This window comes from Winogradskyella pacifica (assembly GCF_013403915.1).
In the GTDB taxonomy this organism is placed as follows: domain Bacteria; phylum Bacteroidota; class Bacteroidia; order Flavobacteriales; family Flavobacteriaceae; genus Winogradskyella; species Winogradskyella pacifica.
This window is the reverse complement of the sequence record NZ_JABFDI010000010.1, coordinates 115,344-157,781: the sequence shown is the minus strand read 5'-3', so window position 1 is coordinate 157,781 and position 42,438 is coordinate 115,344. Positions and strand designations below refer to the sequence as shown.

33 protein-coding genes and 1 pseudogene (1 of these 34 cut by a window edge) are annotated in these 42,438 nt (G+C 34.0%); 3 read left to right on the top strand and 31 right to left on the bottom strand.

What is annotated here, in order from left to right; all coding sequences use genetic code 11:
• On the bottom strand, positions 1-3,383 hold a 3,383-nt coding region (locus HM984_RS10770; RefSeq protein ID WP_257018488.1), incomplete at its 3' end, for an FIDD domain-containing protein.
• 181 nt (positions 3,384-3,564) lie between these two features.
• Here HM984_RS10770 and HM984_RS10765 point away from each other — a divergent pair.
• From HM984_RS10765 to HM984_RS10755, 3 genes are all read left to right on the top strand, one after another.
• Positions 3,565-4,467 carry a NifU family protein gene (locus HM984_RS10765; RefSeq protein WP_115810378.1) on the top strand — a complete coding sequence of 301 codons (903 nt, stop codon included), beginning with the start codon at positions 3,565-3,567 and terminating at the stop codon, positions 4,465-4,467.
• 178 nt (positions 4,468-4,645) lie between these two features.
• Positions 4,646-5,323 (top strand): hypothetical protein, encoded by a 678-nt coding sequence (locus HM984_RS10760; RefSeq protein ID WP_179349163.1) that lies wholly within the window; start codon positions 4,646-4,648, stop codon positions 5,321-5,323.
• 21 nt (positions 5,324-5,344) lie between these two features.
• Complete coding sequence (locus HM984_RS10755; RefSeq protein ID WP_179349162.1) at positions 5,345-6,157, top strand: mechanosensitive ion channel family protein; 813 nt, start codon at positions 5,345-5,347, stop codon at positions 6,155-6,157.
• On the opposite strand, the gene tsaB is transcribed toward HM984_RS10755, so the two are convergent.
• The 30 genes and pseudogenes from tsaB to HM984_RS10610 form a co-directional block, all read right to left on the bottom strand.
• On the bottom strand, positions 6,154-6,825 hold the full coding sequence (gene tsaB, locus HM984_RS10750) for a tRNA (adenosine(37)-N6)-threonylcarbamoyltransferase complex dimerization subunit type 1 TsaB (RefSeq protein WP_179349161.1): 672 nt from the start codon (positions 6,823-6,825) through the stop codon (positions 6,154-6,156). The two genes, HM984_RS10755 and tsaB, sit on opposite strands and share 4 nt — an antisense overlap.
• 17 nt (positions 6,826-6,842) lie before the next feature.
• Positions 6,843-8,153, bottom strand: a complete 1,311-nt coding sequence (locus HM984_RS10745) for an efflux RND transporter periplasmic adaptor subunit (protein WP_179349160.1) — start codon at positions 8,151-8,153, stop codon at positions 6,843-6,845.
• 2 nt (positions 8,154-8,155) lie between these two features.
• Positions 8,156-9,598, bottom strand: coding sequence for a TolC family protein (locus HM984_RS10740; protein ID WP_179349159.1), 1,443 nt, complete (start codon positions 9,596-9,598; stop codon positions 8,156-8,158).
• 169 nt (positions 9,599-9,767) lie between these two features.
• Positions 9,768-10,010 (bottom strand): CAMCR motif-containing small membrane protein, encoded by a 243-nt coding sequence (locus HM984_RS10735; protein ID WP_115810388.1) that lies wholly within the window; start codon positions 10,008-10,010, stop codon positions 9,768-9,770.
• A gap of 2 nt (positions 10,011-10,012) precedes the next feature.
• Positions 10,013-10,558: a DUF420 domain-containing protein gene (locus tag HM984_RS10730; protein ID WP_179349158.1), complete on the bottom strand. Its 546-nt coding sequence runs from the start codon at positions 10,556-10,558 to the stop codon at positions 10,013-10,015.
• Between the two features lie 2 nt (positions 10,559-10,560).
• Positions 10,561-11,328, bottom strand: coding sequence for an SCO family protein (locus tag HM984_RS10725; protein WP_179349157.1), 768 nt, complete (start codon positions 11,326-11,328; stop codon positions 10,561-10,563).
• Positions 11,321-12,040 carry a hypothetical protein gene (locus HM984_RS10720; RefSeq protein WP_179349156.1) on the bottom strand — a complete coding sequence of 240 codons (720 nt, stop codon included), beginning with the start codon at positions 12,038-12,040 and terminating at the stop codon, positions 11,321-11,323. Before HM984_RS10720 ends, HM984_RS10725 begins: the two co-directional genes overlap by 8 nt.
• A 156-nt stretch (positions 12,041-12,196) precedes the next feature.
• Entirely contained in the window at positions 12,197-12,643 is a 447-nt protein-coding gene (locus HM984_RS10715) for a cytochrome C oxidase subunit IV family protein (protein WP_115810394.1), read from the bottom strand.
• 113 nt (positions 12,644-12,756) lie between these two features.
• Positions 12,757-13,758 (bottom strand): cytochrome c oxidase subunit 3, encoded by a 1,002-nt coding sequence (locus HM984_RS10710; protein ID WP_115810396.1) that lies wholly within the window; start codon positions 13,756-13,758, stop codon positions 12,757-12,759.
• A gap of 37 nt (positions 13,759-13,795) precedes the next feature.
• Complete coding sequence (locus HM984_RS10705; RefSeq protein WP_179349155.1) at positions 13,796-14,395, bottom strand: cytochrome c oxidase subunit 3; 600 nt, start codon at positions 14,393-14,395, stop codon at positions 13,796-13,798.
• Positions 14,396-15,289 (bottom strand): heme o synthase, encoded by an 894-nt coding sequence (gene cyoE / locus HM984_RS10700; RefSeq protein ID WP_179349154.1) that lies wholly within the window; start codon positions 15,287-15,289, stop codon positions 14,396-14,398.
• Positions 15,290-15,473: 184 nt separating this feature from the next.
• Entirely contained in the window at positions 15,474-17,582 is a 2,109-nt protein-coding gene (gene remB / locus HM984_RS10695; protein WP_179349153.1) for a gliding motility outer membrane protein RemB, read from the bottom strand.
• A 121-nt stretch (positions 17,583-17,703) separates the two neighbouring features.
• Positions 17,704-18,504 (bottom strand): energy transducer TonB, encoded by an 801-nt coding sequence (locus HM984_RS10690; RefSeq protein ID WP_179349152.1) that lies wholly within the window; start codon positions 18,502-18,504, stop codon positions 17,704-17,706.
• Between the two features lie 119 nt (positions 18,505-18,623).
• Positions 18,624-19,352 carry an energy transducer TonB gene (locus tag HM984_RS10685; RefSeq protein ID WP_115810407.1) on the bottom strand — a complete coding sequence of 243 codons (729 nt, stop codon included), beginning with the start codon at positions 19,350-19,352 and terminating at the stop codon, positions 18,624-18,626.
• 66 nt (positions 19,353-19,418) lie between these two features.
• Entirely contained in the window at positions 19,419-19,769 is a 351-nt protein-coding gene (locus HM984_RS10680) for a VanZ family protein (RefSeq protein ID WP_179349151.1), read from the bottom strand.
• Between the two features lie 4 nt (positions 19,770-19,773).
• Positions 19,774-20,154, bottom strand: coding sequence for a glycine cleavage system protein GcvH (gcvH, locus tag HM984_RS10675; RefSeq protein ID WP_115810411.1), 381 nt, complete (start codon positions 20,152-20,154; stop codon positions 19,774-19,776).
• 60 nt (positions 20,155-20,214) lie between these two features.
• Positions 20,215-27,540, bottom strand: coding sequence for a T9SS outer membrane translocon Sov/SprA (sov, locus tag HM984_RS10670; RefSeq protein ID WP_179349150.1), 7,326 nt, complete (start codon positions 27,538-27,540; stop codon positions 20,215-20,217).
• The gene (gene ruvA, locus HM984_RS10665; RefSeq protein WP_115810415.1) at positions 27,540-28,121 is read right to left on the bottom strand and encodes a Holliday junction branch migration protein RuvA; all 582 of its coding nucleotides are present in this window, start codon (positions 28,119-28,121) and stop codon (positions 27,540-27,542) included. The genes sov and ruvA overlap by 1 nt, the downstream gene beginning before the upstream one ends.
• Positions 28,122-28,262: 141 nt before the next feature.
• A complete protein-coding gene (locus HM984_RS10660) occupies positions 28,263-30,554 on the bottom strand; it encodes an NADP-dependent malic enzyme (protein WP_179349149.1) in 2,292 nt (763 codons plus the stop codon).
• 430 nt (positions 30,555-30,984) lie between these two features.
• Positions 30,985-31,083, bottom strand: a pseudogene (locus HM984_RS17655) (tRNA epoxyqueuosine(34) reductase QueG); the annotation flags it as partial.
• A complete protein-coding gene (locus tag HM984_RS10655; RefSeq protein WP_179349148.1) occupies positions 31,084-31,785 on the bottom strand; it encodes a hypothetical protein in 702 nt (233 codons plus the stop codon).
• A gap of 5 nt (positions 31,786-31,790) precedes the next feature.
• Positions 31,791-32,714, bottom strand: coding sequence for a tRNA epoxyqueuosine(34) reductase QueG (gene queG, locus HM984_RS10650; RefSeq protein WP_179349147.1), 924 nt, complete (start codon positions 32,712-32,714; stop codon positions 31,791-31,793).
• Positions 32,715-32,716: 2 nt separating this feature from the next.
• On the bottom strand, positions 32,717-34,048 hold the full coding sequence (locus tag HM984_RS10645; RefSeq protein WP_179349146.1) for a cytochrome P450: 1,332 nt from the start codon (positions 34,046-34,048) through the stop codon (positions 32,717-32,719).
• Between the two features lie 62 nt (positions 34,049-34,110).
• Positions 34,111-35,133, bottom strand: a complete 1,023-nt coding sequence (gene ruvB / locus HM984_RS10640; protein WP_179349145.1) for a Holliday junction branch migration DNA helicase RuvB — start codon at positions 35,131-35,133, stop codon at positions 34,111-34,113.
• 178 nt (positions 35,134-35,311) lie between these two features.
• On the bottom strand, positions 35,312-37,105 hold the full coding sequence (locus tag HM984_RS10635; RefSeq protein WP_115810425.1) for a cytochrome c oxidase subunit I: 1,794 nt from the start codon (positions 37,103-37,105) through the stop codon (positions 35,312-35,314).
• Between the two features lie 30 nt (positions 37,106-37,135).
• Positions 37,136-38,194 carry a cytochrome c oxidase subunit II gene (locus tag HM984_RS10630; RefSeq protein WP_115810427.1) on the bottom strand — a complete coding sequence of 353 codons (1,059 nt, stop codon included), beginning with the start codon at positions 38,192-38,194 and terminating at the stop codon, positions 37,136-37,138.
• A gap of 24 nt (positions 38,195-38,218) precedes the next feature.
• Entirely contained in the window at positions 38,219-39,586 is a 1,368-nt protein-coding gene (locus HM984_RS10625) for a quinol:cytochrome C oxidoreductase (protein WP_179349144.1), read from the bottom strand.
• Positions 39,587-39,608: 22 nt separating this feature from the next.
• Entirely contained in the window at positions 39,609-40,169 is a 561-nt protein-coding gene (locus HM984_RS10620) for a c-type cytochrome (protein ID WP_179349143.1), read from the bottom strand.
• 1 nt (position 40,170) lies between these two features.
• The gene (locus HM984_RS10615; RefSeq protein ID WP_115810433.1) at positions 40,171-40,710 is read right to left on the bottom strand and encodes a DUF3341 domain-containing protein; all 540 of its coding nucleotides are present in this window, start codon (positions 40,708-40,710) and stop codon (positions 40,171-40,173) included.
• An 8-nt stretch (positions 40,711-40,718) separates the two neighbouring features.
• Positions 40,719-42,438, bottom strand: the 3' portion of a protein-coding gene (locus HM984_RS10610; RefSeq protein WP_179349142.1) for a helix-hairpin-helix domain-containing protein. 14 nt of this gene lie beyond the right edge of the window; the window shows 1,720 of its 1,734 coding nt (coding positions 15-1,734); its start codon lies off the right edge, out of view; the stop codon is at positions 40,719-40,721.

Below are 42,438 nucleotides of genomic sequence, written 5' to 3'. Positions count from 1 at the left end.
ATGATTTGATTAAAATCGTCTGTATTGGTATAAGCGAGTGGATTGTTTATAGGGTTGTTCGCTGCTTCAGCATTCGCCTCACTCTCGTAATAGCTCACTATATACTGTAACGGATCTTGACCGTTTAGTAATTCTGATACTTTAGTCGTTAAATCAAAAGTTGCAAAGCCATCTGCTGAAATATCATCACAAGCTTCGAGTGCTGTTGGCGCGATTAATTGTGGCGTTGGCTCTACTATTAATTCTAACACAACAATCGTAGCACAGTCTGTCGCGATTGTTGGACTTTCTATTCGTGCAAATAAGATTTGTCCATTTTGTACAATATTGTTATAACTCACTGTAGTATCTATAGCATCAACTCCATTTTCTGCATTGATTTCTGTTTCGTGGTAGGTCACCTCTAGACCTGAGGCTCCGCCAGTAATTTCATTATCAGCATCCGTAAGTGTAAACACCCCAAAACCATCATTATCTGGATCACAGTATCTCAGTGGCTGTGGTGTAAAGGCTATTGGCGCTTGCTCTACTACTAATTCTAAATTAGTGGTATCGTAACAGCCTGTATTGATGTTTTCTACACGTACAAAAATGATTTGTCCATTACTTGTATTGGTATATAAAGTTGGCAATGGATTTGTTTCTGTTTCTGCTTCTACCAAAGTCTCATAGTAACTTACAGAATATGCAGGATTGTTTCCTGTGATTTCTGTGTTCTTTAGACTTAAATCCATTTCTGTGAGACCGTCTGGCGTACCATCGTCACAAACTTCTAAAGCACTTGGCGCTACTAATTGTGGTAGGGGGTTAACTATTAAATCGAAAGTTGTGGTACTATAACAACTCGGAAATAATGGATCTTCTACCCTTACATATACCGTTTCTAGATTTACTGTGTTGTTAGTGTAACTCTCTGGTAACGCATCAGCATTATTATTTGCATCATCTTGGCTCGTATGAAATGAGACCTCGTAGACCATTGGATCTTGCCCTCCAAGAATAACACCTTTTTGACTGTTTAAATCAAAAGTAGCAAGTCCATCATTGCTAATGTCGTCACACACTTCCAAATCATTGGGAGGTGTGGCTAAAGCTCTATTATTAACCACTAAATTAAACATGGCAGACGTTGAAGCACTATAACAGTTTGTATCCCCTAAACTCGTCACTCTAACAAATATAGGTTGTGAATCTACAGTATTCGTATAGTCTAAAGGTAAAGCATTATCTCCTGAATCGGCATCTGCAAAATTTAAATGATAAGTCACCGTAAAATCTGCTAGAGATTGCGCTCCTAATATATTTAATGTTTGTGCGCTCAAATCAAAATTAGCGAAACCGTCATTAGTTATATCATCACAGATTTCTAAATCTGCAACAGGATTAATTGTAGGAGCTAATACTGTAGTTAACGAAAATGACGTTATAGAAAAACAAGTTTGTGAAACCTCGGCTATACGTGCCCAAATGATTTGAGGACTAGCGGTATTAGTATAGAGACTTGGTAAAGCCCCTAAATTATCTATGGCATCTTGTTCTGATAAGTGATAACTTATAGGAAAACTTGTTGAATCTTGACTTCCTAATACATTAGTATCGTTCACTGCAAGATTAAACTCCTCTGCACCTGTTTCACTACATTCTACTAAATCTATAGCAGTATTAGCAATTGGACTATCTTTAAATTCTATCGTTACTGAATCTGCAGAACCAGAACAAACATTATCTAATTCAAAATCAGCAAAATAGATTCCTGGCTCAGTGACACTGAAAGTTGAAGAGGTTTCACCAGGAATAACAACTCCATCTTTATACCAAACATGACTTGCGGTATCGAGCCTTGTATCTAATATTACCTCTGTACCATAACATTGGGCATTCCCACGTTCAATAGTCATATCATCACCTAAATTTCCACCTAAATTGAAACTTCCTGCTTTTATGAAAACACCTGAATCTAATTGATTATCCCCATCATCTGCAATCACATATTTTATGGTATATGTTTCACCTGAAACAACTGGAGCCCTCGCCGTAAAAATTCGGGTTTGACCATCAAAGGCTATTGGAGGCTGTCCATCAGGGATATAACCACCAAAATACTGTTCATTGGCACCTCCACACCATTCCCCATTATCGGGATGTACGTTCGTCACCAAGATAGGGTCATTTGAATTTGGCAAAACTGCTAAATTAGTAACATTACCAGAGGAATCTGTTAGAAGAAAAGCAAAAGCATCGGAATAATTACATTCAAAACTCCCCATATTATACTCTTCGGAAGCCATAAAAAATTGAAAGGTTATACTATCTGCCAAAGGAATAAAATCGAATTGAATGGAGGTAGCATTTAGAGAATTGACCCCAACTGCCGAATCTAAGCTATCATCGCCAGGCCAAGCAGCAGTCCCATCACTTAAAGTAACATTATTAGGTCCAGCCGCATTACTAGCATCACCACTAGTTAGCAACAAACCATCTTCAAAAGGAAAATCAGTTCCATTACTAAAAAAATAACCGATCCCATTTGGTTCATCGGCACTGTGTGTATTTCCTGTTACAGCAATAACATTAGATACAGATGCACATGGGCTATTTACTAAAACATTTTCAATTAATTGGTCTACAGTAAAAATATCTTGATCTACAACAATATTTGGTCCTAATACAAAAACGGTGATTGTGGCCGTATCTGAACAACCTTGTGGATTGGCATCGGTAACTGTTAACGAAATCGTATACGTCCCCGGACTATTAAAAGTATGAGTCGCATTAACTCCAGTAGCATCATTTCCGTCACCAAAATCCCAATCATAAGTAGCACCAGTATCGGCTATAGAAAATGTTGCGCTTCCAGAAAAGTCAACGGACTCCCCTGGCAGAATCCCTATAACGCCAGCATCATTAGCGGCAGGAATTGTACTATCTACAGTTGCAATAATATCCTGACAAGCTGTAGCACATAAGATATCAGCATCCCAACCAGGACTAGTTCCATTCTCATTAGAAATAAACTCAATAGTTAAACAACCTGAAGCATTAGTTTCCGAAGCTCTAACATTAAAAGCTCCAACAGGCCCATCATAAATCCCCAATACTGGTGCTGTCGTATTATTATCACCATCATAAATAGTCATTACATCTCCGTCATCACCTGTCTGTGTAAAGAAGAACTGAAAATCAAGAATTGTAAATTCACCTGGGTTTTCTGGACAAATAGTAGTTACAAAATTTTCATCTGTATCATAATTACCATACTCCCCGCCAGAATCAAAAAACTTATCTGGTGCACAACGTGTAAACGTTCCGTTTTGCATTGATATATCTTGAGCAAAACTAATTGTAGAGATCATTAAGGCAAGAAAACATAAGGTTTTTTTCATAATTCAATACTTCAATTCAATTACGCTAAAACTTATAAGTTAAAACAAAAAACGACGCGTAAATTTGGTTGATCACGAAATTTAGTCAAATTATATCAATTGACTTTATTTATAGTTATAAAACATCATCTAAAGGTTGAACTTTTAAGCTTGATATTTCATACTTTTGCAAATAAAAAAGATGTCACAAACTAAGATTTCAATAGTCTCTACTTCTAACGACGCCATTAAGAAATTTGAGGCTGATCGATTTTTAACCAATCATAATAGTTTCGAGTTCAACAACATAGACGACGCCAAACATTCTCCTTTGGCTCAGCAATTATTTTACCTTCCATTTGTTAAAAAAGTATATATCGCTTCAAATTTTATAGCCATAGAACGTTACAATATCGTTGAATGGAAAGATGTAGAAAATGAAGTTGCGCAACAAATTGAAGATTATTTATCTAAAAATGATATTGTAGTAAGTGAAGATGCTATAAAACCTAAGGCTGCGGTAACTGTATATGCAGAAAGCACACCTAATCCTGGTGTATTAAAATTTGTATGTAACAAAGTGTTAGTGCCAAATTTATATGAGTTTACCTCAATTGAAGACGCTAAGCCATCTCCTTTAGCAACAGCTTTATTCCAATTTCCATTTGTGAAGAATATTTACATGGAAAAGAATTTTATTTCTATTACTAAGTTTGATATTATAGAATGGGAAGAGATCACACTTCAATTGCGAGAGTTTTTAAAATCTTATGTTGAAGATGGAAAAACCATTTTAAATGATGATGCTCCGAAACAGTTGAAAAAAACAGAAGAAGCTATTGAGCAAAAATTCGAAGCTTTAGATGATATTTCAAAAAATATTATAAATATTTTAGAAGAATACATTAAGCCAGCTGTTGAAAGCGATGGAGGAAATATTGAATTTATATCTTACGATGAAGCCACCAAAAAAGTTGAAGTGTTATTACAAGGAGCTTGTAGTGGCTGCCCATCATCAACTTTCACTCTTAAAAATGGTATTGAGACTATGTTGAAAGATATGCTGAATGACAACTCTATTAGTGTTAACGCCATCAATGGTTAAAATTTCGTATATTTATCTGACACATTTTATTTTTTTTGTGTCTGAATAATAGTTCATTTAAGCTTTACGGCAGTTATCGTAATATCCAACTTAAAAAAAATTAAAACCTTAGTAAATAAAAAGTAAAAATCTAAGATTACTGCCTTCTAATATTAGGTTAATTTAAAAAAAGATAGTTATGAAAAAAATTAAAATGCTATTAATTGCATTATGTTGTACCTGTTATGCTATTGATGCACAAAATGTAAATGTGGATTCAAGAGGAAGAATCGTTTCTATTAGAGCCGTTGATGAAAATACGGATACTGAAGGATCAAAATATATAAATAAAAACTTCACACCAATAGTTATAGCTCAATTTAAAGATAAGATTTACAATGGAAGGTATAACGCACTTAACGGTGAAATGGAAGTTAATATAGGCGATAATAAAGTTCTTTTATTGGATAACAATGTTGATTATGAGATTAAATTTAGTCAAAGTAGTAAACTATACAGAACAGAAAGTTTTATTAATAATAAAGGAGTATCTAAAAAAGGTTTTTTAGTTGTCGTAAATGAAACAAACAAATCTGCACTTTTAAAAGAAGAATCAATAACATTTCATAAAAAAGTTAATGCAGCTTCTTCCTATGAAAAAGACATACCTGCAAGATATGTTAGAAATAAAGATGTTTATTATATAGACTATAATGATACGATTACATATATTTCTCAGAAAAAGAAAGATTTATTAAAAGCCTTTCCGAACGAAGCAAGTAAGTTAAAATCTTTTATAAAGAAAAATAAAATTAATCTAAAAGAGGAAGGTGATTTAATCAAGGTAGTTGATTATATATCTAGTCTCTCAAAATAAATTAAAAATCAAAAAAATTCTATGGACACACAAAAATGGATTGACGAAGGTTACAATTTTATTATTGAGTTTGGCCCAAAAGTTATTGGAGCTATACTTATATGGATTATTGGTGGCTGGGCAATTAAAATGCTATTAAAAGGTTCTAAAAAAGCATTGAATAAAGGTGATTATGACGAAAGCCTAAAAAAATTCTTATTAAATCTTATTAGTTGGGTTTTAAAAATTCTTCTCATTATTGTCGTATTAGGTACAGTGGGTGTTGAAACAACCTCATTTGCTGCTATTATTGCTGCTGCTGGTTTGGCTATAGGTTTAGCTTTACAAGGGTCTTTAGCTAATTTTGCAGGCGGTGTTTTACTTATGATATTTAAGCCAATTAAATTAGGCGATTATATCGAAGCACAAGGTGAAGCTGGAACCGTTAAAGAAATTGAAATCTTTACCACCAAGTTATTAACACCAGACAACAAAGAAATTATTATTCCTAATGGAAGTCTTTCTAATGGTAATATAATAAACTTTTCAACAGAAGATAAACGACGCGTAGATTGGACATTTGGCGTAGGCTACGATTCTGACATTAAAAAAACTAAAGAGGTGATTTTAGCCGTTATACAAAAACATCCTCTAATACTTCAGGATCCGGCACCAGCCATTAACGTATCTGAATTAGCGGATAGCTCAATTAACTTTTTCACTAGAGTTTGGGTTAACACACCTGATTATTGGGCTGTAAAATTTGATATCACAGAACAAACCAAAGAAGCATTAGATGCGGCTGGTATTGATATACCTTACCCACATCAAGTAGAAATACAAAAGGAAGGTTAAGCTTTCTTTTTTAAAGCTACAAAATCCTTTAAATAATAAGGTTCAAAATAAGCGACATCTTCGGTGTCGCTTTTTTTGTGCTTATTTTCTACTAAAGAAGCCATCTCATTTGCAGAAGGTAATTTTCCATCTACAAATACAGCATTAGGATGCTGAATTAAGCTTTTAGTCTTTTCTACACCATTTCCTACAAAATAAACTTTATGATCCTTTAAAAGCGCGCTAAAACTCTCTTCTGTGAGGATTTCGGCTTCTATTTCTCTATGCAATTCTAAATTTGAATTATAAATTGCTGAATACACTTCCATACGTCGGGCATCTAACATCGAAACAATAAACCCATCAGCAATGGTTACTTGATGCGCTAAACTTTCTAACGTTGAAATAGCTATTAATGGTTTATTTAATGCGAAACACAACCCTTTTGCTGAAGACACACCTATGCGTAAACCTGTATAAGAACCAGGTCCTTTACTCACGGCTACAGCATCTATTTCAGAAGGTTTAATTTTTGAAATCTTAAAAACTTCATCTATAAAAAGATGTAAAGTCTCTGCGTGAGAATAGCCTAAACTATTATCTTCTTTTAAAACTAAAGTCTCTCCATCCTTAGATAGAGAGACTGAACAATTTGTAGTTGCTGTTTCTATATTTAGCACTAATGCCATTAGCTAATTGGTGTTTTTTATTCCTCGCTTTTAACGTCAGAAGCTTCTAAGGAACTTTTATTTTTTACTTGAATTAAATCTCCTGGGCTAAGGTTTTTAGAAACCATGATGTATGGCCCTGTAATGATTTCATCATCTTTAGTTAATCCTGAAACGATTTCAATATTTGTATCATCTTGAATACCTGTCTTAATAACTCTCAGTTTGGCTTTGCCATTTTCGTTTACAAATACGCATTCAAATTTTTGCTCTTCAGTATCAAAATCTCCTGTATCTACAGTTGTTGTTTTTTCATATGTCTTTTTGGTCGAGCTCGTATCTGTTTTAATCACAATGGCACTGATGGGTACCGAAATAGCATCTTTTCTAGTTTTTGTAATGATGTCTACAGTAGCAGTCATTCCTGGCCTAAAAGGTGAATATGTTTCAGGTTTCCCTTCAGTTAAATCTTTATAAGACTCTTCTATTATTCTAACTTTAACTTTAAAATTAGTCACCTGATCTGCGGCTAAAGTACCAGCAGCTGAATTGGCAATGGCCGTAACAACTCCTTTAAATTGTTTCTTTAAGTAAGCATCAACTTCAACAATTGTAGAATCACCAATATTTACTTTTACAATGTCATTTTCATTCACATCAACTTCAACTTCCATATTCTTTAGGTTAGCTACACTCAAAATTGGTGTACCCGCCATTTGTTGCGTGCCAACCACACGTTCACCTAACTCTACACTTAAGAGTGAAATTGTACCTGTCATTGGAGAATAAATCGTTGTTCTACTTAAATTATCTTTAGCTTCATTTACTGTAGCTGCAGCACTTTGCACACTGTAATAAGCCGAACTTTTACCAGCAACAGCAGTTTCATAAGCTGCAATAGAACGGTCCCATTCTGATTTAGAAATAACGCCTTTGTTAAAAAGAGTTTGGTTTCTCTCGTAATCAGCTTTGGCTTGTTTTAAATTAGCCTCTGCTTGTTCTAAACCTGCTCTTACATTTTGATACGACGCCTGAGTTCTACTTACCGCAGACTGAATTAAATCTGGATTTACACGAACTAACAAATCACCTTTCTTAACTTCTTGACCTTCTTTGAATGGTAACTCTAAAATTTCACCTGATACTTCTGAAGATATTTTCACTTCTACTTCTGGCTGAATCTTTCCTGTAGCAGATACGGTTTCAACAATATCTTTTAAAGTCACTTCTTTAATAGTGACTTCTTTAAAATCTCCTTTTTCACCAAACCATCCCATTTTAGATCCTGCAACTACGACTAATAGTCCTACAATGAAAAGTCCGATAATAATTTTTACTGTTTTGCTCATAATTAAAACTTTAGTTCAGTTGCTGGAATTCCGAAATACAATTCGAGAACCTTTAACTTAAATATGTAATCGTATTTAGCACGATTTAATTCGATATTAGCGTTGTCATATCTAAGCTTAGACTGGCTAAAATCGAAAGCATTGGTTAGACCAACGTCATAACGTTCTCTAGCGTAATCGTAAGCTAATTCTTGAGATTCTACAGCTAATTTTGCTGCTTCATAAGATTTTAAAGTTCCTTTAGCATCAACATAAGCTTGGTACACTGTAGATTCTAAATCTAATTCTGCTTGTTCTAATTGAAATTTAGAACGCTCTAAATTAATTTTACTTCTTTGAATATTTCCTTTAGTTGTAAATCCATTTAAAATAGGAATATTTAATTGCAAGCCATAAGAAATACCATCGTTTTGATACAGTTGGTCTATAAAAGGGTCTGCCCCAAGAACAACTGTACTTGTATTCGGAACCTGAGCAACTACAGATTGACCTGTCCCTTCAACCGTACCTATTTGTTGTGTGGTTATTGGATTATCACTGTCTATTTGTTGAATAAACGATGTTGCATCTGTATATCTTGTGTCGTAACCAAAGAAAGCTGATAATGTTGGGTAATTAGCACTTTTAGAAATCTGTAAATCTTTTTTTGCTAATTCTACATTTTGCTCTGCAATCTTAATTTCAGAACGTGTTTCTTTAGCTTTGGATACGATTTCTGATACATTTTTACTTGAAATACCATCGTCTACGATGTCGTAGCCTTCATCTTCAATATCAAAATTTTCATAATCTTTAATTAATAATAATTGTGCCAAACTAATTAGTGAAATCTGAATACTATTTTCTGCATTAATAATAGATTGCTGTTCACTAGCATCTGTTGCTTTAATCTCTAAAAGATCGCCTCTAGGTAAAGATCCGGCATCAACTAATTCTTGCGTTCTTTGAATCTGTGCTTTGGTGACTTCATTTTGAGACTTAAAAACCTCGAGATTTGCCTTATTTAATATGACTTGTAAATAGTTATTAGCTACAAAAAGTGAAATATCGTCTTTCATTTTATCCAAACGATATTGACTTGCTATTTTAGAGATGTCTGCGCGCTGCAATTGTCTAAAATTTCTAAGTCCATCAAACAATGTATAACCTACATTAATTCTACCTGTAACAGATAAAAAAGTGGTGGTTTGCGCATTATTTGTTACAGGGTTAAAACTTAAACCTGTATTTTCTGAGACTCCACCACTAGCGCTAAGTGATGGTAAAAAATTACCTTTCGCTGTAAGTTTATCTACATCTGCAAGCTCTAAATCTAACGCACTTTGTTTAACAGAAATATTATTTTCTAAGGCATATTCTACACATTCTTTTAAGGTCCATTTTTTATTTTGTCCTTGTGCTAAAACCCCAAAAAGAAGCAATACTATTATGATTGATTTTTTCATGATGCTTATTGGTCTATGTAACCCCTTAAGTGTTACACTTAATTTAAAAAAATTCTTGTTTAACGTCTATTAATACGCTTATTTTTAGAAGTATGGTGAAATCCTAAATCTCATAGACTAATTGACTTTACCTTAACTCTATTCATAAGACTACAAATTGCCAGAAATGTTACAAACTTTGATTTGCATTTTCTGTTTTATCTGGTTTACTGAATTTTCTGTAAATAATAAAACCAAGAGCACCAACCAAAATATAAGGTACAGCCATTAAGAAAACGATACCATCATTAATACCTTCGGCCATATTTTGATCTTCCCCACTTTCTAAAACAGCTCTACACATAGCGCATTGTGCATTTGTTTTTAGAAAGAAAAGTAAAGCGATAATAGACAATAAAATCTTACGTCCCATAATTAGATATAATAAGGTGAAATCATAAGGTAAACTACAACACCAGTTACGGCGACATACAACCACATTGGAAATGTAATTCTAGCTATTTTTCTATGACGATCTATGTCATTAGTGATTCCTCTTACGTAAGTAATCAATACAAAAGGAATGATAACAATAGATAATACAATGTGAGTAATAAGAATAAAGTAATAGATGTATTTAATTGCACCTTCACCTCCAAATTGTGTAGAATCGGACGTCATATGATAAGCAACATACATTATAAGAAAAATGACAGACGTCCACACGGATGTTGTCATTAAGTTTTCATGAAGTACAATATTTTTTTTCTTAATTGCCATAAAGGCTAATATCAAGAGTAACGCGGTAAATCCATTTATAGTAGCATAAATGGGTGGCAAAAAAGTTAGAGGTTGAACATCGTAACCCAAATCTTGTAATTTAACCCGTGATAAAATAGCAACTACAACTGGAATAATTATTGATAAAACAATAATCCATTTATTATACTTCTTAGCTTTTACATGATCCACTTTATCCATAACTATTCCTTTAACAACTTAGCAATATCTTCTTTTAAAATAGTTATTTCTTGAGGGATTCCATCTTCATCAACACCTATTTCTTCTGAAATTAATCCATTATAGAAAATCTTAGGGTTTCCAAAATCATCTGTTCTAGATCTTATATAACCTTCTTTATCTATTAAAGCAAAGTTTCCTGAGTGTTCAAACCCACCTTCTACACTATCGTCCTTAGCGGTATAAAGATTAAAGCCTTCATTTGCTAATTTATAAATAGCACTTTCATCACCCGTTAGAAAATGCCAATTAGGATTCGTTACGTTATACTTCTCTGCGTAAGCTTTTAAAACCTCGGGAGTATCTATTTCAGGTGAAATTGTAAATGAAGCGATTCCGAAATCTTCCAATCCATCAAACTGATTTTGAACTCCGACTAAATTCCTATTCATTATAGGGCAAATTGTTGGGCACGTGGTAAAGAAAAACTCTACAACATAAACCTTACCTAAATAATCGTTATTTGTAATTGTAATCCCATCCTGATTTGTAAAACTAAATTCAGGTACTTTTTTAGCTTCACCATTTATTTCTAAATAGACTAAATCACTTTTATTCTGTTTCGTATCTTTTACTTTAGAATTAGAAGTTGAAACATCTTTACTACGGCTTTCATCTCTTATGACATCTCCTTCGCTAACACGATCTATGATTTTAGGAATAAATATGATCCCAAATACTAGAATTACAAATGCAATTCCAACGTACGAATAATTTGATTTTTTACTCATTATCTTCTTTTAATTCTCTGTTTCTTCTTGAATCAGAATTCTCAAATTTACCTTCTCTTTTTTGACGGTATTCAGTAAATAGAATACGAACATCATCACTCATCATATTTTTTATTTCTGCTACTTCTATACTGTTATAAGAATACACACTAAAGGCTGGCTTTTTATCTTCAACTTCCTTTTCGTCTCGTCCATCTAATCGGCCACGTTGACTTAAGTCTTTATCTATAATAAAAACATCACTTACAGATAAATCTTCACCTAGATTGTCTTTAGACTTTAAAGTATTATAAAGCATTTTAATTTCGCCTTCCGTAGCAAAAGCGTAATGCCAGTATTTTAAATCTTCGTAAGTGTTAATTTCTTTCTTTAGTGCTTTTATATCGTTTTCAGTCCCTTTAGGTACTACGATTACAATTTGAAAATTCTTGAAGCCTTTAAATTTATCATACACCAACTCTTTAAGGTTAGAAGCTGCAATCATTTTATCTAAAGGTCTTTTTCCTAAAAAACCTAAAACTGTAATATGCCCTTTTAAGGCAACACTATCAGCTCTATCAGAAATAAAACCCTCTATATCAGAAACATTATTATTTACAATATTTAAGGGATCGTAATTATGCTTTGCAGGATAAAGCATTAGTAAAAATGCAACAGGTAAAAAGAATAATATACCAAGAACTATATAGCGTTTTGCTTTGTCTGTTTTCATTTTTAGAGGCCTAAAATCCTTATTTTAATGGGATTAATTACCAATAATCTATCTTAGATTACTGATATACAAAAATAGAAAAGGTGGTTTAGAAAAACCACCTTTTAATTGTATTTAACACTTTGCTTTCGCGCAGTTAAAATCTATGTATTTTATTTAAAAATTATGCTTAATCAAGGCATCATCACCGTTGTAAACATTGAAGACATAACCACCTTCTTGAAGTAAAATAAACATTAAATAGCATATTAGAAAAACACCCGTCCAAACGATCATTTTTCTCATACTACCAGTCTCATCTCTTAAGTGCATAAAATCCCATGCGATGTAATAAGCTTTGATGATTGTTAATACGATAAAGATTAAGTTTAAGGGCTTCATGTAAACAATAGGAGATAAAATAATATTACCTATAGTTGCAAAGAAACCACCTTCTATAGGGTCCATCCAAGTATGCATAAACATATCTGGTTTATAGATCCCCAACACAACCTCTACTACGGTTATAAAAGTTAGAAAAGCTAAAACTCCCCATATCTTTTGCGTGTTAGATTTAAATTTCCAACGTCCTCTAAATATTTCTAATTTATGTTCGTGTGCCATAATTTAATCTTAATGTCATGTGATTCTATTTACTATATAATAAAAGACACATGCTGTTGTTAGCTATTAACCATTTTATTGAGCGATATAACATTTTATATGCTCGTTTCTTTTTATACTAAATAGAAGAATGTGAATACAAATACCCATACTAAATCGACAAAGTGCCAATATAGACCTACTTTTTCTACCATTTCATAACTTCCGCGTCGCTCGTAAGTTCCTAGAATTACATTAAAGAATATAATAATATTTATTATTACCCCAGATAATACGTGGAAACCGTGAAAACCTGTAATAAAGAAAAAGAAGTCGGCAAATAATGTTGTACCGTATTCATTAACCTGAAGGTTAGCACCTTTAACTACTAGCTTACCGTTTTCTTTTATTTGCTTAAGCGATTCTGCTCTAGATAACACTGTTTTATGACCATCCTCATCTATAAACTGGTTTCTTACTAAAACATTTTCATTAGCAACTAAACCTGCATATATTTCATTAACAGTATAAGGAGGCAACGTCCCTTCATCTACAAACCAAAGTCCATTTTTACGCTCATGATCAACACGATCACTTGCTTGCGCTATAGCTAAATCTTCAATTGATACACGTTTGAATTTCTCTTCACCATCAACGGTTACATACTCACCAAACTGCAAAATGTTACCACCTTTAGTTTGAACAGCACCATAATCGCCTTGAATAAATGTTGCCCATTCCCAAGCCTGAGAACCAACGAATATCGCTCCACCAATAATGGTTAAGAACATATATATCGTCACTTTGGCTTTATTCATATGATGACCAGCATCCACTGCTAATACCATTGTTACCGACGACATAATAAGTATAAACGTCATAAATGCCACATATATCATTGGCAATTCTTGACCATGTAAAAACGGTACGTGTGTAAACACTTCATCCGCAATTGGCCATTCGTTTATAAACTTAAATCTCGAAAAACCGTAAGCGGCCAAGAAACCTGAAAATGTTAATGCATCAGATACAATGAAAAACCACATCATCATTTTTCCGTAACTTGCTTTGAGCGGCTTATTGCCACCACCCCAAGTTTTTTCTTCTGTACCAGTACTAGCTACTGTAGAATCCATAGAATTTATTTAAATTTTTAAGATTGGACAAAAATAATCAAATTATATATCTAAAAAAATATAAAAACAAAAAGAGCACAAGCCAAAGCATATCTACGAAATGCCAAAAATTGGCAGTTAGTTCAAAACCCAACATATTGTTGGAGTTATACTTTTGTTTAAAATGATTATAAATTACAACAATCAGACATATTAGACCAGCAATGACGTGCGCTATATGCAATATTGCTATGACATAAATGTAAGACATTGTGATATTACTCGTTGGTCCTGTAAAATAATAACCCGACATTATAATTTCACCAAAACCAGCAAACTGACTGTAAACGAATGCAATACCTAATCCTAGGGTAACAAATAACCAGACCGTTACCATTTGCATTTTATTTTGTTCTAATGCGCGTTTCCCTAAAATAAAAGTTAAACTACTTAATAGAATAAGTACTAAACTCACAAAAAACGCATTCGGTAATTGAAAATCAATTAACCAATCTTCATTAAGTCGTTGTTTACTACTCACAATAAAAGCACTAATTAAGCCAGCAAATGACATAATTAAAGAACCAATACCAAACCATAGCATCATCTTTTTAGATCGTGCCTTCTTAACCTGCTGTGTGCCTTGTGTTAAATCCATTTATCTTAAAAATTTATCTGCAACATATATAATTTGCAATAACGTAATATAAAACACACTAGATAGCATGAGTTGTTTTGCTGCTTTTATGGAACGTTCTTTAAATAATCTAATCGCATAAACCAACATTACTAAACCAAGTATAAAGACTAGAATAGCTCCTACAATTGATAATTTTAAATCGCCTGTAAATCCTAATACTGGAATTATAGATACAATAACCGTCCAAACACTATACATTATGATTTGTACAGCAGTTCCTTTATCTGGGCTTCCGGTAGGTAACATGTGGAAACCTCCTTTTTTATAATCTTCGTGTAAAAACCAACCTATAGACCAAAAATGTGGAAATTGCCAAAAAAACTGAATAGCAAATAGAGTTCCTGCTTCAATACCAAAGGCATTACGAGCAGCAACCCAGCCTAACATAAATGGGATGGCTCCTGGCAAAGCACCAACAAACACAGCTAAAGACGTCTTTGTTTTTAACGGTGTGTATACACTTGTATATAAAAAAATGGAAATAGCACCATACATGGCTGTTTTAGGGTTAATAATATATAATGTAATTAAACCTAAAATAGTAAACGTTGTTGCAATTATAAAAGCCGTATTTACCGACATTCTACCTGCAGGAATTGGTCTGTTTTTGGTTCTATCCATTAGCGCATCTAAGTCGCGCTCAATGATTTGGTTATAAGCATTAGATGCTCCAACCATAAAGTAGCCACCAAAAGCAAGCAATGCAATTGTAGTAAAACTTATTGTTTCTGCGCCAAGAAAATAGCCAGCAATAGAGGAAAAAACAACACTCAGGGACAATCCCATCTTGGTAATTTCCTTGAAATCTGTTATCACAGAAGCTGTTGATATCGAAGATTTTGTATAACTCAAACTATGCTATTTTGTTTCTTTTAAAAGCGACAGCAAAGATAGTTTGAAAATTGATTCTGACCAACGTTAAACTTTAGTTTTATTAATATACAAACGTAGTGTGTTTAGCGCCTAGCAAAAACAGCATTACTAATATGAAATTAAAATAAATTATATAAGCTTAGAACTATAAAGAAAACTCTTTTTATATATCATTATACCAGTTGAATAAGTCCGTGCGTAGCCCAACACTAAACCAAAGGGTATTAGAATCTTTTGTTGATGCTGTTATTGCATCTGGATTAAAATCTCTGTATATAATATTAGTAAACAGTTTTAAGTTGGTTGCAGGGTTTAATAAATAGCCCGCCTGTATCTCAGTCATAAAACTATTGGTTTTATTTCCTTGTCCAATTTTTATTCCCGTATCAGCGTTACGATCATTATAATCTCTATAAATATCACCTCCATAAGAAAAACTATCTTCATCGGTGTTAAAATCGAAACCACGTTGCCCAATGATAAACTTTGCATCACCAAACCAACGCTTATAATTATAACGACCAATTAAGACTAATTCTCTAAAATTAGCTCCCCAAAGGTGTGCCATTGGCTGATTAAAATTCGCATAATTAAGGACCTGAGTATTATGCGAATAAGTATATGGTCTCACACGGTTGTATTCTGCTTGAAGCAATAAGTTATCAACCTTAAAGGCATTAAAATACTTCGCCCCCAACTGAAATCCGAATTTGTTTTTCCAACTCTTTTCACCTGCTTTAACCTCACTTAATGAAAATTCATCTAAAATAAACTGCCCATAAAGATTCACTTTATTATTCCATTTATATTTAGAAGACAGACCAAGAATCGCATTTCCGGCTCCTTGACCTGTTTGAAATTCAATAGCTCTAAAGAATATAATTGGATTTAAATAATTAACATCAAAACCTCTTCCGTTGGTATCTGACCAAACTACGGATTCAAATAATCCAATGTTTAAGCGCTTAGAAACATTCCAACTTAAGTAATGATTCGCCATGTATTTAGTCAAAAATGCTTTATCTACAATAACGTCATCCCTAACATCTTTTAACCACATCCAAGTACTGGTATATTTTATTTTCCAGAACGTAGCATTCAATTTTAAGAACGGATAAGGACTTGAAACATCACTTTGCAACAAAGAACGATACCCATCTCCTATAAAGTTTTTTCCGTGACCAAACTGAACATTTAAAAAATCGGCAGGAGTATAAGACATATAGGCTTCAGCTACTGGATAATCATAAGAATCCTCCTTAAAACGTTTTCCAATGCCTCGACCCGGAATTATTGCCGGATCTGGACCAAAAGCTTTTAAGCTTTCTGCATATTGATTAAAATAATCTGCAAAACGACCTTGACTCTCATATACAGAAGCTGTTAAATTAAAACGCTTACCTAAGCCGGCTTGTATATTAACACCACGTGTATTATTCCAAGTGGAATTAAAGTCGGCTTCGGTATCTTTACCAACTTGTAGATCTAATATAGGATCTACTGTAAACCAATAATTTTCACTTTGTATTTCTACTAAATGTTCATTGAACACTTTTCTACCGATCCATGTATCAGTATCTTTTGCTAAGCTTTCCTTTTCTGCTTTAATATCGTAATATCTTGCCACATCACTATACACAAAAGGTTTAGCAGCAGTATGACTATTAGTCCCAATAGCATTCATTTCGTCATCGAAACGTGCGTAATACGAATGTGTAAAAGGCACATTTAACTCACTACTGTATTCTAATTTTTCGTAATCCGTTATCGCTTTATCAACGTTATCAAATTCATTAGATAAGATAGCATTAAGACTGTCTTTTTCTGTAAGTTTAATTTCGTCAGTAGGCTTTGAAATTTCCTCAACAGGCTGGGTTAATGGAATGGCAATACTAATGCTATATTGAACAAATGTTGGATTACCGTTATAGGTTGCAGGTTGTATTTTTGGAAGTAAATCGAAAACACGCTTGCTTTCTGTTTTTAATTCTTCATAAATAGCATCTGTATAGATTGCTTTAAACTCTCCTTCTTTACTAACTTCAAACAATATCTTAACGTCACCCACATAGGACTCATCTGATACGATTTGAGGTATTTCAAAATTTTCGTAAATAAAGGTATTTAATGTAAAGTTGAAACACGATTTCAACTGATCTACAGCAACAGAATCACATTGCTGAAAAACAGGAGACTTTTCGTAAGTTAATAAGGTTTGAGTATAACCAAAAGTGGTCGTTAACAGAATAGCAAATAGCACAATGCGCTTCATAAAGGACTTAATTTTAATGGGCGAAAGATACTTAAATTTTTTAGTAACCTGTAAACCTATTGTTGTATAAAAAAACCGCTATTCTGAAAATAGCGGTTTGGGATTTTACAAACTTCTTGTTCTAATAGTTTCTAGAATCAAAAATGATAGGCAATGTGTAAATTACACCAACAGGAACTTGACGTTGTAAGCCTGGTTCCATTTTAGGAATCTTATTAATAACTCTGTTTGCTTCTTTTTCTAAAGCAGGATGTGGTCCTCTAATTTTAATATCAGTAACATTCCCAAATTTATCAATTGTAAACTGCGTAGCTATTTTTTGTCTTCCTGAAATACCGTATTGCGATCCGACACCAACATCAAATTTATTTCCAATTAATTTAGTGATTTTGTCCGACATGCATTTTTTTCGGTCGTTATTATTAGTGTATTTCTCACAACCTGGATATACAGGAACTTTTTCAATTAAGGTAAATGGCACAAAGATATCGTCATCTTCAGGATCCTCAGTATCGGGAAGACTACTAGGCACAAATGGTTTCGTTTTAGGTTTTATTTTTTCTGGAGTTATAATTTTACTCTCAGCGACATCTTTATCATTATCAACTTCTTCGTATTCATCAATTAGATTTGTACTCCTGTCAACTACTGGTTCTGTTTTTTCAGGTTGAATTACCTCAGGCATTACCGAAGGCATAACATCAATAACCGCTAATTCATTGTCGTTTAAAGTGTCAATACTAATTACTTTGTCTTGAAACTGCATTTCAAAAAGAGCATAAGTACCCAATAGACAAAGAATCAGCCCAATTTGAAAATAAAGGCTTGAGTTTTTTTGTAAATTTGCATCATGCTTTTGTGGTTTCTTTGCTTCAGTGGAGCTCTGACCAGCAACACCGAAGTCCTTTTTAGAATTTTTCATAATATTTAAGGTTTAAATGTTAATATTATGTCAAAGTCACAAGAAGCATACCAAAACGAAAATCCCGCTCAATTAAGTTTGAACGGGATTTTTATATTAAGAAATATTACTATTTCGTCTTAGTCTTGTACTTGGAAAACAATAGGAATTGAGAATGGCATTACCACCGCTTTACCTCTTTGTTTACCTGGTTGCATTTTAGGTAATTGACCTATAACACGTTTTGCTTCTTTCTCTAGACCTGGATGTGGACCACGAGCTACAATACTTGTTATATTACCAGATTTATCAACTTTAAACTGAACAAAGATTCTTTTCTTACCTGGTGGTAATCCTAAATCTCCAGCTAAATCCGTATTAAACTTTTTACCAATAAACCTATTGACTTTATCGTTCATACACGCTTTTTTAGCCGCATTTCCTTTTTCTTTTTCACAACCTGGAAAAACAGCAACATTTTCAATAACTGAGAATGGTACTTCTAAATCTTCTTCCACTTCTGCTACTTCAACTTCCTCAACTTCCACAATTTCTGTTTCCATTTCAGTTTCAGTTGACTCTATCACCGTTTCCTCTATCTCTACTTCATCTTCAACAACTTCAATAATTTCTGGTGCTGCTGGTGGTGGTGGTGGTGGTGGTGGTGGAGTTACAATTTGTTCTGTAATTGGCACTTCTTCGTCTAATTCGTCATCTAAATTTAACGAGTCAGCAATAACGTCAACTTTATCGTAAGTTTTATAATTAATAGCCATGTAAGTTATACCCATCATTAAGGCAAGACCAACAGCAAAAAACAGTGAACTGTTTCTACTTACATCCGATTTGTGGTTCTTTTTAGGTTTCATAATATAATTTTTTAATACAACATCGCTAATTTAACTAAATAATAGTAAAATAAACAAGGCTTTAGGTTAATTTAATTTATATCTAATTATTTTACTTACAATTAACGTACCAAATATAGCACCAATACTATTTGCTATTAAATCATAAGTATCGTAAGTTCTATTAGGATTAACGAAGTACTGCAACAATTCTAGCATAAAGCCTAGAAAAATAGCAGCGAAACAAACGATATAAAGTAATTGGGATTTTTTAAAATGTTTAACATAAAGTCCCCATAATAATGTTAAACCTAAGTAAGCAACAATATGATAAATCTTATCATCGAATGAAGAGCCTAAACTAGGCACACCATTTAACGTAATTAAACTCGCAATAACTAATGTCAATGAATAAGCTATTGACACGAGTAAAAGCATTTTTTTAACCACTGATAAGTGCTTTATAATCATCTGCAGATAACAAATCATCGATTTGAGATGCATCTGAAATTTTTAATTTAATCATCCAACCGTCACCATAAGGGTCCGAGTTTACTTTTTCAGGTTCATCTTCTAAACCTTCATTAAATTCAATAATCTCTCCTGATAGTGGCAAGAATAAATCTGAAACTGTTTTAACAGCTTCCACGGTACCAAATACCTCTTCAACTTCTAATGTTTCGTCTAAAGTATCAACTTCTACATAAACAATATCACCTAATTCGCTTTGAGCGAAATCGGTAATACCAATTGTAGCGATATCTCCTTCAATTTTGATCCATTCGTGGTCTTTAGTGTACTTTAATTCTGATGGTGTATTCATCTTTAATTTGATATATTATTTATAAAGCAAATGTAATTTTTTAATAGCTTCAATTCAAACTTAATTACCAAAATTATAACGTAACGTAATCCCTGATCTTATAGATGTTTGTGGGAATGATGTTGAAATGGCAAATTCTGAGAACGTATAATCAAAATAGAAAATAGCCGTTAAGTTTTTACTAAACGCATAATCAGCATTGTATTTAAGTCCCCAAATGGTTTGACCAGCCGTAATTTGATTATTTTCTAAATCTAGATATCTAATGATGGTTTTGTTATCTCTTACGGTAACATCTAAACTCATATTTAAATCTGCTACAATAATTTGCTTTGGTCCTGCTAACTGCGATCTTATTCTTAAATCTTTAAAACGGTACCCTAAACCAAGTGTATATTCTTTACCTTGAATTTCGGTCATTAAATTGTTATCAAAACTTAGAGATAATGTCCTATCAGTTTTAACCTCTGCTAAAACCTTAACTGAATTTTTCATTTCAAAATCTAAACGCACTAAAGGACTAAACTGTTCTTCTAAGTTAATGTTACTATATAATGTTTCATTTTTAAAATTCCCCGCTTGGTCTAATGCATCAGCATTTGCAGGTGCTATAAAGCCTAAATCTTTATCGTACTCCACATAATCTAAATTAGTCCTAAACTGATTTATAGTATAGCGTGATCTATAACCATGCTGAACTGAAAAACGCTTAAACGTTCTTTTAAACCAAGGCAATTTCATTAAACCAGTATATTTTAATGTCCAGTTTGGAATTGGAATATCTCTAAATGCACTGGTACTTACTTTATCTGGATCAGATCCTTGATAAGCGGATAAGAATGCTGGTAATAATACGCGCTGGCTATTTTTACCAAACCCTTCTGGATAACCTTCCGCGTCCGTTCCAAATGGTGTTGCACCATAAAAATCTCTAGCTAAACGGTTGGCAATAACTAAACGGTTCGCTCTAAAATCATTAAAAGCAGCCGATTCGTTTTCATCACTTTTACTAAACGCCGTTTTAATTAATGCGGTAGAAATCATAAAATTCCCAAAGGAGTTAGTGATTAAATCTTGGTAGGTATCACTAAAACCATCCAAATCATTATCTATTGTTATAAAGCTTTCTGAGATATTATTAGCATAGGTTCTGTTACCGGTTAAATCTATTTTTAAATCTCGCATTGGTTCTACATTAATAGAGTAATCGAGCGTCTTATTTTCTACCTCTGTATATTGTTCGTTAAAATCCCCAAAAGTAGTTAACCATCCATTTCTTGCTGACAACTCTCTAATGTCCCTCTGACTTCCAAAAGTGTAGCCTAGAGTCGGTTTTAAAGTTCCTATAAAACCTGGCGTTGGCAAATACCCTGGTAAATACGTACCATTGTTTTCAGAATAGTTAAACTGCACACGTTTAACCATAGTAACAACATCTACTAACGTATTGTACGCTTTTTTACCTGTACTTAATTTGTTAGGGTCATCAGCTTCCGTACCTTTCTTATCATCATCTGGTGTTGCAGAACGTCTCGTTGTTACAGAACTTCTGGTTCTTCCTCTACCTTTTTGATTTCCTGTTTTAACCAAGCCTAACGTCTTATACAAGGTTTCCATATTAAGGCTCGTATTAATATTATGCGTGTTTGAATTCTGAATTGAATTTCCTAAATTATAAGTCTCATAAAATCCAGGGTTATCAGGATCTTCAACTTCCAGTCCGCTATTTAAATCCGATCCTTTTTGCCATTGAAATGCACCATTATAAGCATAAGTCGTTCTTAAGAAACTTAAAACTGGTATTTTGTATAATGGTAATTCATAATTTACTTGAAGTTGTTGCGTCTGATAATTAGGATCTCCAAAATCAAAGAAACCATCCCAAACATCGAGCTCTGGATCTTGCAATCCGTTAATGCGATCATCAATAAAATAATTACGAACAATGTTAGTATTGGCTGCCGTAAAGTTTAAACTTAAAGCATCAGTAAGATTATAATTTATGGTGTATTGAAAATCGAATGTGTAATTTCTTCGATACAACTCTTCGATACCAATATTACTTCCACCCAAATCAATTTCTCTAAATTTCTGCCTATTAAACTGTCTGTTAACATCAGAAGCAACAGAGAAACTAGATGGTAATAAATTGACATTAAAATCCTTTAAGATTTTCCAATTCTTATTTGTGAATAGGGAATCGTTCTTTTTAAAAGGTTCGTATTTTATAGGCTCGAAAGCAAAGTTATAATTAGCACCTGCTCTTACGGTTTGGTCTAAGGCATTTTCGATTTCAAAATCACGATGCTCTACCTTATTATATGAGTAATTTAATGTTAGGTTTTCTACATCATAAAAACGATTTTTAGAATCACCCGTTTTTTGCTTTCTAACTCCAATAAAATTAATACTTTTTCGTTTGGTATAATCTTCAGATTGCGATCTAATTATATCTTCTTCTTCGCTAGAATTTGCCGCTTCTAATCTTGAATCTAAGGTAAGGTCATTATATAATTGATCGAATTTAGGCGTTATCATCTCCTCACTTTGAGCGTAATTAAATGGTACCTGAACTCCCCATTTCTTTGGTAATAATTGTCCTAACTGCACATTGGTAACAACATCGTATTGTGCAACATCTTCTAAACTTCGCTCGTTTGGACCTTGCTCAACTCCACCAAAACCAATAGTACTTCGTCTTCCTGTAGCACTGATACTCGCAAAATCTGCGATTTTTGTATCCATACTTAAAACGGCTGCCCAACCTCCTTCATTTTCCATATCGGACATACGTAATTCATTAAACCAAAATTCACCACATGAATTCATGCTTGTTGAACCCGAATTCTTTACACCAACCATTAACACTCTAATATCTCCAAAATTTGGATTTCCTTTAATAGCAATACGTTGCTGCTTTTGTGTGCCAACAATATCATTATATGGAGGGTTTAAAGTTGCCAAAGGGGTTTCATTAAGCACACCATCTACCACATTATAAAATGTAGGATCATCATTACTTAAAGTCCCAGCAGAAATTCCGAGTGCTTTAATTTTTTGTAAAAATTCTAAAGGAATATTTATTTCGTTTTGTTCTGGCCAAATACGTTCTCTAACACTTCCTTCCGCATCAGACGAAGGTAATAATGGCACTTCTATTTGATAATAATTCTGAGTAAAATCATTACCCATTCTTATAAACGCAATCATTTCGCCCGCCTCTAGCATAGACCCTTCTTGAGCTTCTGCATGTGTAAACATTCGTAGTTTCTTATACTGACGCATATCTACATTAATGTTTTTATACACCCCGCGAGAATCAGTAGGCCTTAAATCACAAGCCTGAAGTACTAACGATTGCTCATTCTGTCTTACAATTGTATTGTTATTATTCAGTTCTTCTTGCTCAACTCCTGGTGGTCTTTCATAGCCTGCATTATCTTGGACACCAACAACACCTACATTAAATTCTGCATTTGGACTATCGTTAGTATCATCGTTATCTAAATCTAATGTATAACGTCTCCAATCACTACGCACTAAATCTAAGGTTGCAAAACGCAAGACTGTATTTTGGGTAAAATCAGATACAAATAAACGTGCAAATCTTATAGAACGAATATCCGAAATTCCACCAACAGCTTCACGAATGTCACTTTCTGCAATAGGAATTCTAAATTGATACCATTTTACATCATTCCTAACGTCACCATTAGGTAAAGTGACCTGAACATTTTCCTTAACATCATTGATATAAGGATTATCCATATTTAAACTTGAAGGAGTAATATTTACCTCATACTGATAATAACTATCAATAGTATTCATGGTATTATCTCTATTGATATCCTCTACATCTGGTTGTGTTGTAGATCCTCTATTGGTATCCGTAAAGGTTTCTGGTGAGTTACCTTCTGTTCCATTATATTTTTTATAACGATTAAAAATATCGCCATCTCTATTTAAATAATACTGGTAATTATCATTTGATGGATCTTCTCCAAACTGTCCCCCAAATTCAGATAACTCTTCGGCATCACTAAAACCATCAAAACCTACATCTTGATTTGTACGTTCTGCACCTGTAGTCCCAAACGTATAAATAAGCGATTGGTTTTGTGGTACGACACTTCCAAAATCAGTTCGTGTTAAAGTTGATACATCACCATTTTCTGGTAAGCCGTTTTCAAATTGCTTTTTACCATCTTTTAAAATATCTTCTGAAATATTACCAAGATTTACAAATAGTTTACCACCTGTATTTGATGGATTATCTAAAAATGGATCTTGAACCCAAAACTCTATATATTCAACATTGGCTTGTTCAAAATCGGTAGAGGTAATTTGTCTTGTAATACCTGCCCAACTTCTTGAAGGGTCTAACGCATTATCGTTAGCAGCAGATGGATCAAAATTATATGGGCCACGCTCTGTAGGATAGTATGCTAAATCTAATGTGTTTATGACTGACGTTTGCCCTTGAACAATATCTTGATTAAAAATTTCTTCAATAAAAATACGACGTGTGTACAAATCTGAGACATCATTATCCGTGATGCCATCAGGACGTTGATTACTATAAAAAATAGGATCGATAGTGTACCAATTTAAAAGTGCTCTACCGTACCCATTTTCAATACCATTGGCATCACTACCAGGAATTGTATTTGGTAAATCTTTTGGTCTACTAGATAATGTCCAAGACAAAGGACTCAACAAATTAATAGAGCCTTGTGTGCCTTCAAAATCATCAATATAGGCTGTAGCTTCACCATTAAAATCGGCTCCACTTGATGCGCCTGGCAATAAGTAAGCAAACTCTCCTCTTACAGAAAGATTTGAAGGCACATCGGTATCAATGTTTGGTAATTTATTAACCAACCTTGTTAAAAATGGCACTTCAGTTGAATAATTCCCATTAAAACCAAAAATAGTATTATTAATAGGCTCAGAGTTATAGTTGGCTTTTTGCGTAATTGGGCGTTCATTAAGATTTAATAATGTAGTCCCTAAAACAAAATTATCATTGAATTGGTGTTCTACATTAATCCCTGTAAATCGTTTTGTTTGCTGACCGAAAACGGCGTTATTTTCTACAGAAACATTAATTGGGGTGTTAGACGCTTTTAAAGCTTCATCTAAAATTTCTACTCGTCCTAAGGCATAATTTACCGTATAATCTACTCCTTCTACAAGTGTACGCCCACCTGCTGTTACCGTTACAGAACCTCTAGGCACATTAAATGCATTTAACGGAATACCACTATCTCCACCACTACTTTTATAACGTCCTTTTATTTGGAATTTATTCTTCTCCGCCTCATCTAAAGCTGCTGTTTTAGTAGATTTATAAAGAATATCGTAAACGTATTTCTTTTGATTTTCATTATAACCACTTTGAGTATCTGCAATATCTTCATAATCCAAATCGTTATTATTTGGATTACCATCATCATCTAAAACATCAAATAAATAACGACCAAAAGGCTGTGCTTTGGTAAAGATAATTTTACCATTTTGCGACAATACCGTAACTCCTTCTACATAATCAAAGAAACCATCCCCTCGTTCTTGCGGATCACCATTGTAATTCAATTTATCTAAATGGAAAAGTCGGATTAATGGTGTTTCACTTATTTCAGTATCATCACTGGTGTTCACAGTATTATTATCAAAAGTTGGAAAAGGAACCTCCACCCCACCAACAACAACTGGTGATATATAGTTTAATGCCGAAGATTCTGTATAAAAGATATTTAATGTAAAATCTTCTCTATCTAATTGATAAGCACCCGTATCATAAATATTCTTCATCATTAAATCCCAAATCGGTTGGTCTACTGAAGTGACCGCACTTTTTAGCATTTTTAGAACTAAACTTTGATTATTTACAACCTGCGTACCAGAGGTATCATCTACTGTAGTTGCATCGACACCATCATTAGCAAATTCACCTACTTGAAATACTTCACCTCCAATAGTATATTGAAATGCTACGGCTAAAACTTCATCATTAAGCAGACGTTGATTTAAAGAAATATATCCTAATTTTTCATTTAAAACATATTCTTGTCCTTGTGTTAATTTTCTTGCCGATTCTAATTTACCATAATCAAAACCTTCATTAATACTTACATTAACTCCACCTTGTATGTTGGTTATATTTCTAACTGCCTCAGTTAATAATGATCCTGCTCCACCTATATTCGTTGGATCAAAATCATTGTTTTTGTTATTAGGTTTTGCTCCGGGATTATTAACAAAACCGGGAGGCAATGGGTTAAGTCCAATATTATCTATCGTTGATTCTCCTAAATCCTGAAATGCTACAATATTTCTTACATTCTCAGTTTGGTTATTTCTATTTGTTACCCAAACTTCAACTCTTGTAATTTGAAGTCCTTGGTTATCTATAAAAGGATAGTTTAATAACGCTTTATCATATGTTTCACTAAAGTGTTGCGCTAAAAAGAAGTGTCTATTTTCATCATAATCTTGTGCAAAAAATTCGAATTCTTCAACCGTTCCACCACCTTCTGCTATAACTGATGTGGATTGCGACTGTTGCTCAGAAAATACCGCTGTAACTCTAGTTTTACCAAATTGTAATTCTGTTTTAACACCAAAAAGACTCTGAGCACCTGTAATTAAAGAGCTATTAAGAGGCATACTGACGTTACCAACTTCAATTTTACGAATAATATCATCTTCGGTTGGTGTATATTCTAATTTAACAACTTGTTGAAAATCGAAAGTTGCTTCGGTATCATAATTTGCTGTAACCTGAAGTCGTGTTCCCACTTTACCCAATAAACTTAGACTGATTCTCTGATCAAAATCGAAGGTAAAATTGGTTCTGTTTCTTGGAGAAAAGGAAGGGTTATCTTGTTTTGAGAATAATATTCCCAAATCAACCTCCACCGAACCTTGTGGAATTACATTTATAGTATTACCGCCAAAAATGGTTTCAAACAAACCGGAATTGACATAAAACTCGGGTAATAAGTTTTTCTGATCTTCTTCTGAACCCTCTTTTTGTCCAGCTTTAGCATCAGCCATTTTCTTATAATATGCTTTTAATTTTTCTTCTAATACTAGTTTTTGGAATTCGTCTGGTGTAAGTATTAAGGGATAATTAATATTGAAATTTCCAATTTTTTCAGAATAAACATAACGATCTAAAATAGGATCATAGGTATACTTTGAAACAATACTATTTGGATTTGGCATGTTTAATTTTCCAAACGCAAATGTCGTCTTTGTAGAGTCTTGTTCTGTTTCAGTTTCTTGAGCAACAACGGAATTACCAATTAGCATTGTAAAAGCTAATATGCATAAATATCTATAGGAGAAGCGCTGCTTATGTAGAGTTCTATTCAATTGCATTATAAGTTTTTTAGAGCTTCTTTTATAATTTGCTCCACTTGGGCATCTGGTTGGGCTTGTAAAATTTTATCGACAACTTTTTCGGATTGTTTTTTATTAAATCCTAAAACATCTAATGCTGATAACGCTTCATCTTTGTGTGTATTGTTTGGCATAGCAGAAAGTTCGTCTATACCATAGACTTTTAACACTTTATCCTTTAAATCAAGAATAACACGTTGTGCTGTTTTTACCCCAATGCCTTTTACGCTCTGAATTAAAGCGACATCTCCACCTGCAATACCTTCTTTTACTTGATCTGGTGATAACGACGACAGCATAGTGCGCGCTGTATTGGTACCAATACCACTAACAGAAATCAATAATTTAAAAATTTCGCGTTCAACATTAGACGAAAACCCATATAAGCTATGAGAATCCTCACGAACTTGAAGATACGTGTAAAGTCTTATGTGTTCTTTGTCTGGAATTTGAGAATACGTATGCAATGATATGTTAATAAAATAGCCGACACCATTGCAATCTATAACAATGTCTGTCGGATTTTTCTCTACAAGTTTACCCTCTATGTGTGTAATCATTTATAACGAAATGTTGAAAAACCAAATGTAATAAAATTATTTTCATTAGAACGCTTAGATTCCTAGTATGAAAGATAGATGCAATTACATCTTGTTTTCAAGAGTTTAGTCACATTTGAATAAATTTTTAAAAAACAAAGCTTATGCTAATTTAGACGCTCTCTTTTCTCGTTCTTGTACATCAATAACCGCAATTGCCGTCATGTTTACAATTTCATCTACACTGGCTCCTAATTGCAAAATATGAACAGGTTTACGCATTCCCATCATTATTGGCCCAATAGATTCTGCGTTATTAAGTTCCTTTAATAATTTATAAGTAATATTTGCCGAGTCTAAATTTGGAAAAATTAGGGTATTTACTTTTCGACCTGCTAATTTTGAAAACGGGAAAATATCTTGAAGCATTTTCTGATTAAGTGCAAAATCGGTTTGCAATTCACCATCAACCACCATTTCTGGATGCGCTTTGTGTAGATAAGATACAGCTTCTCTTACTTTTTCTGCTCTTGGATTGTCTGAAGATCCAAAGTTAGAATACGAAATCATAGCGGTTACAGATTCTATTCCAAACATTTTTGAAACTCGCGATGTCATACGCGCAATTTTAGCTAAATCTTTAGCTGAAGGATCAATATTTATAGATGTATCGCTTAAAAACATTGGACCGCGTTGCGTCATCATTACGTTAGTGGTTGCGACTCTTGTTACACCGTCTGCCATACCAATTAACTCTAACATTGGTCTCACAACTGATGGATAATTACGAGAATACCCAGTAATTAATGCATCGGCATCACCAACATTAACCATCATCGCAGCAAAATAATTACGCTCTCGCATCACTTTTTCCGCAGAATAAATGGTAACACCTTGACGTTTTCGCTTTTCCCAATAAGCTTTTGCATATCGATTTTTACGGGCAGTCTCTTTATCTGATTTTGGATCTATAATTGCAACATCATCGGCAATAAATTCAATCTCCGCCATCAATTCTAAAATGACTTTCTTTCTACCTAAAAGGATTGGATGTGCAATACCTTCTTCGTAAGCAATTTGAGCTGCTTTTAAAACATCTAACTGATCTGCTTCTGCGAAAACCACGCGTTTTGGGTTTGTTTTTGCTCTACCCATTAACATACGAACTAACTTATTATCAGAACCTAAACGCTCTAATAATGAGTTTTTATAACGATCCCAATCTTCAATAGGCTCTTTAGCAACACCACTTTCCATTGCAGCTTTTGCTACCGCCGGTGGCACTACTGCGATTAATCTTGGGTCAAATGGTTTTGGAATGATATAATCTTTACCAAATGTTAGTTTTGTTTCCGCATAAGCGATATTTACTTGTTCAGGAACAGATTCTTTTGCCAAATCTGACAACGCTTTAACGGCTGCCATTTTCATAGCTTCATTAATCTTGGTTGCTCTAACATCTAAAGCACCTCTAAAAATAAAAGGAAATCCTAGAACATTATTTACTTGGTTAGGATGATCACTACGACCAGTTGCCATAATAATATCGTCTCTAGTATCTATTGCTAATTGGTACTGTATTTCTGGATTTGGATTTGCCATGGCAAACACAATCGGATTTGCAGCCATTGATAACAGCATATTTGGTGTTACAATATCTGGTTGAGATAATCCAACAAATACATCGGCATTTAGCATCGCCTCATCTAAAGTATCTATTTTACGATGGGTTGCAAATTCCGCTTTTTCAGAAGTTAAACTCGTTCTATCATCTCTGATAACGCCTTTACTATCTAACATCACTATGTTTTCGCGCTTTGCACCAAAGGCTTGGTATAAACGTGTACATGAAATTGCAGCTGCTCCTGCTCCACTCACTACTATTTTGACTTCGTCAATTTTCTTTTCTGCAATTTCTAAGGCATTTAATAACGCTGCAGCCGAAATGATTGCTGTTCCATGCTGATCATCGTGCATGACAGGTATATCTAATTCTTCCTTTAAACGACGTTCAATTTCAAAGGCTTCAGGCGCTTTGATGTCTTCTAAGTTAATACCTCCAAATGTCGGTGCAATATTTTTTACCGTTGCAATAAAAGCTTCTACATCTTCCGTATCAACTTCGATATCAAATACATCGATATCTGCAAATATCTTAAAAAGCAAGCCTTTACCTTCCATCACTGGTTTAGAGGCTTCTGGACCAATATTTCCTAAACCTAAAACCGCAGTTCCGTTAGAGATTACGGCAACGAGGTTTCCTTTAGCCGTGTATTTATAGACATTTTCTACATCTTTCGCTATTTCTAAACATGGCTCAGCCACACCTGGAGAATATGCTAAAGACAAATCGCGTTGTGACGCATATTTTTTAGTAGGTACAACTTTAATTTTACCAGGAGTCGGTTTGGCGTGATATACTAAGGCTTCTAAACGTTTGCTTTGTTTGCTCATAATTTGAATCGATTGCTATTAAAAAAATAACCTATTTCATATAGGCTACAAATATAACAAATGAATGCTAGTCTTAGATTTCTATATTTTAAAAACACGGGCTACAGCATAATAATTTAATGGATATTTTACTACATTGTTGAACCTAACAGTTGTAAAAAGAAAAAAGCATTTGTATTTATATTCGTTTTTATTCCCTTTTAATATCTATAGATGAATCTTGATGGATTCGATTCCTGAGGTTAATTAGTTTTTTTTAAAAGACTTCTAATTAATACGGAAACCAATGCTCAACATAAACATCTATAACCAAGATTTACTGACGTTAGGGCGAGGTATTTTTTATCATTATGGCTATCATAATCTCAAAATCTCTAATGATAATTTTACTTTTAAATACGCTTTGGGCTTTACGTTTAAGTAATACTATTTAATCCTTCAAAAACTTAATATTCCGTTCTAAACTAGAAAATTTAGTCCGCTTTACAGCCGATTTCTGAAACACTTTTTTAAAGGCGTCTCCAGTTATTTATTCTTTTATCATTTCTAATGTTATCGTAGTATCTTCAATTGTAGAAAACTTCATCTTTACAAAACCCAATTCGTCATTATATAAGAATTCTGCTGTAGTTGTACCAATACGACTCTTAGTTATAGCTTCAACCAAAACACATTTAAGTTGACCTAAATCTGAAGTGTAAATACGCTCTTCATTTTTCTTGTAATGATGCGTTAACTGTACACTCTCATATCTACCATAAGTACCTACGAGTTTCCATTTCCAATTTTTAATAGCATTCAATTTTATATATGGAAAAGCAGAAAGCTGTAATACATGCAAGTCTGTTTGACGTGGTGGATGTAACCATATATTGATTTTATTTTCAACTAAACCGGTTCTTTCCCTAGTAATCTGTTTTTTGTTGTGATCTAAATATTCAAACTTAACAACTGTTTGACTATAAGTCGGATCAAAACTAGAGAAAGGCTTTGTTGTTCCTTGAATTATCATCCTTACATATCGCAAATTAGTATCTAAAACACTATTACTATGCTCAATAGTGCATTGATATAAGACTTCTCTATTTATTGGATAAACTACATTATCCAAATCAAATTTATATTCATTATCAACATATTGACTTGGAATACTCTCAAAATAAACAGAATTCTTTTTAGAAGAGCAACTAAAACTTAAAATTAGAAAAACTAGAATATAATATAGCTTCATATTGATTATTTTAAGAACTTGATATTCCGCTCTAAACCAGAAAACTTAGTCCGTTTTACAGCCGATTTCTGAAACACTTTTTTAAAGGTATCTTCTGTAATTTCTTCCCAATCCTTTTTAGTCATATCCAATAATTCTGGGTGTGGATTAAATAAAGGTTCATTATGTGGTTTTGAAAACTTATTCCATGGACAAACATCTTGGCAAACATCACAACCAAACATCCAATCGTCAAATTTGCCTTTAAATTCTGTGGGTAAATTTTCTTTAAGTTCTATAGTGAAGTAAGAAATACACTTACTACCATCAACGACATAAGGCTCTGTAATGGCTTCGGTTGGACAAGCATCTATACAGGCCGTACACGTACCACAATGATCGGTTGTGGCGTGGTCGTATTCTAACTCTAAATCAATAATTAAATCAGCAATAAAATAAAACGAACCTACTTGCTGCGTTAATAAGTTTGAATGTTTCCCAATCCAACCTAATCCTGATTTTGCAGCCCATGCTTTATCTAAAACGGGCGCCGAATCTACAAAGGCACGTCCACCCACTTCTCCTATTTCATCTTGAATAAAATACAACAATGATTTAAGCTTGTGTTTTATGACATGATGATAGTCGTTACCATAGGCATATTTCGATAGCTTATAAGAATCATCCTTTTGAATTTCTGAAGGATAATAATTCAATAATAATGAAATCACACTTTTTGAACCTTCAACAAGCAATGTTGGATCTAAACGCTTATCAAAATGGTTTTCCATGTACTGCATTTCGCCATTCATGTTCTTATTAAGCCAAGCTTCCAATCTCGGAGCTTCGGTTTCTAAGAATTCTGCTTTACTGATACCGCATGACAAAAATCCGAGGCGTTTGGCCTCTGCTTTAATAATCTCACTGTATTTCGCTTTATGGTTTAACACGACTATCGTATTTCAAACGTTAAAAAAGCATTTTTAGGCTTTAGCGTAATTAATGGTGTGATATCAATGGCGTCAAAATCTGGAGTTATTTTAAAACTAGAAACCAATTCTGAAACGGCAATAATCATTTCGAACATGGCGAAGTTATTTCCTATACATTTTCTCGGACCTGCTCCAAAAGGAAAATAGTGTGATGAAAATTTACGCCCACCTTCATTAAAGCGTTCGGGTAAAAACGCATCTGGTTGTTCCCATAATTTAGGATGACGATGCATTTCATAAACGGAAAATAGAAGATTACATCCCGCTTCAAAATCCATGTCATTAAAAGTATCTGCGTCTTTGTTTACACGGTCTATAAAATATACAGGAGGATACAATCGCATGCCTTCCTCTATCACTTGCTGACAAATTTTAGATTGGGTTACCAAGTCCATTAAATCATCACTATCTGCTAGAATTGCAATGCGCTCGTTTAAGATTTTTTGTTGCCATTCAGGATGTAACGCTAAAAGTTGTGTTATAAAAGTGAGTGCATTAGACGTGGTTTCATGACCTGCAGTAAATAAAATTAAGATCTCATCAATCAGTTGTTCTTCTTCCATTGGGTTGCCATCCTCATATCTGGCATCTAACAACATATCTAACAAATCATTCTCCGTTACTCCTGATGTTCGTCGTTCGTTGACAATACGCTTTAATATTTGTCTAGCTTCACCTGTTAAATCAACATGCTTTTTAATTTCGCCACTAACGTTGAACCACCAGCCCAAATACGGTTGGCGCAACTCTTTTACCAACATTTTTTGTGCTGCTTCTGTAATATATTGTAGCCTATTAATGTCTTCTTGATTGGCTGCACTACTAAACAAAGATTTTACTACGGCTTGAAATGCCAAATCATTTAAAATGGGAAATATATCAATCACCTCATTCGGTGTAATCTTGCCATACTCCAAAAGAATAGCGTTTTTGATACTGCCTAAAAGGTTTGCTAATTGCTTTTTATGAAAAGCGGGCTGAATAAGTTTACGCTGTTTTTTCCAATGCTCTCCTTCTGCTGTTAATAATCCGGTACCTACATATTTTACTAAATCTTCGGTCTGGATTTTAGATTTGGTGTAGTTTTTCTGATTCTTTTGAAGCACATATTCTGCAAATGCAGCATCGCGAACAAAAACAACACTATTTTTAAATCCGATCTTTAATCTGAAAACATCGCCTTGCTCTTCAAAATTTTGATGATGAAATGGTAGCGGGTTTTTTAAAATCTCTAAAGAATGTTTAAAGAATCGACTTAAAGGAACTGTTGGTATGTTGCGCTCTGATTTCAATATATAACTAATGGTATTTAAATTAAGTTTAAAACAAGTAGCTTATAAAAATCTATCCGTTTTTAAAATAAACCTCCTTGTGTTGGTCCTTTTACCTTGCCCAAATGTTTATAAGCTTGTTCTGTAACTTCACGTCCACGAGGCGTTCGCATTATAAAACCTTGTTGAATTAAAAAAGGTTCATAGACTTCTTCTATCGTTTCGGTACTTTCACTCACCGCGGTTGCAATGGTACTAATACCAACTGGTCCACCTTTAAATTTTTCGATGATAGTGGTTAATATCTTGTTATCCATTTCATCCAATCCATAGGCATCTACATTTAATGCTTTTAAAGCGAATTTGGCAATTGAAATATCAATTTTACCATTCCCTTTTATTTGCGCGAAATCTCTAACACGTCGTAACAACGCATTGGCAATACGAGGTGTTCCTCTACTTCTACCAGCGATTTCTATCGCGGCTTCCATAGAGATTGGCATGTTTAATATTGAAGCGCTACGCTGAACAATTGTGGTTAGTAATTCTGTATTATAATATTGTAAACGACTTTGAATTCCGAATCTCGCGCGCATTGGAGCTGTCAATAATCCTGAACGCGTTGTTGCACCAATTAAAGTAAATGGGTTTAAACTTAATTGAACCGTTCTGGCATTTGGGCCAGATTCAATCATGATATCAATTTTATAATCTTCCATTGCAGAATATAAATACTCTTCTACAATTGGACTTAATCGATGGATTTCATCAATAAAAAGCACATCGCGTTCATCGAGGTTCGTTAACAACCCTGCTAAGTCGCCTGGCTTGTCTAAAACAGGTCCAGAAGTGACTTTAATCCCCACATCTAACTCATTGGCCAAAATGTGTGCTAAGGTTGTTTTTCCAAGACCTGGAGGTCCATGAAACAAGGTGTGATCTAAAGCTTCTTCCCTAAGGTTTGCTGCTTGAACAAAAACTAGCAAATTTTCGAGCACCTGATCCTGACCTGTAAAGTCTTCGAACGTTAAGGGTCTTAATTTCTTTTCGACATCTAGTTCTTCTGGACTGAAATTATCGCTGTTTGGATTTAGGTTTTCGTTCATAGTACTTCCCGAGAAAACGGGAATCTTATTAAGTTACACTGAGCTTAGAAATATAGGTTCTTCGCTTCACTCTGAATGACAACAAAGTCAAAACAAATATAAAGAAAAAGACCTTTGGATAGCTATCCAGAGGTCTTTTCTAATCTATTATAAGTTTCCTGCCTTCGCAGAAATTTGTTTAGTGTTGTAATTCTTCTTCACCTTCCATTAAAGGAACATTCTGAGGTACAAAATCTACATCATGTCCTGGCTTACTATAATCATAAGACCAACGGTATACGTGAGGAATAGCACCTGGCCAGTTACCATGTATGTGTTCAACTGGTGTTGTCCACTCTAAAGTTGTAGATCTCCATGGGTTCTGAACCGCTTTCTTACCATAGAACATACTCACAAAGAAGTTATATAAATAAATAATTTGTGCTAAACCACCGATGATAGCAAATATCGTAATGATAACATTAGTGTTTGCTAAATCATCAAATAATGGGAAGTTTGAATTGGTATAATAACGTCTTGGTAAACCAGCCATTCCAATAAAGTGCATTGGGAAGAATACTCCGTAAGCACAAACTGCCGTGATCCAGAAATGTAAATATCCTAAGTTCTTGTTTAGCATACGACCAAACATTTTTGGGTACCAATGGTAAATACCTGCAAACATTCCATAAAGAGCAGAAATACCCATTACTAAGTGGAAGTGAGCAATTACAAAATATGTATCGTGAACGTTAATATCTAAAGCACTATCACCTAAAATAATTCCTGTTAAACCACCTGTAATAAATGTAGAAACGAAACCAATAGAAAACAGCATGGCCGGATTCATTTGTAGATTTCCTTTCCAGAGTGTTGTTATCCAGTTAAACGCTTTTACAGCTGAAGGAATCGCAATTAATAATGTTGTAAATGTAAATACAGATCCTAAGAAAGGATTCATACCAGAAATAAACATATGGTGACCCCAAACAATTGTTGATAAGAATGCAATTGCTAATATCGAAGCAATCATCGCACGGTAACCAAAAATTGGCTTACGCGAACTTGATGCCATAATCTCTGATACTAATCCCATTGCTGGTAAAATAACAATATAAACCTCTGGGTGACCTAAGAACCAAAATAAGTGTTCGAATAATACCGGAGATCCACCTTGGTAATGTAATACTTCACCTTGAATAAATATATCTGATAAGAAGAATGATGTTCCAAAACTTCTATCCATTATTAATAATAATGCAGCAGATAATAATACTGGGAATGATACAACACCAATTACAGCTGTTACAAAGAATGCCCAAATTGTAAGTGGTAGTCTTGTCATAGACATCCCCTTAGTTCTTAAGTTGATTACGGTAACAATATAGTTTAATGAACCTAATAACGATGATGCAATGAAAATAGCCATTGATACTAACCATAAGGTCATCCCCATACCAGAACCACCTGAAGCCATTGGCAATGCAGATAGTGGAGGATAGATTGTCCAACCTGCAGCAGCAGGACCAGCTTCAACAAATAGTGAGCATATCATTATAACACATGATATGAAGAATAACCAATACGATACCATATTAAGAAATCCTGAGGCCATATCTCGTGCACCAATTTGCAATGGAATTAAGAGGTTACTAAACGTACCACTCAATCCTGCAGTAAGAACGAAGAATACCATGATAGTACCATGGATAGTTACCAATGCTAAGTAAACATCAGCATCCATAACCCCATCAGGAGCCCATTTACCTAATAACGCTTCAAACAATACATTTGGCTCTTCTGGCCATGCAATTTGCATACGAAACATTATAGACATTAAAACACCAATAACACCCATAAGCGTACCAGTAACTAGGTACTGCTTAGCAATCATTTTATGATCTTGACTAAAGATGTACTTGGTTACAAACGTTTCTTTGTGGTGATGTACGTCGTGATCGTCGTGACCGTGTGTATCTAATATTGCTGACATAATCTGTTTATCTTTTTCTTAAAACCTTAGTTAATTTAACGAATTTGGGAATGTAGTTTGTTCTTTCATCCATGCATCAAATTCTTCTTGAGTTTCTACAATAATCTTCATTTGCATATTGTAGTGCGACTTTCCACAAATTTTATTACATAATAAAAGGTAATCAAATTCGTATAATAATTCTTGACCCGATTCTTCAATCTCAGCTTTTCTCTCTTTCCTAAGGTCATTAATGTTTTTAACTTTCTCTACAATGTCTGGATTTTGGCGCATATCAGCGGTAGTCACTGTTGGAGTAAAAGCAAATTGCGTTACCATACCAGGAACACAGTTCATTTGCGCTCTAAAATGAGGCATATAAGCTGAGTGTAATACATCTTGAGAACGCATTTTAAATACCACCTGTTGTCCAACTGGTAAATGAAGTTCTGAGACAATAACATCATCCTGAGCATTAGGATCCTCTTCATCTACACCTAAGACATTAGCACGATCTATATCGATTAATCTTACGTTAGCTTTACCTAAAACATTATCACCTCCACTATATCTAGCTTTCCAGCTAAACTGTTGTGCATATAATTCAATAACCATTGGATCTTCATCTTCATCGATATTCATAATATCGTTCCAAGTGAATAAACCGTAGATGATTAATCCGGCCAATACAATAACAGGAATAATTGTCCATATAAATTCTAAGGTATTGTTATCAGCGTAGAAAAATGCTTTCTTACCTTTTTCACCTTTATATTTAAAAGCAAAATAGTGTAATAAAAACTGTGTAATGGTTTGTACTACAAAAATAACAACCATAGAGATAATCATAAGATTATCTACTTCAGAACCATGTTCTGATGCTGCATTAGACATTAAAGGTAAATCACCAATGTACCAAAAACAAAGTATAGTAATCACATAGATGAATACTAAAAACCCCATCATTAGGTAACCGTTGATCTTGTTATCTTGATCGTCTGCAACTTGTGTATTTGTTGTACCTACTTGAGCTAGATCAAAAATCTTTACCATTTGCCAAATGGCAACCGCTACAAAAATTACAATTATTATCGTTAATAAAGCCGTCATTATCGTTTCTTTTCTTATTTAATATTAATAATGGAAATGTTCACTTTCCTTCATAAAAGGATTCCCTTTTGCTAATAATGGATATTTACCAAGTGATGTAAATACGATAAGCATAAATAACCCACCGAAAAACAATATTGATCCTATCTCAGGAATACCAATAAACCATCTATCTCCAACAGTCGCAGGCATAATCATATTGAAAATATCTAGATAATGTCCAAATAGTATAACAACACCTGTCATCACTACAAACCAAGGAATACGTTTGTAATCGCTATTCATTAACAGTAATAATGGGAATAAAAAGTTTAATGCTACCATACCAAAGAACGGTAAATTATAACCCTCAATACGTGTTACAAAATAAGTAACTTCTTCTGGGATATTAGCATACCAGATAAGCATAAATTGAGAGAACCATAAGTACGTCCAGAAAATACTGATCCCAAACATAAATTTAGCTAAATCATGAATATGACTATCATTCACAAATGGTAATAATCCTTTAGATTTTAAGAAAATAGTAATCAAGGCAATAACTGTAATACCACTTACAAACATACTTGCGAATACATACCATCCAAACAAGGTACTAAACCAGTGTGGATCTACACTCATAATCCAATCCCAAGACATAATTGATTCTGTATAGATGTAGAATACTAAGAATGCTGCAGATATTCTGAAATTCTTTTTAAAGTTACTATTATCGTTAACATCAGCAAGGTCTTGTGCTACAGAAAACTTTCTTGAGAAATGACGGTACGCTGACCAACCACCTAAGAAGATTAATCCTCTAATCATAAACCAAGTTTTATCTAACCAACCTGATTTGTTTTGGATTATGGCATCATGTGCTACCACATTCTCATCCATCCAAATAAATATATGACTATCTGCAAAAAATGCAATTAGTAATACAAGTGCACCCCCAGGTAAAACGTAAGATGTAATACCTTCCATCACTCTAAATAGTACTGGTGACCATCCTGCTTGCGCAGCATATTGAATTGCATAGAATGCTAAAACACCCAATGAGATCATAAAGAAAAAGAATGCCGCAACATATAGTGCTGCATAAGGTCTGTTATGTAATTGGTGTAAAACATGTTCTTCATGAGTCATTTTATGACCTTCAGCTTCTGCTTCTGCCCCATGTGCTTCGTCAGCATGACCTTCTTCAGAATGTGCCGCTGACACATTGTGCTCTTCACCATGTGATTCGGTAGCATGTTCATCACCGTGATGATCCTCTTTTGCTAGATACTCTGTTATATTGTCTTCATTAACACTGTACGCATCCATAAAGCCATAACCAACACCTAATACTCCTAAGACCATTAAAATGATAGCTCCTGTTCTTAATCGATTTGAAATTTTATATTCCATTTATATAATCTTTATCTAAATCTTACTTTTCTAAATCTGCCTTAAGCTTCTGAACATAAGCAACAACTTGCCAACGCTCTTCTTCGTTCAATTGGTTAGCATAAGAACCCATTGTATTTTTACCATAATAAAGCGTATGATAAATACTACCCTCAGTAATTGCTCTTCCTATATCTGCATAACTAGGTACACCTAAGATCTTTTCACGCTGTACCAATTTACCTTTTCCATCACCTTTATTACCGTGGCAAATTCCACAGTAAATACCATATAATGGACCTGCTCTATCATAATCAATTTGAGTAGAATCTAATGGACTAGTTAAGTTTGCTTTTGCAAAAGCATATCCTTCATTTGTGTTTTCAATCTCAAAAGGCATAAAATCTCCTCTTGGTATAGAACCTTCAGCCGGTAATTGTGCTTCAACACCGTTTGCGAATGCATCAGATTCTTGATAGGTTTCATAACCAATTGACTCGTACATGTTAGGCATATACTGGTAGTTTGGTCTTGAGTTCTCTTGGCAAGACATAAAGCTAACCAACACTGCTAATACAACGCTATATTTTGTGGCTTTCTTCATATTAATGTGCATCTTCATCTTTATTAACAATGTTTATCTCAACTGCACCTGTATCTTTCAACAGATTAGTTAATGATTCTTCGTTATTATGAACTGCAATTTCCATTAAGAAATGGTCATCTGTAGTTCTTGGATCTGGATTTTCAGCTTTCTTAAATGGCCATATTTTACTTCTCATATAAAAAGTAATCACCATTAAATGCGCTGAAAAGAACACCGTAAGTTCAAACATAATAGGTACAAAGGCTGGCATGTTTTCTAAAAAACTAAAACTTGGTTTACCACCAATATCTTGCGGCCAATCTTGAATCATTATATAGTTCATCATTACAGTGGCAACTGCTAAACCAACAGCACCATATAAAAATGCTGTAATAGCTAAACGCGTTGGTGCTAATCCCATTGCCTTATCTAGTCCATGAACTGGAAAAGGTGTGAATACATCTTCAATGTGATATTTTTCTGCCTTCACCGTTTTAACGGCTGACATTAAAACATCATCATCGGTATAAATAGCATGAATTACTTTCGAAGCTTCCATAGACTATATTAGTTGTTTATTAAGTTTTTTGCTTGTCCTGACCAATCATCACGTTCAGCTCTTCCTGGGAAAGAACCTGTAATTTCGTCTAACAAGTCATATTCTCTTTTTGTCATTTTACTTACTTGCGCATAAGTAAAGATACCAATGTTATTAAGTACATCTTCCATTTTTGGACCAATTCCATTAATAACTTTTAAATCATCAGCCTTTTGAATTGAAGCATCGAATCTACCAACACCTTCCAACAAATTACCTAGTTTCTCAGTAGTATCTTGAAGTGGTTTTGAAGCCGTCGTTTCTTCTGGAATCTTAAAGTTAGACGTTCTAGAATCAGCACCAGTACCCGCAAGTGTTTCTCCATTCTCTCTTATACGTTTATAACGCTCACCTGAAGACTTTAATATGGTTTTAATCTCAGCCTGTGCAATTACAGGGAATGTACGTGCATATAATAAAAACAGTACAAAGAAGAAACCAATAGTTCCGATGAAAATTCCTATATCAACAAACGTCGGTGAAAACATTGTCCAAGATGATGGTAAGTAATCTCTATGTAATGATGTTACTATAATTACAAAACGTTCAAACCACATACCTATGTTTACTACAATAGAGATAAAGAATGAGAACATAATACTTGTTCTAAGTTTCTTGAACCACATAAATTGTGGTGAGAAAACGTTAAAACTCATCATACACCAGTATGCCCACCAGTAAGGACCAGTTGCTCTGTTTAAGAATGCAAACTGTTCATACTCTACACCAGAGTACCAAGCAATAAATAATTCTGTAATATATGCCACACCAACGATAGAACCTGTAAGCATAATTACAATGTTCATTAACTCGATGTGTTGTACTGTAATATAATCTTCAAGGTTACACACTTTTCTCATAATAATAAGAAGCGTGTTTACCATTGCAAATCCTGAGAAAATTGCACCTGCTACGAAATACGGAGGGAAAATGGTAGTATGCCATCCTGGAACAATCGATGTAGCGAAATCAAAAGATACAATAGTGTGTACAGAAAGTACTAAAGGTGTAGCTAAACCAGCAAGTACTAAAGATACTTCTTCAAAACGTTGCCAATCTTTTGCGCGACCCGACCAACCAAAACTTACTAAAGCGTAGATTTTCTTTTGGAAAGGACGAACAGCTCTATCTCTTAACATTGCGAAATCTGGTAATAAACCTGTCCACCAGAATACTAATGATACCGATAAATACGTAGAGATTGCAAATACATCCCAAAGTAAAGGTGAGTTAAAATTTACCCATAGCGATCCGAATTGGTTTGGAATTGGTAATACCCAATACGCTAACCATGGACGACCCATGTGAATAATTGGAAACAAACCTGCTTGAAAAACCGCGAAGATTGTCATAGCTTCCGCAGAACGGTTAATTGCCATTCTCCATTTTTGACGGAATAATAATAGTACCGCAGAAATCAATGTTCCTGCGTGACCAATACCAACCCACCAAACGAAGTTAGTAATATCCCAAGCCCAGTTTACAGTCTTGTTAAGACCCCAAACTCCAATACCCGTAGATACTGTATAAATAATACAACCTATTCCCCAAAGGAATGCGACCAAAGCTATACTGAAAACAATCCACCATGCACGGTTGGCTTTGCCTTCAACAGGTCTTGCGACATCAACTGTAACATCGTGATACGATTTTTCTCCAGTTACTAAAGGTCTTCTAATAGGTGCTTCG

Bases quoted from the DNA above. Each gene is read 5' to 3' on its own strand.
- HM984_RS10765 (WP_115810378.1), top strand. From the start codon at position 3,565: ATGTCACAAACTAAGATTTCAATAGTCTCTACTTCTAACGACGCCATT.
- HM984_RS10760 (WP_179349163.1), top strand. From the start codon at position 4,646: ATGAAAAAAATTAAAATGCTATTAATTGCATTATGTTGTACCTGTTAT.
- HM984_RS10755 (WP_179349162.1), top strand. From the start codon at position 5,345: ATGGACACACAAAAATGGATTGACGAAGGTTACAATTTTATTATTGAG.
- tsaB (WP_179349161.1), bottom strand. From the start codon at position 6,825: ATGGCATTAGTGCTAAATATAGAAACAGCAACTACAAATTGTTCAGTC.
- HM984_RS10745 (WP_179349160.1), bottom strand. From the start codon at position 8,153: ATGAGCAAAACAGTAAAAATTATTATCGGACTTTTCATTGTAGGACTA.
- HM984_RS10740 (WP_179349159.1), bottom strand. From the start codon at position 9,598: ATGAAAAAATCAATCATAATAGTATTGCTTCTTTTTGGGGTTTTAGCA.
- HM984_RS10735 (WP_115810388.1), bottom strand. From the start codon at position 10,010: ATGGGACGTAAGATTTTATTGTCTATTATCGCTTTACTTTTCTTTCTA.
- HM984_RS10730 (WP_179349158.1), bottom strand. From the start codon at position 10,558: ATGGATAAAGTGGATCATGTAAAAGCTAAGAAGTATAATAAATGGATT.
- HM984_RS10725 (WP_179349157.1), bottom strand. From the start codon at position 11,328: ATGAGTAAAAAATCAAATTATTCGTACGTTGGAATTGCATTTGTAATT.
- HM984_RS10720 (WP_179349156.1), bottom strand. From the start codon at position 12,040: ATGAAAACAGACAAAGCAAAACGCTATATAGTTCTTGGTATATTATTC.
- HM984_RS10715 (WP_115810394.1), bottom strand. From the start codon at position 12,643: ATGGCACACGAACATAAATTAGAAATATTTAGAGGACGTTGGAAATTT.
- HM984_RS10710 (WP_115810396.1), bottom strand. From the start codon at position 13,758: ATGGATTCTACAGTAGCTAGTACTGGTACAGAAGAAAAAACTTGGGGT.
- HM984_RS10705 (WP_179349155.1), bottom strand. From the start codon at position 14,395: ATGGATTTAACACAAGGCACACAGCAGGTTAAGAAGGCACGATCTAAA.
- remB (WP_179349153.1), bottom strand. From the start codon at position 17,582: ATGAAGCGCATTGTGCTATTTGCTATTCTGTTAACGACCACTTTTGGT.
- HM984_RS10690 (WP_179349152.1), bottom strand. From the start codon at position 18,504: ATGAAAAATTCTAAAAAGGACTTCGGTGTTGCTGGTCAGAGCTCCACT.
- HM984_RS10685 (WP_115810407.1), bottom strand. From the start codon at position 19,352: ATGAAACCTAAAAAGAACCACAAATCGGATGTAAGTAGAAACAGTTCA.
- HM984_RS10680 (WP_179349151.1), bottom strand. From the start codon at position 19,769: ATGCTTTTACTCGTGTCAATAGCTTATTCATTGACATTAGTTATTGCG.
- gcvH (WP_115810411.1), bottom strand. From the start codon at position 20,154: ATGAATACACCATCAGAATTAAAGTACACTAAAGACCACGAATGGATC.
- sov (WP_179349150.1), bottom strand. From the start codon at position 27,540: ATGCAATTGAATAGAACTCTACATAAGCAGCGCTTCTCCTATAGATAT.
- ruvA (WP_115810415.1), bottom strand. From the start codon at position 28,121: ATGATTACACACATAGAGGGTAAACTTGTAGAGAAAAATCCGACAGAC.
- HM984_RS10660 (WP_179349149.1), bottom strand. From the start codon at position 30,554: ATGAGCAAACAAAGCAAACGTTTAGAAGCCTTAGTATATCACGCCAAA.
- HM984_RS10655 (WP_179349148.1), bottom strand. From the start codon at position 31,785: ATGAAGCTATATTATATTCTAGTTTTTCTAATTTTAAGTTTTAGTTGC.
- ruvB (WP_179349145.1), bottom strand. From the start codon at position 35,133: ATGAACGAAAACCTAAATCCAAACAGCGATAATTTCAGTCCAGAAGAA.
- HM984_RS10635 (WP_115810425.1), bottom strand. From the start codon at position 37,105: ATGTCAGCAATATTAGATACACACGGTCACGACGATCACGACGTACAT.
- HM984_RS10630 (WP_115810427.1), bottom strand. From the start codon at position 38,194: ATGACGGCTTTATTAACGATAATAATTGTAATTTTTGTAGCGGTTGCC.
- HM984_RS10625 (WP_179349144.1), bottom strand. From the start codon at position 39,586: ATGGAATATAAAATTTCAAATCGATTAAGAACAGGAGCTATCATTTTA.
- HM984_RS10620 (WP_179349143.1), bottom strand. From the start codon at position 40,169: ATGAAGAAAGCCACAAAATATAGCGTTGTATTAGCAGTGTTGGTTAGC.
- HM984_RS10615 (WP_115810433.1), bottom strand. From the start codon at position 40,710: ATGGAAGCTTCGAAAGTAATTCATGCTATTTATACCGATGATGATGTT.